The sequence below is a fragment of the Frankiales bacterium genome (assembly GCA_016125335.1).
Lineage (GTDB): Bacteria > Actinomycetota > Actinomycetes > S36-B12 > CAIYMF01 > Longivirga.
Map to the genome: position 1 here is coordinate 111,839 of WGLY01000025.1, position 57,671 is coordinate 169,509.

Sequence of the window (57,671 nt, forward strand, 5' to 3'; positions counted from 1 at the left end):
CGAGCGACCGCCCCGGCCCGGCGACGCGCTCAGCGGCGATCCCGGCACGGTCGTCCCGGCCGGCAAGCCCCTCTCCCCCGAGGGTGCGGCGGTGGCGCCCGGGGACACTCCCACCGCGAGCGAGGCGGCGCGCGAGGAGGAGGCGCAGGAGCCGCAGGGCTCCGGCGACCGGGCGCAGCCCGTGGAGGTCGCACCGGCGGACCGGGCCGAGGGGACCGCCCCGCCCTCCGGGGACTGAGCCGTGACCGACGTCGAGGCCCTCCTGCGCCGGGTCGACGGCTACCTCGACGCCGCACCCCGCGCTGCGGCGCGACCGGTCGACGCGGGGCCGCTGCGCGCGTTCGTGTCCACCGCGCCGTGGCCCTACTACGTGCGGCCCCGGCCGGACCTCGACCTGCGCGCGCCGGGCTCCGTGACGGCCGCCGACGTCCGCGCCGCCGCGCAGGTGCTGCGCGAGGCGGGCCAGGCGGTGGCGTTCGAGTGGGTCGAGGAGCTCGCCCCCGGGCTCGGGGCGGTGCTGCTCGCCGAGGGCCACGAGGTGCGCCGGTTCCCGCTCCTGGTGCAGCCGCTGCCGGCCGCCGGCCGCGCGGCCGCAGGGACGGCGGCGCGCCTGCTCGACCCGGACGACGAGCAGCTCCCGGCCGCGCTGGCGGTCCAGTCCCTCGGCTTCGGGGCGCCCGGAACGGCGACCGGCCCGGCGGGGTCGGCGGAGCGCGACGCGCACGTGCCGGAGCCCGGGCTGCTCGAGCACGTGCGGTCGACCCTGGCGGCCGGCAGGTCCGTCGCCGCGGTGGCCGAGCTCCCCGGCGACGGCGTCGTCGCCACCGGCTGGCACACGCCGGTGGGCCCCACCACCGAGGTGGTCGGCGTCGCGACCCTGCCCGCGTTCCGGCGGCGCGGCGCGGCCGCCGCCGTGCTCGAGGTCCTGGTGGCCGACGCCGAGCGCCGTGGCTGCACCCTCGCCCTGCTCTCCGCCGGCGACGACGACGTCGCCCGCCTCTACGAGTCCGCCGGGTTCCGCCGGATCGGCCACGTCGGGGCGGCCGAGCCCCGGGGGCCCGAGCCGGACCGGGCCTAGAAGCCGAGCCGGCGCAGCTGACGGGGGTCCTGCTGCCAGTCCTTGGCCACCTTGACCCGCAGGTCGAGGTGCACCCGTGTGCCGAGCAGCGCCTCGATGTGCCGGCGTGAGGTCGTGCCCACCTCGCGGAGCCGGGATCCCTTGTGCCCGATGACGATCGCCTTCTGGCTGTCGCGCTCGACGTAGAGCGAGGCGTGCACGTCGAGGAGCGGGTCGTCGGCGGGCCGCCCCTCGCGCGGGATCATCTCGTCGACGACGACGGCGATCGAGTGCGGCAGCTCGTCGCGCACCCCCTCGAGGGCGGCCTCGCGGATCAGCTCGGCGCACATCACGAGCTCCGGCTCGTCGGTGAGCTCGCCGTCGGGGTACAGCGCCGGCCCCTCGGGCAGCAGCCCGACCAGCAGGTCCGCGAGCAGGCCCACCTGGTCGCCCGACACGGCCGACACCGGCACGACCTCCGCCCAGTCGATCCCGGTGGACTCGCCGAGCCGGGCCACCTCGAGCAGGCGGTCGGCGACCGTGACGCGGTCCACGGCGTCGGTCTTGGTCACCACGGCCACCTTGGGGGTGCGCCGCGCCGCGGCGAGCTCCTGCGCGATGAAGCGGTCGCCCGGCCCCACGGGCGCGTCGGCGGGGATGCAGAACCCGATGACGTCGACCTCCGCCCACGTCTCGCGCACGAGCGCGTTGAGCCGCTCCCCCAGCAGCGTGCGGGGCTTGTGCAGCCCCGGGGTGTCCACGAGCACGAGCTGCGCGTCGTCGCGGTGCACGATGCCGCGCACCGTGTGCCGGGTGGTCTGCGGTCGGCTCGACGTGATCGCGACCTTCTCCCCCACCAAGGCGTTGGTGAGCGTGGACTTGCCCGCGTTGGGCCGTCCCACGAGGCAGGCGAATCCGGAGCGGTGGGTCACAGCGGCAATCCTCCCGCGGTGAGGTCGTCCTCGACGAACCGCGCCCGCGGCCCGCGCGAGGCCACGACGCCCTGGAGCGCCAGACCGGCCAGCACGCACGCGGCGCCCACCCAGCCGGCCGGCGCCAGGGTCTCGTCGAGGACGAGCACGCCGAGCAGGGTGGCGACCACCGGCTCGGCCAGCACGAGGGTGGTGACCGGTCCCGCGGGCAGGTGGTGCAGGCCGCGGCCGAAGAGCACGTAGGCCAGCGTGGTGGTGCCCAGACCGAGCCAGAGCGCCATGGCCAGGCCCGACGGTGTGCTGACCCAGGCGATCGGCTGGGTGACCAGCACCACGAGCAGGAGCGCGCCGCCGAGGCCGAAGCTCGCCGCCATCACCTCGTCGCTGCGGTGGCCCTCGTTCATCAGCCGCTTGGCCGCCACGGTGTAGACGGCGTAGCCGAAGCCGGAGGCCAGCGCCAGCAGCAGGCCGACGGGGTCGACCGAGGGGCTCGACGCCCCGCTGGCCACCAGCAGCGCCAGCCCCACCACGCACACCGTGGTGGCCAGCGCCCACGACGCCTGGGGCCGCTCGCGCAGCATCAGCCACGAGAGCAGGCCGGTGAACACCGGGCCGCTGCCGATGGTGACGAGCGTGCCGAGCGCGACCCCCGCCCGCGAGACGCCGCCGAAGAAGCACACCTGATAGAGCGCCGTGGTCACGCCCGCGAGCACGCCCCATCGGGTGCGCCACAGTGCCAGCGCCGCGGACCTGCGGCCGCCGACCCACGGCAGCACGGCCAGCAGCCCCGCGCCGCCGATCACGATGCGCGCCGCACCCACGCCCAGCGGCGTGGTGCCGGAGGGGCCGAGCGCCTGGGTGGTGCCGGTGGTGCCGAACAGCACGGCCGCGCCGAGCACCATGAGCACGGCCTGGCCGCGCCCGCCCGCGCCGGATCGCGGGTCGCGCACCTCCGCCGTCCCGGCCGTGTCCGCCATTGGGCGGCTCAGGTGACCAGCGAGCCGGAGACGACCCCGTCGACGCCGACCACCACGACGGGCACGCCGGCGCCCCCGAGGTCGCGCACGGCGGCGAGGTCGTCGGCGTCCACGTCGGCGTCGCGACGGACCACGACGGCCGCCTCGAGCCCGCGCGCGCCCGACGCCGCCGCCTGCGCCACGGCCAGGCGCAGCGCCGACAGGCCCAGGCTCGGGAGGTCGACGGTGGCGCCGGAGTAGGTGCGGCCGGTCTCGTCGCGCACCGCCGCCCCCTCGGCGGCGCCGACCCGGCCGCGCGCCCCGCGGGCGAGCGTGGCGAGCTTGGCGTCCTCGGGCCCGAGGTCCGACGCCGGGGTGCCGACCGCCGCGGTCATCGCCGGCCGTCCGTCGTGCCCGGGTGGGGCTCACGCATCGGTGGTGTCCTTCGCCTCGTGGTCCTCGTCGCGCCGGACGACCGGCTCCGCCAGAACCGTACCGATGCGGTTGCGCCGCCCGGCCGCGGACTCGGCGGTGAGGTCCCAGCCGTCGACCGTCGCCCGCGCCCCGGGGATCGGCACCCGGCCCAGCCGCTTGGCGATCAGGCCGCCCACGGTGTCGACGCCCTCGGCCTCGGCGTCGAGGTCGATGCCGATGAGGTCGGCGAAGTCCTCGACGTGCATCCGCGCGTGCACCCGGTAGCAGCCGTGCCCGAGCTCCTCGACCTCGGGCGCCTCGGTGTCGTACTCGTCGGCGATCTCCCCGACGATCTCCTCGACGACGTCCTCGATGGTCACGATGCCCGCGGTGCCGCCGTACTCGTCGACGACGACGGCGAGGTGGGTGCGCGCCGACTGCATGTCGTGCAGCAGGTCGTCCGCGCGCTTGGTGTCCGGCACCATGAACACCGGTCGCATGATGCTGGCGACGCGCTCGCTGGTCTCGGCGTCGTGGTGCTCGAAGGTGCGGCGGGCGAGGTCCTTGAGATACACGACGCCGACGACGTCGTCGAGGTTCTCGCCGATGACGGGGATGCGCGAGAACCCGCTGCGCAGCGCGAGCGAGAGTCCCTGCCTCAGCGTCTTGGTCGCCTCGATGAACACCATGTCGGTGCGCGGCACCATCAGCTCGCGGGCCAGGGTGTCCCCCAGCTCGAACACCGAGTGGATCATCTGGCGCTCGTCGTCCTCGATGACGTCGCTGGCCTCGGCGAGGTCGACGAGCTCGCGCAGCTCGGCCTGGCTCGCGAACGGGCCTTCGCGGTAGCCGCGGCCGGGGGTGAGCGCGTTGCCCACGAGGATCAGCAGCTGCGTCAGCGGCCCGAGCAGCGCCGCGAGCAGGCGGGCCGGCGCCGCGGCCCGGATCGCGATGCGGTCGGCGTGCTGCACGCCCAGCGTGCGGGGGGCGACCCCGAGGACGACGTAGCCGACGACCACCATCACGAGGGCCGCCGCCACGAGCTGCCACCAGATCGGTCCGCCGACGAGCACCAGGAACGAGCGGGTGACCAGCACGATCGCCGACACGAACAGCAGCATGTGCAGGAACAGGAGCACGTTGACGTACCGCGCGCGGTCGTCGAGGAGCACGAGCAGGCGCGCGGCACCGCGCTGTCCCTCGCGTGCGAGCTCGTCCACGCGGGCCCGCGACACGCGCGCGAACGCCGTCTCCGCCGCCACGAGGAAGCCCGCGATCACCACGAGCACCGCCGCGACGACGAGCGAGACGACGTCCGGGCTCATCGGGACCGGCCCTCGAAGGCGACCCACTCGGCGAGCAGCCGTGCCTGGAGCCCGAACATCTCGGCGTGCTCCTCCGGCTCGGCGTGGTCGTAGCCGAGCAGGTGCAGGATGCCGTGGGTGAGCAGCAGGGACATCTCCTCGTCGCGGGAATGACCGGCCGCGGCGGCCTGCCGCTCGGCCACGCTGGGGCACAGCACCACGTCGCCGAGCATGCCCGGCTCGGGCTCGTCGTCGTCGTCCGGCTGGCGCAGCTCGTCCATCGGGAACGAGAGCACGTCGGTGGGGCCGGGCTCGTCCATCCAGCGCACGTGCAGCTCGGTCATCGCGACCTCGTCGACGCACACCACCGAGAGCTCGGCCTGGGGGTGGATGCGCAGCCGGTCGAGCACGAACCTCGCCTGCGCGGCGAGCGCGTCGAGGTCGACGTCGGCGTCGGTCTCGTTGAGCACCTCGATCGTCATGACGGCGCTACCGGCGGGTGCGGCGCGAGCCTCGGCCGGGCAGCTGGGCGGCCGCGGCCGTCTCGGCGTCGAACTTCGCGTAGGCGTCGACGATCCGCCCCACGAGCTTGTGCCGCACGACGTCCTGGCTGTGCAGCCGGCAGAACGCGACGTCGTCGATGCCGTCGAGGATGCTCTCCACCACCTTGAGCCCGCTGGCCGTGCCGCTGGGCAGGTCGATCTGGGTCGTGTCGCCGGTGACCACCATGGTGGACCCGAAGCCGAGCCGGGTGAGGAACATCTTCATCTGCTCGGGCGAGGTGTTCTGCGCCTCGTCGAGGATGATGAACGCGTCGTTGAGCGTGCGGCCGCGCATGTAGGCCAGCGGCGCCACCTCGATGACCCCGCTGGTCATCAGCCGCGGGATGGAGTCCGGGTCGACCATGTCGTGCAGCGCGTCGTAGAGCGGGCGCAGATAGGGGTCGATCTTCTCCGACAGCGTGCCGGGCAGGAACCCGAGCCGCTCGCCCGCCTCGACGGCCGGTCGGGTCAGGATGATGCGGGTGACCCGCTTGCTCTGCAGCGCCTGGACCGCCTTCGCCACGGCGAGGTAGGTCTTGCCGGTGCCCGCGGGACCGATGCCGAACACCACCGTGTGCTCGTCGATCGCGTCGACGTAGCGCTTCTGGTTGAGGGTCTTGGGCCGGATCGTGCGCCCTCGGTTGGACAGGATGTTGGCCGTGAGGACGTCGGCGGGACGCACCCCCGAGTCGTCGCGCAGCATGGCCACGGAGCGCTCGACGGCCTCCGGGGTGAGCCCCTGGCCGGTGCGGACGACGGCGAGCATCTCGCCCACGACGCGGTCGAACAGCGCCACCTCGTCCACCGGGCCCGACACCGTGATCCGGTTGCCGCGCACGTGGACGTCGACGGAGGGGAAGGCGCGCTCGATCACCCGGAGGTTCTCGTCGCCGGAGCCGAGGACGCTCACCATGTCCAGGGACGCGGGGACGACGATCGTGGCCTGCGTGTCAGTCTCGGTGGTCATGGGTCGGCCCCGTTCGGGCCGCTGCTGCCCTTCGTCGCTCGGTCGCCGTCCGGGCGGACGGCCCGTCCATCGTACGGCGCGCGGCCGCCCCGGCCACCTACGTTCGCCCAGCGGCGAACGTCCGGCGGACGTCGGGGACCGGCGAAGGCGTCAGCCGAGCTGCGCGACGACCGTCGTCGCCTGGGCCTCCAGGGCGCTGCTCGACGGTGCGGGGCTGCCCAGGGCCAGGCCCTCGAAGCCCACGAAGGTCGGGCCCTTGAGCAGGTAGATGCCGCTGGCGCTGATCGTGCGGCCGAGCACGGTCCCCGACCCGCTCAGCAGCGCCGCACGGTCGCCGTACCCGGACAGGTCCTTCACGGAGGTCCTGAGGTGCAGGGCCGCCGGTGCGTTCGCGGAATTGGCGATCAGCTGCGGGACGCGGGCCTCCTCCTGGGTCCACACGGACTGCGCCGCGGTTGCGCTCGCGGCCGTGGCCACCTGGACGGTGAGCACCTGGAGCCCGGACGAGTAGATGCACTCCTTCGTCCCGCCGGACAGGGACTCCTCCTTGCCCCGGAACGTGCCACCACCGAACAGCGTCGACGCCTGCGCGGCCGTGACGAGGCGGCACGGGTCGTAGGAGGTCGGCGCGGCGGCAGCGGACGCCGGCGGGCTCGACGCCGACGCGCTGCTGGTCGCCGGCGTCGGGCTCGAGGCCGGCGTGCTGGCGTCGCTCGTCACCGAGGTCACCGGGGCTGCGGTGCCGGTGCCGCCGCTCGACGGGTTCGTGGGTGCGGACGAGCAGGCCGCCATCGTCAGCGCGAGGGCGCCGAGAGCGACCATCGGCAGGGCACGCGAGCGCCGGACGGAGGTGGAGGAACGACCGGTCATGGCAACCCCCTGATCCCTGCACCCCGGCCGCGCGGACGCCGTGCGATCAGCGCCCGACGCCGAGAGCTCTCGAGGCCGAGGTCAGGATCCGCCCGCGCGGGCCTGCTGTCCATAGGGTGCGACGGTCGCCGGCCGGATTCTTAAGAAGGAGAGGCGTTCTCGCGGTCGCAGGACCATCGGTACCCCCGTCACGAGGTGCGGCGCGAGGCCGTGGGCGGGCCGCGCGGGCGTCAGCCCGGGGGCCAGGTCATCGAGCGGCCGCCGAGCACGTGCAGGTGCACGTGGAACACCGTCTGGCCGCCGTCGCGCCCGGTGTTGAACACGAAGCGGTAGCCGTCGTCGAGGCCCTCCGCGGCCGCGACCGCGGCCCCGGCCGCGAGCAGGCGCCCGGCGAGGCCGGCGTCCGCCGCGGCGAGCTCGGCCACGTTCTCGTGGTGCTCGCGCGTCACCACGACCACGTGCGTCGCGGCCTGGGGGTTGATGTCGCGGAAGGCGACGAACTCGTCGGTCTGGTGCACGACCGTGGCCGGGACGTCGCCGGCCACGATGCCGCAGAACAGGCAGTCGCTCATGCCCCGACGCTAGTCGACACGGGTACCGCCGCGGGCCGCACCCGCGACAGCCGCCGCACCCGATGCCCGCGCCGCGGGCGCCGGGTCAGCTCCGCGGGCGCCAGCGCTTCCACAGCGCGGCCGCCGTCGCCCGGGTCTTGCCGTCGAAGACGAGCTCGACGTCGACGGTCATCTGCCCCTCGTCGGCCGCGGTGACGACGGCCCGCAGCTCCACCGGCTCGTGCAGCGGCGAGGGCCGCAGGTAGCGCACGTCGAGCCCCGCGGTCACGTACGACAGGGCCGCACCGGGCAGCACCGGGATCCCGAGCCGCTGCGACTCGAGCATCACCGCCGCCGCGCTGTGGCAGTCGAGCACCGTCGAGATGATGCCGCCGTTGAGGTAGCCCAGGCCGTTGTCGTGCTCGGGCCAGGGCATGAACGCCGCCGTCACGACGTGGTCGTCGTCGTACGCCGGGCCAGGGTAGCTGCGCAGCCGCAGGCCCTTCGGGTTGCCGTGGCCGCAGCCGAAGCACGGCAGGTCCGGGTACAGCTGCTCCTGGATGCTCAGCCCGTCGGTCACCGGGGTCACCACCCGTTCCGGTGCACGAGCTCGTCGACCGGGCGCCGGCGGCGCGTGCGCGCGGAGGACGTCTGCGACAGCGGGTCGGCGTCGGCCGCGAGGCCCAGCGCGATGTAGCCGGCGGGCCGCAGCCCCTCCGGCACGCCGAACCTGCGCAGCACCTCCTCCTCGCCGTGGGCCACGCCGAAGAACCAGGCCCCGAGTCCCTCCTCGACCGCCGCGAGCAGCATGCACATCGAGGCCATGCCGGCGTCGACGTACCAGAAGGGCACCGGCCACCGCTGCTCGTCGCCGAGCCCGTGCGGCTCCTTGTCCGGCAGGGAGTAGCGCGCCAGGTAGGCGGCCTTGTGCGCCAGCGGGACGACGACCACCGGCGCGAGCCGGGACCGGTCCTCGTCGTCCATGGGGTCGTCCGGGTCGTCGGTGGCGGTCCAGAACCAGGCGACCGCCTCGGGATCGTCGAGCACGAGGTACTCGTTGCCCTGCGTGAAGCCCGCGGACGGCGCGTGCAGCACGCTGGCCAGCACGCGGTCGAGGGCGTCCCGCGGCACCGTGTCCGGCCGGAAGGCCCGCACCATCCGTCGTCGGCGCAGCGTCTCCCACAGCTCCATCGCGTCCCTCCTCGTCGGTCGACCCGGTCAGGCTAGGACGTCGGCGGCCGGCCGGCCCTCAGTCCCAGCGGCCCGACGCCGCGAGCAGCACCGCGGCGGCCACGGCGCCGGCCGTCGAGGTGCGCAGCACCGACGGCCCGAGCCGCACCGCGACGGCGCCCGCGGAGGCGAACCGCGCCACCTCGTCGTCGGTGAGGCCGCCCTCGGGCCCGACGACCAGGAGCACGTCGCCCTCGGCCGACGGCCGCAGCGTTGAGAGCCGCTCCGCCGCCTCCTCGTGGAGCACGAGCGCCGTGCCCCCGGCTTGCACCGTCGCGGCCACGAGCGCCGCCACGTCGCCGGTGCCCGCGACGTCGAGCACGTCGGGCACCCACGGCCGGCGCGACTGCTTGGCCGCCTCGCGCGCGGTCGCCCGCCAGCGCTCCAGCCCGCGCGCCACCTTCTCGCCGCGCCACTGGGCGACCGAGCGCGACGCGGCCCACGGCACCACGGCGTCGACACCCACCTCGGTCATCAGCTCGACCGACAGCTCGCCCCGCTCCCCCTTGGCGATCGCCTGGACGACGACGAGCCTCGGCGCCGGGACGGGGTGGTCCGTGCAGGAGGTGACCGTCACCTCGAGGCGGTCGCGCCCGGGCACAGCGGCGACGAGCCCGCCGACGACGCGGCCACGGCCGTCGCCGAGCAGCACCGCCTCCCCGACTCCGAGGCGCTTGACGGTCGCCGCGTGCCGGCCCTCCGGGCCCTCGAGGGTCACCAGAGCGCCGACGTCCCCGACGAGGGACGCCGGCGGCACGAGGAAGAACGGCGCGGTCACCCGCCCATCATGGCGGGTGACCGCGCCGTGTCCTGGCCCTGCCGGACCCGGTGTCAGGTCAGGGGAAGCTGACGACCGTGACCGGGACGTCCGGGTTGGCGATCGACGACGAGCCGCCGACGTCGTTGATCACGTGGTCGATCGCCCCGTGCCCGTTCACGGCGTCGAGGAAGATCGTGAGCATGTCGTGCATCGCGATGCCTGGACCCGACGGCGCCTGGAAGGCCCTGGAGGCGTGGATGTCGGGGCCGACGTTGAAGAACGAGTAGCTCCCGAGCCCCCATGCCTCGTGGCTCTCGACCGAGCCGCCCACCTGGTAGGCCGCATACCCGTCCGACCCGCCGTGGCGCCACGAGCGCTGGTCCGGCACGTCGTAGGGCATCTCGTTCTGGAAGAAGATCGTCCGGCCGCGCTCACCGTTCCAGACGACCTCCGTCTTCTGGTAGTGCTCCACGAAGAGCCCGGTGGCCTGGACGTCGTCGCCGTTGACCACGAGCCCCGTGTCGGCCGTGTTGCTCGTCCAGCCGACCCCCGATCCGTGATCGGCCCGCCAGGCCCACACGTCGTCGAGCAGCGTGTGGTCGGCGTTCACCACGAGGCTCTTCGACGCCTTGCCCGCGTGCGGGCCGCCGATGCGGAAGAAGACGTCCTGGAGCGCGGTCGGGACCGCGGCCTGGGCGGGCGACTCCGAGTCGTCGTCCCCCACCACCATGAGGGCCGAGGCGTTGCGCGGACCGGCGTCGATCATGAGACCGGCGACCGTCACCGACGGCGCCTCGGTCCGCAGGACGGTGGCTCCGCGGGCCGAGGTCAGCGTGGCCATGCCCATGCCGAGCACCACGGTGCCGGCGCGCTCGACCTTGATGGTGCGGTCGACCGAGTAGACCCCGGGCTCGAACAGCAGGTTCCGGCCGCTGCGCAGGGCCCGGTTGATCGCGGCCACCGAGTCGCCCGGCGCGGCGACGTAGAAGCTCGACAGCGGCAGGGAGGTGCCGGCCTGCGACCCGGACGCCCAGGTCGTCCCGGAGGAGTCGTGGCGGACCGCCGGCACGAAGACGTTCCACGATCCGTCGTCCGCGACGTAGAGGAACGGCTTCTCGCGACTCACCGGGGTCGTGCTCAGCGTGGTGTACGGACCGCCGCACGAGGCGTCGGCGGGGAAGCAGGTGCCGGGAGCGCCGGTGACGCCCGAGAACACCTGGTTCCAGACGCCGTTGCTCCATCCGCCGATCTCGCTGTCGCGCACGTAGTACTGCTGCTGCGAGCCGTTGATGACGAATCCGGTGCGGGAGTCGGCCATGAACCCGCCGCTCGCGAACGACGGGCCGCTGCAGTAGTCCATGAACGTGAGGTTGCCGCCCTCGATGTTCACGCGACGGACCGGCGCAGCCTGCGACGCCGCCCAGAAGTCCCCGGACGCGTAGCAGCCGGACTGCCCCATCACGTTGATGGTGAGGTTCGACATCGAGCGCCAGAAGTTGTTGAGCGCCACGCAGTAGCCGTTGTCGCACTGGTTGTAGACGTCCACGTGGCCGTTGATGACGACGTCGGTCGGGCTCAGGCCGAGCCCGGCCACCTCGGTGTAGTAGCCGACCTGGATGACCAGCGGCTGGTCGACCGTGCCGTAGGTGCCCGGCTTGAACAGCAGCGAGTACCGCTGCTCGCCGAACTGGTTGGTGACCTGCTGCGCGGCGACGGCGTCCACCCGGGCCTGGATGTCGCTCACCGGCATCGACGGGTCGAACACCAGCACGTTCGGGCCGAGGTCGGGGTCGCCGGCCGGCACGGCGGCCGCTGGGCCGACCGCGGCCACACCGCCGAGCGCCACGGTGGCTGCGGCCAGGGCCGCGAGGGCGGCCCGGCGCCACCGTCGGCGGCGCGTGACGGGGACGGGCACGGGAGCCGAGAGAGCGCTCTCTCGACGGAGCTGCACAACCATCTGCACGGACCTGCCTCTCGGAAGAGCTCACGTGAGCGGGGAGCTCTCGGACGTGGGTGCAGCGGGCCTGCACCCCGGGCGCCGAGCCGCCCGCGGCGTCGTCGCGGCGGGGGCGGGGCCCCGCCTTTCTACTGGCCCTGCGCGGAGCGGTCAACAGATGTCGCCGATCCCGCCCCGATGGGACGCCCGGCGCCACCGTCAGGCGGACTCCCGCACGACGAGGCCTACCGGCAGCACGACCGCCCCACCGAGCAGGTCGACGTCCTCGAGCCCGGGAACAGGGTCCAGCAGCAGCTCGGGCCGCTCGTGGGCGACCAGCATCCGCACCATGGCGCGGCCCTGGAGCACGGTCTCCTGGCGCACGGTCGTGAGCGCCGGAGTGGACACGGCGGCCGCGTCGATGTCGTCGAAGCCGACGACGGCGACGTCGTCGGGCACCCGGCGTCCGGCGGCGGCCAGGGCTCGCAGCGCACCGAGCGCCATCAGGTCCGAGGCGGCGAACACCGCGTCGAGGTCCGGGACCCGGTCGAGCAGCCGCCGCGTCGCGGCCTCGCCCCCGGCCGTGGTGAAGTCGCCGTGCTCGACCCGGGAGGCACGGAACCGGCGCCCCAGGCCGGCTCGGTATCCCGCGAGGCGGTCGATGCCCGCGCTCATGTCCTGCGGCCCGGTGACCGTGCCGACCACGCTGCGACCGGACGCCAGCAGGTGGCGGACCGCGAGGGTGGCCCCCGCGACGTTGTCGTTGTCGACGTACCGGATCTCCTCGTCGGGCACGACGGGCCGGCCGCCGACGACGAACGGCACGCCGCGTCGACGGAACGACCGCGGCCACGGATCGTCCTGGGCGTGCTCGGAGATGAGCAGGACCCCGTCGATCGGTGCCGTGGCGAGGTAGCGGTCGACGCGTCCGCGGTCGGACGTGGACTGCGCCATCAGCAGCAGCATGTGCAGGCCTGCGGCCTGGCACTCCTGGTTGATGCCGCGGACGATGCCGCTGAAGAACGGGTCGCCGAACACGCGGTGGTCCGGCTCGGCCACCACGAGGGCGACCGTGTCGGTGCGGCGGGTCACGAGCGAGCGGGCGGCATGGTTGGGCGTGTAGCCCAGCTGCGTCACGGCGGCCTCGACCCGGGCGCGCAGCTCCGCGTCGACGCTCGGCAGCCCGTTGACCACGCGCGACACGGTCGCCCGGGACACGCCTGCGAGCGCCGCCACCTGCTCGAGGTTGGGTCGCCCGCTCGCCGCGTCTCGCCGCTGCACGCCAGGAGTCTGCTGCATCGGCACCCGGTCAGGAGTTGAAGGCGTCCTTGAGGCGCGAGAACAGGCCGCCGTGGCTCGCGTTGGACTGGACCGCCCCGGCGGGGCGCTCCTCGTCGCGCAGGGCCGCCAGCTCGCGCAGCAGCTCGGTCTGGCGCTCGTCGAGCTTGGTCGGCGTCACGACGTCGACGTGCACGTGGAGGTCGCCGCGGCCGGCGCCGCGCAGGTGCGCGACCCCCTTCTGGCGCAGGGTGATGACGTGGCCGGACTGCGTGCCCGGGCGCACGTCGAGCGACTCGGCGCCGTCGAGCGACTCGAGCTCGATCGTGGTGCCCAGCGCCGCCGCCGTCATGGGCAGCGAGACCGTGCAGTGCAGGTCGTCGCCCTGCCGCGTGAAGACCTCGTGCGGGGCCTCCACCACCTCGAGGTAGAGGTCGCCGGCGGGGCCGCCGCCGGGCCCGACCTCCCCCTCGCCGGACAGCTGGATGCGGGTGCCGGTGTCGACGCCGGGCGGCACCTTCACCGTGAGCGTGCGGCGGGTGCGCACCCGGCCCTCGCCCGAGCACTCCGGGCAGGGGTGCGGGATCAGGTTGCCGTAGCCCTGGCACTGCGGGCACGGGCGCGAGGTCATCACCTGGCCGAGGAACGAGCGCTGCACGGACTGTACCTCGCCGCGACCGTGGCACATCGAGCACGGGACCGGCTCGGTGCCCTCCGCGGTGCCTGCACCGGAGCACACCCCGCACACCACCGCGGTGTCGACGGTGAGCTCGCGGGTCGCCCCGAACGTCGCCTCGGCCAGGGTCACCTGGAGGCGGATCAGCGCGTCCTTGCCCCGCGCCGCGCGCGGGCGCGGGCCGCGGGACTGGGTGCCGAAGAACGCGTCCATGATGTCGCCGAAGCCGAAGCCCTGGCCGAACCCGCTCGGGCCGCCGCCACCGCGCGGGTCGCCGCCGAGGTCGTACATCTGGCGCTTGTCCGGGTCGGAGAGCACCTCGTATGCGGCGGTGACCTCCTTGAAGCGGTCCTGCGTCTCCGGGTCCGGGTTGACGTCCGGGTGCAGCTCGCGCGCGAGCCGCCGGTAGGCGCGCTTGATCTCCTCGGACGTCGCGTCGCGCGACACGCCGAGGACCCCGTAGTAGTCGGTGGCCACCGTGCTCCCTACTGCTGGTCGGTGAGGATGCGCCCGAGGTAGCGGGCGACGGCGCGCACCGAACCCATCGTCCCGGGGTAGTCCATGCGGGTCGGGCCGACGACGCCGAGCTGCGCGACGACCTCGTCGCCGCGCGCGTAGCCGACCGTGACGACGGAGGTGGAGGTGAGCCCCTCGACCTCGTTCTCCCGGCCGATGCGCACCGTGAGCGCGTCGCTGGAGCGGCTCTCGCCCAGCAGGCGCAGCAGCACCATCTGCTCCTCGAGCGCCTCGAGGACGGGTCGCACGGCGCCGTTGAAGTCCTCGTCGAACGTCGCGAGGTTGGCGGTGCCCGCGAGCATCACGCGCTCCTCGTGCCGCTCGACGACGGTCTCGATGAGCGTCGCGACGACCGCGCTCACCGCGCGGCGCTCCTCGGCCTCGAAGCCGTCGGCGAGGTCGCCCACGCGCTCGGCGACGTCGACGAGCCGCACCCCCACGACGGCGTCGAGCAGCCGCGTGCGCAGCCGGCCGAGCAGGTCGTCGTCGATCGGCGCGCCGGTCTCGACCACGCGCTGCTCCACCCGGCCGGTGTCGGCGATGAGCACGAGCAGCACCCGCGTGGGGACGATGCCGACGAGCTCGATGTGTCGCACCGTGGAACGGGTGAGCGACGGGTACTGGATCAGCGCGACCTGCCGGGTGAGCTGCGCGAGCAGCCGGACCGACCGGGTCATGACGTCGTCGAGGTCGACGGCGCCGTCGAGGAACGAGCCGATCGCCCGTCGCTCGGCCGCGGAGAGCGGCTTGACCTGCGAGAGCCGGTCGACGAACACGCGGTAGCCCTGGTCGGTGGGGACCCGGCCGGCGCTGGTGTGCGGCTGCGCGATGAGCCCCTCGTCCTCGAGGGCGGCCATGTCGTTGCGGATCGTGGCCGGGCTCACGCCGAGGGCGTGGCGCTCCACCAGGCTGCGCGACCCGACCGGCTCGTGCGTGGCGACGTAGTCCTCGACGATCGCGCGCAGCACGGCGAGGCGACGGTCCTCCACCACGGGCGGCACCTCCTGTCGACGCACGGACGGGACGGGACGGGCGCGCGGCGCCGGGGCACCGCCTGGCACTCGCGCCGACCGAGTGCCAAGTCTACGACGCGGCGAGCGCTCCCGCCGCCGCGGCGCGGCGCGGCCGGGGGTCGACGCCGGGTCCGCCTACAGTCGAGCGGTCCGCGTCCCGCCCACCCGGAGGAAGCCCGTGCCCGTCCGTCGCCGCCGGCCCGGGGCCCGCCGTCACCCCGGCGCCGGAGCCTCACCCACGGCAGGCCGCCGATGAGCGACCGCTACGGGCGCGACGTGCTCGCGGCCGACCCGCACGCCCCGCGCCGCCGCGTCGTGGCCGAGGTCGAGGCCGTGCCGGACCTCGTGGCCGAGTGCGCCGAGTCCGGCTTCTGCGGCGCGGTGGTGGGCCTGGAGAAGGGCACCGACGGCTGGGCCGTGGTGCTGGAGGACCGGCACGGGACGCGCCGCCCCTTCGCGCTGCGACCCGCCGCGTTCCTCGTCGACGGCGAGCCGGTGACGCTCGTGCGGCCGCAGCCGACGGCGGCACGCACCGGCCCGGCACGCACGGCGTCGGGCTCCTTGGCCGTCGCGGACCTGCGCGCGCGCACCGCCCGCGGCTCGCGGATCTGGGTCGAGGGCCTGCACGACGCCGAGCTGGTGGAGCGCGTGTGGGGCCACGACCTGCGGGTCGAGGGCGTGGTGGTGGAGCCGCTGCACGGCGCCGACGACCTCGTCGCGCTCGTGGACGGCTTCGCCCCCGGCCCGGGCCGGCGGCTCGGCGTGCTGCTCGACCACCTCGTGCCCGGGTCGAAGGAGACGCGGATCGCCGAGGAGGTCCGGCGCCGCCACCCCGTGCACATCACGGTGCTCGGCCACCCCTACGTCGACGTGTGGCAGGCGATCCGCCCCCAGGTGCTGGGCATCGAGGCGTGGCCGGTCGTGCCGCCGGGGCGGCCGTGGAAGAACGGCGTCCTCGCCGCCCTCGGCCGGCCCTCGAGCACTCCCGAGGACGTCGCGTCCGGATGGCGGTGGCTGCTGGGTCATGTGCGGACGTACGCCGACCTCGAGCCGAGCCTGCTGGGCCGGGTGGAGGAGCTCATCGACGCGGTCACGGCCTGACCTCACCCCGGATCGCGGCCCCGCGCGCCTGCTCCGCCCCGCCTCCTCCGTACGGGCGGGTCCTCTCGTCCGACCGGCGAGATCCCCCCACTGCGGCGTCAAGATCGCTACGGTGACGACACAGGTCGCGCCGCGTCGGGCAGGCCGCGCCCGAGTCCGAGGAGGAACGCCCCCATGACCGACCAGTTCCCGCCCGAGGGCGAGCCCACGCCGCCCGGTGGCGAGTCGACCCCGCCGCCTCCGCCCCCGCCTCCCCCGCCGCCGCCCGCAGCCGGCGGAACCCCGCCGCCCCCGCCTCCCCCGCCGCCGCCGGCAGGAGGCGGGATGCCTCCCGCACCGGCGTACGCCACCGACCCCGCCACCGCGCCGTGGTCGGTCGGCAACGCCTTCACTTACGCCTGGGCCAAGTTCCAGCAGTACCTGTCCGCGATCCTCATCGCGATGCTGATCCTGTTCGTGATCGGCGCGATCATCTCGTTCATCTGGTTCGTCGTGATCGGCATGCTCACCCGCGCGTTCTCCTCCACGGAGACGATCAGCGGCATCACCGTCACGACCGCGTCGCCCGGGTTCTTCATCACCCTGGTGCTCGGGGCCCTCGGCGCGCTCGTCTACTACACGGTCTACGGCTTCATCCAGGCAGCCATCGCCCGGGCGGCCCTGGCGATCACCGAGGGCCGTCCCGTCGACACCGCGCTGATCCTGTCCACCGACAAGCTCGGTCCGATCATCGTGACCGCTTTCCTGGTGTCGGTGTTCACGGCCATCGGCTACCTGTTCTGCGGGATCGGCTCCCTCGTGGTGTCGTTCTTCCTGACGTTCACGTTCTACTTCCTGCTCGACCAGAACCTCGCGCCGTTCGACGCCATCAAGGCGAGCTTCAACCTGGTCAAGGACAACCTCGCTGACGTGTTCATCCTGTTCATCGTCTCCGCGGTGGTCACCTTCATCGGGTTCCTCCTCTGCTTCGTCGGCATCATCGTCGCGGCGCCGCTCGTCGTGATCGCCACGGCGTTCACGTACAAGAAGCTGACCAACCAGGCGGTCGCCGCCTGAGCGGTCGGTCGCCAGCAGTCCGCAGGTGAGGGGCGGGACCCGTGAGGGTCCCGCCCCTCACCCATGTCACTGGTGACACGGCCGCTTCTCGGTGCCCGTAGCGGCCGTGTCACCAGCGATGTGCACATGCGGGATCGGCGCCCCGCCCCCACCATGGGAGGACGTCGGCCGCCGGCCGGCACCGGGGAAGGAGGGCGATGACGCGTCGCGAGGGCGACCTGCCCCCGGGCGACCCGCCGCCCCGCCCCCACCACGAGACGACGCCGGGGGCGCCGCCGTTCGGCCGACCCCCGATGGGCGAGGACGAGGGCCCGCTGACCCCGCACGAGGAGCGGCTCTACTCGATGCTCGCGCACCTGTCCCAGGTGGCGGGGCTGGTGGTGGCGCCCATGCTGCTCATGGCCATGCTCGGACGGCGCTCCCTGTTCGTCGACCGCAACGCCCGCGAGGCGTTCAACCACCAGGTCACGTACGTCGTGCTGGTCGTGGCCGGCGGCGTCGCCGCGCTGCGCGGCGACGGCGTGGTGCCGGTCGCCGTGGCGGTCGGCTACGGCCTGGTCTTCGCCGCCCTCGCCGCCCTGCGCTCGTGGCGCGGTGCGCTGTTCCACTACCCGCTGGCCATCCCCTTCCTGCGCTGACGGCGCGGGCCCGGGCCCGCGGGCGCGGGCCCGCGGTCAGTCGACGAGGTCGCGCACGAGCGCGTCGGCCAGCAGGCGCCCGCGCAGCGTGAGCACGAGCCGGCCCTCGTCGAGGGCGGCCGGCTCCGCGAGACCGTCCCGCACGGCGCGGCTCGCCGCCGCGCGACCGTCGTCGTGCAGCAGCGCGAGCGGCAGGCCCTCCCGCAGCCGCACCCGCAGGAGCACGTCCTCGACCCGCCGGTCCTCGGCGTCGAGCAGCTCGCGGGCCTGGGCCGGGCTGGCCCCCGACTGCAGCCGCTCGGCGTACGCCTTGGGGTGCCGCACGTTCCACCACCGCACCCCGCCCACGTGCGAGTGCGCACCGGGCCCGATCCCCCACCAGTGCTCGCCCCGCCAGTAGCCGAGGTTGTGCCGGCACTCGCCGCCGGGCCGCGCCCAGTTGCTCACCTCGTACCAGGCCAGGCCCGCGGCCGAGAGCGTCTCGTCGACCTGCACGTAGCGGTCGGCCGCGACGTCGTCGTCGACGTCGGGCAGCTCGCCCCGGCGGATCCGGGCGGCCAGGCGCGTGCCGTCCTCCACGATGAGCGAGTACGCCGACACGTGGTCCACCCCGCTGGCGACGGCGTCGCCCAACGTGACGGCCAGGTCGTCCGCGGTCTCCCCCGGCGTCGCGTAGATGAGGTCGACGCTCACGTGCTCGAACCCGGCCGCCCGCGCCTCGGCCACGGTCGCCACCGCCCGGCCCGGCGTGTGCGTGCGGTCGAGCACCGCCAGCACGTGCGGCGCGCTGCTCTGCAGCCCGAACGACACGCGCGTGAAGCCGCTCTCGCGCAGGGCCGCGAGGCCTTCGGCGTCGATCGAGTCGGGGTTGGCCTCGGTGGTCACCTCGGCGCCGGGCGCGAGGCCGAACTCGTCGCGCACCGTCGCGAGCACCCGAGCGAGGTCGGCCGGGGGCAGCAGGGTGGGCGTGCCGCCGCCGACGAAGACGGACCCGACCGGCAGGTCGCGGTCGCCGAGCACCCGGCGCGCGAGCCGCACCTCGGCCACGGCCTGCTCGGCGTACGTCGACCGCGAGACGCCGGGCCCGAGCTCGTCGGCGGTGTAGGTGTTGAAGTCGCAGTAGCCGCACCGCGTGGAGCAGAACGGCACGTGGAGGTACAGCCGGAACGGGCGCGAGCCCAGCTCGGCCAGCGCCGCCGCCGGCAGCGACCCGTCCGTGGGCGCGGGATCTCCCGGAGGCGGCTGGGACGGCACGCCGCGACCCTACGCCGCGCTCAGACGTTGTCCTGCACGCGCGTGCCCAGGATCCCCTCGGGCCGGAACACCATCACCAGGATGAGCACGGAGAACACCACGGTCTGGCTCCACCCCTGGCCCAGGCCGTAGGGCAGGCCGTCGTTGAACGCCTGGATCTCGCCGATGAGGTAGCCGCCGAGCACCGCACCGGGCAGGTTGCCGACGCCGCCCAGCACGGCTGCGGTGAACGCGATGAGGCCGAACTGGTAGCCGTCGGAGTAGTTCGTGTTGCCGAAGGTGGCGAAGTACAGCAGGCCCGCGGCGCCGGCCATCGCGCCGCCCACCGCGAAGGTGAACGCGATCGTGCGGTCGACGTCGATGCCCATGAGCCGCGCGGCGTCGTGGTCCTGCGACGTGGCCCGCATGGCCAGGCCCCGCCGCGTGCGCCGCACCACGAACGACAACGCCAGCAGCAGCGGGATCGTGGCGCCGGTGATGACGATGCTCGACCAGGCGATCGAGACCGGGCCGATCCGCAGGCCGTCGTTGGGCACCACGGTCGACCACGTGCGCTGCCCGGACCCGTTGAGCAGCAGGCCGAGCCACTGGAACACGAAGCTGAGCCCCACGGCCGCGATGAGGGCGGTGACCCGCGGCGCCCTCCGAAGCCGGCGGAACACCAGCCGCTCGGCGGTGACGTTCACCCCCGCGCCCAGCGCCATCACGACCGCCATGACCACCAGCGCGAGCAGCCAGTTGCGCAGCCCGGGAGCGTCGGCGCCGAAGTGCTGCACGAGGAGGATGGAGGAGGCCACCGAGGCGAGCATGAACAGGTCGCCGTGGGCGAAGTTGATCAGCCCGATGATCCCGTACACCAGCGTGTAGCCCAGTGCGATGAGCGCGTAGAGCGAGCCGGAGCGCAGGCCGGCCACGGCGACGGCCACCCACTGCTCGGGCGCCGCGACCAGGTTCCACACCAGCCACGCCGCGAGGGCGACGAGCAGCAGCACGCCGAGGTAGCGGCCGACCCGGGTGCGCAGTGCGAGGACGGGACGCGAGTCGGCGATCTCCGGGGTGGTGATGGTCACGCGTGCGGGATCCGTCCTGCACGACGGCGCCCGCGCCGGTGCGGGGCCGGGACGCGGGCGCCGGCCACGGGCTAGGAGTACATCGAGTTCAGGACGTCGGCGTAGTTGGTCTCGACGACCTTGCGCTTGATCTTCAGGCTCGGGGTCAGCTCGCCGGCCTCGATCGAGAGGTCACGGGGCAGGATCCGCACGTCCTTGATCGTCTCCCAGCGGTTGAGCCCCTTGTTGAGCTCGACCAGGGCGTCGCGGACGGTCTTCTCCACCTTGGGGTCGCGGGCCCAATCCTCCATGCCGCCGGCGATCCCCTCGGCCTCGGCGAAGCCCTCGGTGACGTCGGGGTCGAGCGTCACCAGCGCCGTGGCGTAGTTGCGCCCGTTGGCGTGCACGACGACGTTGCCCAGGATCGGGCACAGCGCCTTGAACCGGGACTCGATGAGGCTCGGGGCGATGTACTTGCCGCCCGAGGTCTTGATGAGGTCCTTCTTGCGGTCGGTGATCCGCACGTGGCCCTCGTCGTCGATCTCGCCGATGTCGCCGGTGGCGAGCCAGCCGTCGCCGACGAGCATCTCGGCAGTGGCGTCGGCGAGGTTGTGGTAGCCGCGCATCACGCCGCCGCCGCGCACGAGGATCTCGCCGTCGTCGGCGATGCGGACCTCGGTGCCGGGCAGCGGCCGGCCGACGGTGCCGACGACGTTCTTGCCCGGCCGGTTGACGATGGTGCCGGCGGAGGTCTCGGTGAGGCCGTAGCCCTCGAGGATCGGCAGGCCCACCGCGGCGAACCAGCCGCCCACGTCCTTCGACAGCGCCGCGCTGCCGGAGACGAAGTACTCGACCCGCCCGCCCATGCGCTCCTTGACCTTGGAGAACACGAGCCGGTCGGCCACGGCGTGCTGCGCCTTGAGCGTGACGGGCACGTCGCGGCCGGCTGCCTCGCGGGCGGCGACGTCGGACCCGACGCCGATCGCCCAGTCGAAGATCTTCGCCTTGATCCCGCCCTCCGACGCCGTGGACTGGGTGACGCGCGCGTAGACCTTCTCGAAGATGCGCGGGGCCCCGGCCATGAAGTGCGGCCGGATGACGGCGAGGTTGTCGACGATCTTGTCGACCCGGCCGTCGACCGCGCTGGTGAAGCCGATCTGGAGCTGGGCCGAGAGCAGCACCTTGCCGAAGGAGTGCGACAGCGGGAGCCAGAGGAACTGCACCTGGTCGGGCCGCAGCAGGCCGAGCGCCTCGATCGAGGCGCCCTCGTAGCACCAGTTGTAGTGCGTGAGCTCCACGCCCTTGGGGCGCCCGGTGGTGCCGGAGGTGTAGATCAGCGTCGAGAGGTGCTCGGGGCGCACGGCCTCCGTGGCCCGGGCCACGGCGTGCTCGTCGCCGCCCAGCAGGGTGCGCCCGCGGGCGGCGAGGTCCTCGAAGGTGATGACCCAGTCGTCCTCGCGCAGCGCCGGGTCGACCCCCGAGGTGTCGAGCACGATGACCTTCTCGACCGAGGGCAGGCTCGCGCGCTGCGCGACCAGCTTCGCCAGCTGGCCGGCGTCCTCGGCGACGACGAAGCGCGAGCCGGAGTCGTCGAGGATGAACGCGACGTCCTCCGCCTGCGTGGAGGGGTAGACCGTGGTGGTCGCCCCGCCGGCGCACATCACCGCGAGGTCAGCGAAGATCCACTCGACCCGGGTGCCCATGGCGATCGCCACGCGCTGCTCGGGCTGGAGCCCGAGCGCCAGCAGGCCGGCGGCGAGGTCGGTGACCCGCTGGCCGCTGCGTCCCCAGCTCCACGACTCCCAGCCGCCCGCCGGGTTCGGCGACCGGAACGCCTCGCGGGCCGGGTCGGCCGCCACGCGGGAGTAGAAGAGCGCGCCCAGCGAGGGCGCGATCGGCTTCATCGGCTCGGGCCCCACCGTGGTGCGGCCCGCGCTCGGGACGGGGGCCTCGGCTGCGTCGGACACTGGACCGCTCCTTCACCCTGCCGGCGCACACGGTCGTCCACCGGTCCCGGCAGCGTAGTCGCTCCACCGCGCCGGAGTCGGGTCGTGCGCCAGGCTCCGGCGTCAGCGCCCGAAGGGGCCTGCCGGCCTCACTTGGCCTTGGCGGCCGAGTCGTCGGTGGACAGCGCGGCGATGAAGGCCTCCTGCGGGACCTCGACCCGCCCGACCATCTTCATCCGCTTCTTGCCCTCCTTCTGCTTCTCCAGCAGCTTGCGCTTGCGGGTGATGTCACCGCCGTAGCACTTGGCGAGCACGTCCTTGCGCATGGCCCGGATGGTCTCGCGGGCGATCACCCGCGCGCCGATGGCCGCCTGGATCGGCACCTCGAACTGCTGGCGCGGGATGAGGTCCTTGAGCTTGCTCGCCATGGAGACGCCGTAGGCGTACGCCTTGTCCTTGTGCACGATGGCCGAGAAGGCGTCCACCGGGTCGCCGTGGAGCAGGATGTCGACCTTGACCAGGTCCGAGGACTGCTCGCCGGTGGGCTCGTAGTCGAGCGAGGCGTAGCCGCGGGTCTTGGACTTCAGCGCGTCGAAGAAGTCGAACACGATCTCGGCCAGCGGCAGGGTGTAGCGCAGCTCGACGCGGTCCTCGGACAGGTAGTCCATCCCGAGCAGGGTGCCGCGCCGCGACTGGCACAGCTCCATGATCGCTCCGATGTACTCGCTGGGCGCGAGCACCGTGGCCCGCACGACCGGCTCGTACACCTCGGCGATCTTGCCGGACGGGAACTCGCTGGGGTTGGTGACGGTGAGCTCGCGGCCGTCGTCCATCACCACCCGGTAGACGACGTTGGGCGCGGTGGAGATCAGGTCGAGGCCGAACTCGCGCTCGAGCCGCTCGCGCACGATCTCGAGGTGGAGCAGGCCCAGGAAGCCGCAGCGGAAGCCGAAGCCGAGCGCCACCGAGGTCTCCGGCTCGTAGACCAGGGCGGCGTCGTTGAGCTGGAGCTTGTCGAGGGCGTCGCGCAGCTCCGGGTAGTCCGACCCGTCGAGCGGGTACAGGCCCGAGAACACCATGGGCTTGGGGTCGCGGTAGCCGCCGAGCGGCTCGGTCGCCCCGTGCCGCGCCGCGGTGACGGTGTCGCCCACCCGTGACTGCCGGACGTCCTTCACCCCGGTGATGAGGTAGCCGACCTCGCCGACGCCGATGCCCTCCGACGCCGTCGGCTCCGGTGAGATCACGCCCACCTCGAGCATGTCGTGGACCGCGCCGGTGCTCATCATCGCGATGCGCTCGCGGGTCGAGAGGTGGCCGTCGACCACCCGGACGTAGGTCACCACGCCCCGGTAGGTGTCGTAGACGGAGTCGAAGATCATCGCCCGCGCGGGGGCCGAGGCGTCGCCCACCGGCGGGGGCACGAGCCGCACCACGCTCTCGAGCAGCTCGGCCACGCCCTGGCCGGTCTTGGCGCTCACCGCGAGCACGTCCGTGGGGTCGCAGCCGATGATGCCGGCGAGCTCGGCGGCGTGCTTCTCGGGCTGCGCGGCCGGCAGGTCGATCTTGTTGAGCACCGGGATGATCTGCAGGTCGTTCTCGAGCGCGAGGTAGAGGTTGGCGAGCGTCTGCGCCTCGATCCCCTGCGCGGCGTCCACCAGCAGGATCGCCCCCTCGCAGGCCGCGAGGCTGCGCGAGACCTCGTAGGTGAAGTCCACGTGCCCGGGGGTGTCGATGAGGTTGAGGACGTAGGTGGTGCCGTCCTGCGAGGTGAACGGCAGCCGCACCGCCTGGCTCTTGATCGTGATGCCGCGCTCGCGCTCGATGTCCATCCGGTCGAGGTACTGCGCGCGCATCTGCCGGTCGTCGACCACCCCGGTGATCTGCAGCATGCGGTCGGCCAGCGTCGACTTGCCGTGGTCGATGTGGGCGATGATGCAGAAGTTCCGGATCACCGACGGGTCGGTCGATCCGGGCACGGGGGCGTTCGGGTTGGCCACGGGGTCTGGTCGTCCTCGGCAGTGGGGGCGGCGTGCGGCTCATCGTCGCACGGAGGTGCGGGTCCGGCGTACGTCGACGGGCGCCGCACCCGCAGGTGCGACGCCCGTCAGGGAACGTGCAGGGTCAGGCGCCGGCCTGCAGCGCGGCGGCCTTGGCCGCGATCGCCGACTTGCGGTTGGCGGCCTGGTTCTTGTGGATGACGCCCTTGGACGCGGCCTTGTCGAGGGCGCGCGAGGCGGTCTTGGCCAGCTCGGTGGCGGCAGCGACGTCGCCGGCGTCCGCGGCCTCGCGGAACTTGCGCACGTGCGTCTTGAGGGCCGACTTGGTCGACTTGTTGCGCAGGCGCGCGGCCTCGTTCGTGCGGTTGCGCTTGATCTGCGACTTGATGTTCGCCACGGTCTGCCAATCGCCTTCGGGTCAGGGTCGTACGGGGGTCGTACCAGGTCAGGGGGACGCGCGGACGCATGGGACGCGCTGCGCGACACGCCAGGTTACCCGGGGGGCAGGTCCCGGGCCAAATCGCGGGTGCCGCCCGTGGCGGGCCGGCGCGGCCGAGGGCCGACGGCGCCGTCAGCGCCCCCGGCGCCGGGCGACCACGCGCAGCAGGGTGCGCTCCAGGACGTGGACCCCCTGGTCGCGGTCGAGGCCCTCCTGGCTCATCGTGCGCCCGGAGACCTCGCGGCCCTTGACGGCCGCGTCGGCGACGGCGAGCGCCACGAGCGCGTCGGCCAGCACCGCGGGGTGCCAGGCCCCCGCCTGCTCGCGCAGCGTGCGCACCTTGAACGGGGGGACGCCGGCCTCGCGCGCCACGTCGGCCTCGCTGGCCCCCCGCGGCATGGAGGCGACCCGGGCCAGCCCGCGCAGGCCGCCCGCGACCGCCGCGGTGAGCGCGGGACCGATGCCGGGGTCGTTGGCCAGGGCGAACCGGCTGCGCCGCATGACCTCGGCCGAGCGGCCCCCGATCACGGCGTCGGACACGAGGTAGCCGGGCACGTCGGCGACGCCGTCGTAGTACAGGGACACGGCCTCGGCGGTGACCGGGTCGTGCTCGACGTCGCTGACCAGCTGGGCGCAGGCCGCGGCCAGCGAGCGCAGGTCGTCGCCGATCGCGAGCCGCAGCGCGGCGACGGCGTCCGGAGTGGCCCGGCGTCCCGTGGCGGCCAGCTCGCGCCCGACGAACTCGTCGACGGCGCGGCCCTTCGCCTTCTCGCACGGAGCGACGTGGAACCCGGCCTTGGTCAGCGCCTCCGCCACCTTGCGGCCCTTGACCCCGCCGGGGTGCACGACCACGAGCCGCACCGAGCCCTCCGCCGCCGCGTCCACCAGGGCGGCGACCACGGCGTCGTCGGCCTGCTCGGCCCCTCGCGCGATGACGACGCCAGCGTCGCCGAACAGGTTGGGCGAGCAGGCCTCCACCAGCGTGCCCAGAGCGGTGTCCGAGGCGAGGTCGACGTCGCGACGCTCCACCGCCGGATCCGCCCGGCGCGCGTCGGCCAGCACCGCGGAGACCACCCGCTCGGCGAGGAAGTCCTCCGCGCCGAGGGCCAGCACGGCCTGCTGCGAGGCGGCCTGCACCTCGGGATCGGTGGCGGCGCTCGCCGGCCGGGAGGGTGCGCGGCGGCTGGGAGGGGGCGTCATGACGTGCCGAGCATGCCACGCGCCGCCGACCGCGGGCGGCGACCCGGCCGGTCAGGGCCCGCGGTGCAGCAGCACCACACCGTGGGCGGCATCGGCGACGACGGCGAGGTCGCCGTCGAGGTCGGTGCGGCCCACGACCGCGCCCACCGCGCGGTAGGCCGCCACGGTGCCCGGGCTGGGGTGGCCGTAGTCGTTGTCGAGGCCCACACCCACCAGGGCCACGGCCGGGTGGGTCGTGGCCGCCCACGCGGGCGACTGCTTGGCCGACCCGTGGTGCGGCACCTTCACGACGTCGACCCGCCCGAGCACCCCGGAGGCGAGCACGGCCTCCTGCGCGGCCGTCTCGAGGTCGCCGTCGAGGAGCACGGTCACACCGCCGACGTCCCCGAGCAGCACCACGCTCGCGTTGTTGGGGTCGCTGCCCTCGCCGCGCAGCAGGCGGGTGGGCCAGACCACGCGCAGGTGGACCGCGCCGACCGACCACCGGTCGCCCGGGGCGGCCACCCGCGGCGACAGGCCGCGGGCGGCCAGCCAGCGGGTCACCCGCGCGACCTCGCCGACCGGCTCCCCCAGCGGCGAGACGACGACGGCGGACACGGGCCGGCCGCGCAGCGCCCCCTGGGTCCCCTCGACGTGGTCGGCGTGGAAGTGCGACAGCACCAGCAGCGGCACCCGGCTCACGCCCAGCCGGCGCAGGCAGGCGTCCAGCCTGGCCGGGTCGGGTCCGGTGTCGACGAGCACCGCCGCGCCGTCGCCGGCGTTGAGCACGGTGGCGTCGCCCTGGCCGACGTCGCACATCGCCACCCGCCAGCCCGGCGGCGGCCACGCCGCGCCGAACGGGACCTGCGCGGGTGGCGCGACCGCCACGAGTCCGCCGACGGCGGCCACGGCGAGGCAGGCGCGCGCGACGGCGCCGCCCTGCCGCCGGGCGAGCCAGGTCGCCGCACCGGCCAGCAGCAGCAGCGCCGCGAGGCCGAGCGCGCCGGCCCACCCCCGCGGCCAGGGCAGCGGGGGCAGCAGCTCCGCACAGGTGCGCGCCACCCGCGCGATCCAGGCCACGGCCCACGCCGCGGGCAGCGCCACCACCGCGGCGCCGGCCGGCCACACCAGCCCGAGCAGTCCCGCCACGAGCCCGAACGAGGTGGCCGGCGCGACGGCGGGCTCGGCGAGCAGGTTGGCCGCCACTCCCCCGACCGGGAGGCCCCCGCCTATCCCGGCCACCAGCGGGGCCACGGCAACCTGGGCCGCGGCGCTCACCGCGAGCACCGCGGCCAGCACCCCGACGACGCGACGCACCCGTCCGGGCGGTCTCGGGCGCTCGCGCCAGCGCACGGCCAGCACCAGGAGCGCAGCGGTTGCCAGCGCCGACATCGCGAAGCCCACCGAGAGCGCGAGGAACGGGTCGAGCAGCACGAGCGCCCCCAGGGAGAGCCCGAGCGCGTCGAGGGGCCGCACCTCGAGGTCGGCGAGGACGGCGAGCAGCACGACCGCCGTCATCGCCGCCGCGCGCACCACCGACGGCTGCGGCCGGGCGACGACGACGTAGGCGAGCACCGCCAGCCCGACGAGCAGCACCTGAGCCCGGCCCCGGCGCACGCCCAGCGCGCGGGCGGCACCGAGGGCGAGCAGCACCACGACGGCGACGTTGCCGCCGGACACGGCCGTGAGGTGCGCGAGGCCGGAGTCGCGCATGGCCGTGTCGAGCTCGTCGGGCACGCCGGACACGTCGCCGACGACGAGGCCCGGGAGCAGGCCGGCCGACTCGGCCGGCCGGTCGCGCACGGTGCGGCGCAACGACTCGCGCAGGGCTCCCGCCGCCCCCTGCACGACCGGTGGCGCTCCCACCTCGGCGACCGACTCGGCCACCAGCGTGGCCGCTCGCCCCCGCACGACGTCGCCGGGCAGCAGCCGGCCGGTCGCCACCAGGCGCGTGCCGGGGAGCAGCCGGCCGACGTCCGCCGTGGTGAGCAGCCGCACCGGGAGGTCGACGGCGACCGGCGCCCCGCCGCCGCGGGCCACCGCGAGGGCCGCGGCGTCGAGCTGCCACTCGTCATCGGTGCGCCGCGACCCGCGCGTGGACCCGGCCCGCGGCGCGGCGTCGGTGGTGGTGACGACCTCGGCGCGCACCAGCGGCCGGTCGGCGGCCCACTCGGCCACCGGGCCGGACACCAGCGGCAGCACCCGCCAGGCGACGACCGCGGCGGCGCCGGCCGAGAGCGCCGCTGCGAGCAGGGCGGCGCGGAGCGCGCGGCGCCCGGCGCGGCCGCGCAGGAGGAGGACGCCGACGAGCACGAGCGCGATCACGCAGCCGGCGCCTGCGACGGCGGCGCGGACGCCGGCCGTCGCCGCCACCGCGAGCAGCACCGCCGTGGCGACCCAGAGCCAGAGGCCCGCCGCGAGGGCCCTCACACCCGCACCAGCGGGGCCAGCCGCGCGAAGGTGACGGCGCCGATGCCGGACACCTCGCGCAGCTGGTCGACCGAGCTGAACCGGCCGTGCGCGGCACGCCAGTCGAGGATCCGCCCCGCGGTCACCGGGCCGACGCCGGGCAGGGCGTCGAGCTCGGTCAGGGTCGCGCTGTTGAGGTCGACCGGGGCGGTGGGCCCCGTGGCGCCCTCGCCCGGCGTGCCGGGCGCGACGGCGCCGGCGGTCGGCACGTCCGCCGACACCACGACCTGCTCGCCGTCGACGACCGGGCGGGCCAGGTTGAGCCCGCCGCTGCCGCCGCCGCGCACGAGGCCGCCGGCGGCGGCCACGGCGTCGGCCACGCGGGAACCGGCCGGCAACGTGACCAGGCCCGGGTGCCGCACCTGGCCGAGCACCTGCACGACGACGGTGTCCGGCACCGCGGGGCTCGCGGAGCCGGACGCGACCGTGGCGCCGGCCGGGGACGTCGTGGACCCGGCGGACGGGCCGGCCGACCCAGCGACGCCCGCACCGGGGGTCGCGAGCGGCAGAGGCGTGCCCGGCACGAGCTCGACCGGGCTCGCCGTGCCGCCGACCGTGACCCGCAGGAGCACCCACACCACCGCCGCGGTGGCCCCGACGGAGAGCAGCACGACCCGGAGCGGGGCGCGCCCGACCACGGCGGCCGCCGGGGGCGCGTCCCCGTCCGTCGGCGGGAAGTCCGCCGGCCCGGGCTCGGCGGCGTCCGGCCCGGACCGCCCCGCAGCCAGCGCGGCGAGGCGCTCGCGGACGACGTCGGGGTCGATCCGGCGTCGGGGCAGCGGCAGCACGCGGGGACGCTAGGCGCGCCGGGCGAGGGATCCGCCGGCCCCGGAGCCCGGCGCTGTTGACGACACACCGGGGGTCGGGCGGTCAGCGGCGGGTGACCGTCAGCGCGGGTGGACGGCGTCGGCCGCCTCGACCAGGTTGCGCCGGTGCCGCACGATCACCAGGGCGGCCAGCGCCGCCGCGAACGCGATGTCGGCGGGGCGGTCGTGGCGCACCAGCGACGCCGGCACGAGCATGAGCGCCCCCGCGACCGAGGACAGCCCCACCCGGCGGGTGACGAGGAACGTGACGCCGAAGGCGGCCAGCACCGGCAGCACCCACCACGGCTGGACGGCCAGCACCGCGCCCAGCGAGGTCGCCACTCCCTTGCCCCCGCGCCCGCGCAGCCAGGGCGAGGAGATGTGGCCCACCACCGCGGCCAGGCCGGCCACGAGCGCCGGCACGGGGTAGCCGAGGTGGTCGAGCAGCACCACCGGCAGGTAGCCCTTCGCGACGTCGAGGACGCCGACGAGCACGCCGACCGGCCAGCCGAAGGCCCGCCCGGCGTTGGTCGCGCCGGGGTTGCCCGAGCCCACGGTGCGCAGGTCCGTGCCGCGGGCGCGCGCGATGATCGCCGCGGGGTTCACCGAGCCGACGAGGTAGCCCACGAGCGCGCCGGCGACGCCGAGGCACACGCTCACCACGAGGTCGTGCAGCGGGATGTCCACGCCGAGCAGGCCCGCGCTCACGCGGGGTCCGGCGTCCCGGCGCGGGGATCCCCGGCGTCCTGCCCGCCGAGGTCGGCCCCCTCGTCACCCGGGTCCCCCGCCGCGCCGCCCGGCCGCGGGGACACCCCCACCGCGACCATGCCCGGGCCCACGTGCGCGCCCACCACGGCCCCCACCTCGGCCACGATCACCCGCGAGTCCGCCATGCGCGCCACCAGGTGCCCGGCGAGGGTCTCGGCCCGGGCGGCGGCGTCGAGGTGGTGCACGGCGACGTCGCAGGGCCGCCCGGCCGCCCGCTCGAGCACGAGCTCCTCGATGCGGGCCAGGGCGCGCGAGGTGGTGCGCACCTTCTCCAGCGGGGCGACCCGGCCGTCGACGAGCTCGAGGATCGGCTTCACCGCGAGCGCCTGGCCGAGCAGCGCCTGCGCGGCGCCGATTCGGCCGCCGCGGCGCAGGTAGTCGAGGGTGTCGACGTAGAACAGGGCGCTGCTCGCCGCCGCCCGGTCGCGGATCGCCGTGGCCACGGCGTCCGGGTCGGCCCCCGCCTCCGCGGCGCGCGCGCCGTCGAGCACGGCGAACCCCATGGCCATCGCCACCTGCCGGGTGTCCACGACCTCCACCGGCACCGGGGCGTCGCGCGCGGCCAGCACCGCGGAGTCGTAGGTGCCGGACATGTCCCCGGACAGGTGCGCCGACACCACCGCGGTGGCGCCGGCGGCGGCTGCCTCGGCGTAGGCCTCGGCGAACCGGTCGGGCGAGGGGCGCGACGTGGTGACGATCGTCCACTCGCGCAGCGCCGCGGCCACCTCTGCGGGCGTGATCTCCACGCCCTCGTCGTAGGGGTGACCGCCGACGACGACCTGCACCGGCACCACCCGGATGCCGTGCGAGGCCACGAGATCGGCCGGCAGGTACGCCGTCGAGTCCGTGACGATCGCGACGCGGTGCATGGCCGCGACCCTACTCAGCCGACCCGGCGACGCACCTCGCGCAGCGACGCCGGCTCACGCCGGGACGACGTTGACCAGCTTCGGCGCGCGCACCACCACGGTGCGGATCGCCGCGCCGTCGAGCGCCTTCACCACGCCGGGCGAGGCCAGCGCCAGCTCGCGCAGCTCGTCCTCGGCGATGTCGGGCGACACCTCGAGCCGGTCGCGGACCTTGCCCGCCACCTGCACGACGCACGTGACGGTGTCCTGCACCAGGAGCGCGGGGTCGACCGACGGGAACCCGGCCAGCGCCACGGTGGGCTCGTGTCCGAGCCGCTCCCACATCTCCTCGGCCGTGTAGGGCGCCACCAGCGACAGCAGGATCGCGACCGCCTCGGCCGCCTCGCGGACCGCGGGGTCGCCGCCGCCCGGGCCGGAGTCGATCGCCTTGCGCGCCGCGTTGACCAGCTCCATGGTCTTCGCCACGGCCACGTTGAAGCGGAACGACTCCACCGCCTTGCGCACCTCGTCGACCGCGTGCGCGGTCGCCCGGCGCAGCGCGAGGTCGCCGGTGGCCGGGTCGGTGCCCACGGGGCTGGTCACGTCGCCGGCCAGCCGCCAGGCGCGCGAGAGGAACTTCTTCGACCCCGACGGCGACACGTCCGCCCAGTCGATGTCGTCCTCGGGCGGACCGGCGAACACCATCGTGAGGCGCACGGCGTCGACGCCGTGCACGGCCAGCTCGTCGGACAGCCGCACCAGGTTGCCGCGCGACTTGCTCATGGCCGAGCCGTTCATGCCGACCATGCCCTGGTTCAGCAGCCGGGTGAACGGCTCCACGAAGTCGACCAGGCCCATGTCGTGCAGCACCTTGGTGATGAAGCGGGCGTACAGCAGGTGCAGGATCGCGTGCGTGACACCGCCGGTGTACTGGTCGACCGGCGCCCACACGCGGGCCTGCTCCACGTCGAAGGCGACGTCGCTGCGAGCCGGGTCCAGGTAGCGCAGGAAGTACCAGGACGAGTCGACGAAGGTGTCCATGGTGTCGGTGTCGCGCGTGGCCGCGCCGCCGCACCGCGGGCAGTCGACGTTGACCCACTCGGTGGCGCCGCCCAGCGGCGAGGTGCCCTTGGGCGTGAGGTCCAGGCCCTCGGTCGGCGGCAGCGTGACGGGCAGCTGGTCGTCCGGCACGGGGACCTCGCCGCACGACGGGCAGTGGATGATCGGGATGGGCGTGCCCCAGTAGCGCTGGCGGGAGATCAGCCAGTCGCGCAGCCGGTAGTTGACGGCACCCGTGCCCAGGCCCTGCTCCTCCAGCCAGGCCACCATCCGCTCGATGGCCTCGGCCTTCATCAGCCCGTCCAGGAAGCCGGAGTTCACCGCCGGGCCGTCACCGACGTAGGCCTCGCCCTCCCAGCCCTCGGGCGGCTGCACGGTGCGCACGATGGGCAGGCCGAAGGCGGTGGCGAACTCCCAGTCGCGCTGGTCCTGGGCCGGCACCGCCATGATCGCGCCGGTGCCGTAGTCGGCCAGCACGTAGTCCGACGCGTAGACCGGGATGCGCTCGCCGTTGACGGGGTTGACGGCGTAGCGCTGGAGGAACACGCCCGTCTTGGGCCGCTCCGTCGACAGCCGGTCGACCTCGCTGATGGTCTTGACCTGCTCGAGGTACGCCGCGAACTCGGCCTCGGCCGGCGTCCCTGCCGCCAGCTCGGCGGCCAGGTCGGAGTCGGCGGCCACCACGAAGAACGTGGCGCCGAACAGCGTGTCCGGCCGGGTGGTGTAGACCGTCACGGGCTCGTCGCGACCCTCGATGCGGAACCGCACCTCGGCGCCGGTCGATCGCCCGATCCAGTTGCGCTGCATCAGCAGCACCTTCTCGGGCCACATGCCCTCCAGCTGCGCCATGTCGTCCAGCAGCCGGTCGGCGTACTCCGTGATCCGGAAGTACCACTGCGTCAGCTTCTTCTTCGTCACCACGGTGTCGCAGCGCTCGCAGCGGCCTCCGACGACCTGCTCGTTGGCCAGCACCGTCTGGTCGAACGGGCACCAGTTGACGGCGGACGCCTTGCGGTAGGCCAGGCCGCGCTCGAACAGCTGAAGGAACAGCCACTGGTTCCACCGGTAGAACGACGGGTCGCTCGTGTGCAGCACGCGGTCCCAGTCGAACGAGCAGGCGTAGCGGCGCATCGACACGCGCTGCTGCTCGATGTTGTCGGCCGTCCAGAGCACGGGGTCGGCACCGCGCTTGATCGCGGCGTTCTCGGCGGGCAGCCCGAAGGAGTCCCAGCCGATGGGGTGCATGACGTTGTAGCCCTGCTGCACCCAGTAGCGGGCGATCACGTCACCGAGGGCGTAGGCCTCCGCGTGGCCCATGTGCAGGTCGCCCGACGGGTACGGGAACATGTCGAGGATGTACTTCTTGGGCCGCTCGTCGTCGGGCCGCCCGCTGCGGAAGGGCGCGAGCTCGTCCCACACCGGCAGCCACTTCTCCTGCACGGCGTGGACGTCGTAGCCCGCCTCGCGGCCGTCGGACTCCGGGGCGGTCGTGTCGTTCTGCGTCATGGCGAAATCCCTCGTGGCTGCTGCCTCGTCGGCGGCTCGGCGCCGCGGCGGTCGGTCCCGGACAGACGAAGACCCCTCGCACAGGAGGGGTCAGCCGCACCGGTTCGCCGACGTCACGCCGGGCGCTTGCTCCGGTGCGGCCCGAGAAGCAGGAGTCGCCGGGCTCGCACGCGGCACAGGATAGCCCACGGCCCGGTGCGGCCCGACGCCGGTTGCGGCCGCGCCGCAGCTGCGGCCGCGGCTCAGGCCCAGCCGCAGCGGCGCAGCTCGGCGGCCAGTGCCCGGCCCACCGCCTCGTGCGTCGACCAGGCCCAGTGCAGCCCGTCCGGGTTGGCCGAGCCGTCGCGCAGCGCGGGCAGCACGAGCGGGTCCGGGTCGACGAGGCCGGTGCCGTGCGCGGCCGCCCACCGGCGGGCGGCCGCGGCCGCCGGTGCGTGCCCGCGGTCGGACGGGTAGGTGGCGGCGGCATAGGGCGAGGGCCCGAGCAGCACCGACGGCAGCCCGGGACGGTAGTGCGCGATGCCCTCGACCACCCGGCGCAGGTAGTGGTCGGTGGCCGCCTGCGGCAGCTGGCGCACGCGGCCGTCGAGCAGCCGGATCACGCGCGGGGAGGTCGCGGCGTAGGCCCGGCGCACGCCGCGGCGCAGCGACCCGGGACGCACGTACGGGATGCCCTCGCGCAGGAACGTGGGCACCGACGCGGGCAGCGCGTCCATGCCGCCGACGCCGAGCACCACTGCGTCGGCGCGCGGCACCAGCTCGCCCCACACCCGCGGGTCCTTCGTCAGCGCCCACCACGCGTCGCGCGCGGTCCAGCCGATGCGGGCCACGACGTCCGCGCGCACCTCGTCGCCCGGGCCGGCCAGGGACGCGGCCAGGACGTTCGGGTACAGCCGCGGGTCGCCGGGCGGCTGCGGGCCGTCCGGCCCGTGGAAGGCGAGGGAGTCGGCGAGGACCAGGACGTGCCGCACGCGTCGGCTCATGCCCCGAGCTCGGTCAGGGTCGCGTCGAGCTCCGCGACGAACCGCTCGGCGTCCGCGCGCGAGAACACCAGCGGGGGGCGGACCTTGAGGATGTTGTTGTCGACGCCGGCCGTGCCGAGCAGCACGCGGCGCCGGCGCAGGCCGTTCACCACCCCGAGCGTGAGGGCCTCGTCGGGCTCGCGCTCCGTGCCGGGCACGGTCAGCTCGACGCCGACGAACAGCCCCGCCCCGCGGACGTCGCCGATCGCGGGGTGGCGCCCGGCCAGCTCGCGCAGCAGCTCGACCGTGTGCCGGCCGACCACGAGGGCGTTGTCCTGCAGCCCCTCCTCGCGCAGCGCGTCGAGCACGGCCTGCGCGGCCGCGATCGCCATGGCGTTGCCGCCGAAGGTGTTGAAGTAGCGCATCTCGCGCCCGAACCGCTCGATCACCTCGGGGCGCACCACCGTCGCGGCGATCGGCATGCCGTTGCCCATCGGCTTGCCGAGAGTCACGATGTCCGGCGCCAGCGGCCCCTCCGCGAGGCCGTGCCGCGCGAAGCCCCACAGCGCCTCCCCCGTGCGGCCGAAGCCCGGCTGCACCTCGTCGGCGACGTAGACGCCGCCGGCCCGCGCGACCACCTCGCGCACCGGGGCGAGGAAGCCGGCCGGGTCGGTGAGGACGCCGTCGCTGGCGAAGACCGAGTCGGCCACGAACGCGGCGAAGCGGATGCCGTGGGCGGCCAGGTCGTCGATCGCCGCCTGCACCTGCGCGGCGAACCACTCCCCCAGCCCGGCGAAGCCCTGGGCCGCGTGGTCGACGCGGAAGGCGTCCGGCGCCGGCACCCAGCGGACCCAGTCCGGCAGCGAGCCCAGGCCGCCCAGCGACGGCGAGATCGCGGCGATCTCGGTGGTGACGCCGTGGTAGGCGTTGCGCGTCACGACGACGCCGGTGCCGCCGGTGTGCGCCTTGGCGATGCGCAGGGCGAGGTCGCCCGCCTCGGACCCCGTGCAGGTGAACATGACGTGGCCGAGCTCGGCCGGGAACGTCGAGAGCAGGTCCTCCGCGTAGGCCACGACAGCGGGGTGCAGGTAGCGGGTGTGCGTGCTGAGCACCGAGGCCTGCGCGCAGATCGCCGCGGCCACCCGCGGGTGCGCGTGGCCCAGCGACGGCACGTTGTTGTAGACGTCGAGGTACTCCTGGCCGGCGGCGTCGTAGAGGTGCACCCCCTCGCCGCGCACGATCTCCAGCGGCTGCTCGTAGAAGAGCCGGTAGGCAGGCCCCAGAGCGGCGATCCGGCGGCGGACGAGGTCGGCCGTGCGCGCGTCGAGCTCGCCGACGCGTGCCGGGTCGAAGTAGCTCGACGGACCCACGGTGCCGGAGCCCGCCATGTCAGCCCACCCCCGATGCAGGGGCGGGGGCCGAGGCGAGCCGGCGCAGTGCGCGGGCCGCGTGCTCCACAGACCGGGCCGTGTAGCCGGCGTTCGCCGGGTCGGACGCCGCGAGCCAGGAGTTGACCAGCAGCCGCTGCGCGAGCCGGGTCACCACGAGGTCGGGCAGCAGCGCGGCCTCGTCGTCGTCGAGCTCCCGCACGGAGACGAAGCCCTCCGCCACGTCGTAGGGCGCGGCCCACGGGTCGACGTGGTGGCGCTCGAAGGCGTGGTCGGCGCCCACCGCGTAGGCCATTGCGACCGCCAGGTCCGCGACGACCGCCGTGCGCACGACGTCGCCGAAGTCGAGGATGCCGGTGACGAACTCCGGCCCGGCGGGGTCGACCAGCACGTTGTCCGGGTTGAGGTCGTTGTGCACCACCTGCTGGCGCGCGGCGCGCAGGCGGGGGCCGACCTCGGCGTCGTAGCGGTCGAGCACCGCGGCGACGTCCGTCGCCACCGCGGGGTCGCCGATGGCGGCGAGCAGCGGGCGCAGCGAGGCGACCTGCTGGAGGTCCCACGGCAGGACGCGGCCGGCAGCGGGGTGGTCGAAGTCGGCGAGCGCGGCCGACAGGCGCCCGGCCGCACGGCCGACGGCCCGCCGCTGCGCCGCGTCCGTGAGGGCGTACTCGAGGGTCGAGCCCGGCAGGTAGTCGAGCACGCGCGCCAGCCTCGGCTCCCCCTGGGCGCCCGCGACACGTCGCACCGGCGCACCGGCGGTGTCGGGTCGCAGGCGCGGCAGCGGCAGCGCCGGGTCGCGGTCGGCAGCGTGCTGGAGGGCCCGCACCTGGAGGTCGACGAGGGCCGCGTCGTCGGCCGGGTGCGCGACCTTGACCACCACCGTGTCGCTGCCGAGGGTCGCGAGGAACGTGTCGTCGCGCTCGGTGTCCAGGCGCACCAGGTCGCGGGCGACCAGCCCCCAGCCCTGCGCGAGCAGGCCGGCCACGGCGTCGGCGTCGAACCGGCGGAAGGGCGCGGCGAGGTCGTGGTCGACCCACCGGTCCGGCGCCTGCTCGCTCACGCGCGCAACCTACCCGGGCGCGGTCGGGGTGGCGGCGCGGAGCACCCGGTCGGGCGAGGGCGCCCGCCGCGGCGTGCGCGGGTCAGGCGTCCTGGTCGGGAGCCTCGACGGTGACGATGCTGGCGGGGTGCCCCGAGCGGGCGGCGCGGCGCAGGTACATGTCCCGGTCGGCGACCCACAGCAGCCGCTCGACGTCGCCGAGGTCCCACGGCTCGAGCAGCGCGCGCCCGACGCTCACGCGGACCGAGGTGACGATCCGGTCGCTCGGGAAGGTGTCGCCGAGCCAGACGTGCAGCCGGCGCTCCAGCTCGTCGGGCTCGGTGCCCACGCCTAGGCCCACGACCACGAACTCGTCACCGCCCCAGCGGGCGATCACGTCGGTGGCGCGCGAGGTGGCGCGCAGGGCCTGCGCGACGGCCATGATCACCCGGTCGCCGGCGTCGTGGCCGTGCCGGTCGTTGACCACCTTGAGTCCGTCGACGTCGACGAACGCGCACCACACGGCGTCGCCGGTCCGACGCGCGAGCGCCACCACCTCGTGGCTGAGCATGGCCAGGCCCCGGCGGTTGCACAGACCTGTCGCGGCGTCCTCCGTCGCGGCCTGCGACGCGCGGCGGATCGCGGCGGTCGCCGTGTCGATGCTGCGCCGGCGCACGAACAGCACCACGCTCGCCAGCGCGGTCGCCGTGAGCATGAAGAACACCCAGTGGTCCCACCGCGCGAACGAGCCGCCGAGCTGGCCCACGCAGGCCAGCCAGGCCGCCCAGACGAGGGCCAGCGCGCCGAGGAACCACCGCAGGCGCAGCAGCCCGACGCCGGCGCCCACGAGGACGAGCACGAAGGTCGAGGTCTCGTCGGACTGCGCCGAGGTGACGAGCAGCACCGAGCCGTACGCCGCGCTCACCGCGACGAGGCCGACCGCCACGGCATGGGCGAACCGCTCCGCTACGAGCTTCTTCCAGGCGAGCAGGGCGACGGTCAGGGCCACCAGCGCCGCTGACCCGGCGGCGACGTCGACCGGCTGCGTGGCCGCCGCCGTCCCGTCCGAGACGTGGTGCAGGCCGGCGAGGCCGACGTAGAAGACGGCGAGCGCGAGGCCACAGGGCAGCAGGGCCCACGCCGTGGCCGAGTCGTACTCGCGCGCGGTGCCGGCCTCCCGGTCATAGGCGCGGTGGCGCCATGACTCCGGTATCGCAGTCATGGTCCCTACCTCGGCGGACGCCGACCTCGGACTGAAGCGACGCCGCCCCCGACCTGTGCCGAGGTGCGGGTCGCGCGTCACCCCGCGAGCGTAGGGCGGGCGGCGCGCGTGCGGGATCCCGCAACCAGGGGATCGTCTGCTCCGACCGGGTGACACGAGGGCCCACGACCGGCCCCGTCCGCGCGTGAGCGGGTCACCGAGCGTCGCCGCCGCGCGGGCGCCGGTGGCCCTGCGTCACCGCCGGGCGGGGCCGGGGCGCAACCCGCGCGCACGGCGGCCGCCGACACGCCTACGGTCGGCGGATGGTGAGCAGCGAGCTGTGGGACGCCCGGACGGCGGCGACGTACGACGAGGACTCCGCGGAGATGTTCGCTCCCGAGGTGCTCGGGCCCACGCTCGACCTGCTCGAGCGCCTCGCCGGCGACGGCCCGGCGCTCGAGCTCGCCGTGGGCACCGGACGCGTGGCGGTGCCGCTGCGCGAGCGCGGGGTGGCGGTGACGGGCATCGAGCTGTCGCCGCACATGGTGGAGCAGCTGCGGCGGCGGGCGGCCGAGGACGAGCTGCCCGTCGTCGTGGGCGACATGGCCACGACCGTGGTGGCGGGCCGGTTCAGCCTCGTGTACCTCGTGTTCAACACGATCTCCAACCTGCGCACGCAGGCCGAGCAGGTCGCGTGCTTCCGCAACGCCGCCCGTCACCTGAGGCCGGGCGGCCGCTTCGTGGTCGAGCTGTGGGTCCCGCCGCTGCGGCGGCTGCCGCCGGGCCAGGACGCCGTGCCCTTCGACGTGAGCGACGGGCACCTCGGGTTCGACACCTACGACCTGGTGACCCAGGAGTGCGTCTCGCACCACTACCGGCGCGAGGCGGACGGCACCATCCGCTACGGGTCCGGCCGCTTCCGCTACGTCTGGCCGGCCGAGTGCGACCTCATGGCCGAGCTCGCCGGGCTCTCGCTCGAGTCCCGCTGGGCCGACTGGACCGGTGCGCCGTTCACCTCGGAGAGCACCAGCCACGTCTCGGTGTGGCGGGCGCCCGGCCCGGCCTGAGCGCCGCCGCCGGTCGCGGACCGGATTTCCCGCCCGGCGGGGGGCACCGTTATGCTGCTCCGGCACGACGCACGGGGCTGTGGCGCAGCTGGTAGCGCACCTGCATGGCATGCAGGGGGTCAGGGGTTCGAGTCCCCTCAGCTCCACGCACTGACGAGGCGCCGACCCACTGGGTCGGCGCCTCGTCAGTGCTGGGGCTGATGCGGACGTGGGCCCCCGCTGGCCGCCGACGGGACCGAGCGCCATAGGCCGTCGGACTGCGGCCAGTAGGGGACCTCAGCTCCACGCATGGGAGAGGCGCCGGCCCCACAGGGGTCGGCGCCTCTCCCATGCTGGATCTGATGCGGACGTGGGCCCCCGCTGGCCGCCGACGAGACCCAGTGCCACACGCCGACCGAACGGCGGCCATCAGGGGACCTCAGCTCCACGCAGGAGGGCCGGGGACCGGGGTCAGGCCTCGTCGCCGACGGGCTCCTCGGGCAGCGAGCGGGCGTTGTGCTCGGCAAGGCGCCAGCCCCCGAGCGGCAGCTCCTCGAGCACCGACCAGGCACAGTTCACCAGGCCGCCGAGCGCGGCCCAGTGCTCGACCGGCAGACCGAGCAGCTCGCCGATGCCGGACCGCGCGGCACCGCCGTGGGTGGCGATCACGAGCAGGCCGCCCTCCGGCAGCCGCGCCGCGTGCCGGCGCACGCCGTCGGACACCCGCGCGGCGACCTCGGTGCGCGACTCGCCGCCGCCCGGGCGCACGTCCGCACCGGCCGACCACGCGGCGTACACCTCGGGGTCGAGCGCGATGATCTCGTGGCGCAGCAGGCCCTGCCAGGTGCCGGCGTAGGTCTCGCGGAACGCGGGATCCGTGCTCACCTCGAGCCCGACGAGGTCCGCGAGCGCCTGCGCCGTGGCCCGGGCCCGCTCGAGGTCGCTGGCCACGATGCGGTCGGGTCGCAGCGTGGCGAGGTCGCGCGCCGCGCGCTCGGCCTGCGCCACGCCGACGTCGTCGAGCGGCACGTCCGTGCCGCCCTGGAACCGCATCTCGGAGTTCCACGCCGTGCGGCCGTGCCGCCAGAGGATGACCCGGCGGCTGCTCATCCCGCGTCGGCGCCCTCGCCCGCGCCGGAGCCGCTGCGCGTGGACGCCGGCCGGGTCACCGACTCCGGCAGGGCGATGCGGGCGCCGTCCTTCCACAGCCGCTCCAGGCCGTAGTAGGTGCGCTCCTCGGAGTGCTGGACGTGCACCACGAGGTCGACGTAGTCGAGCAGCACCCAGCGGCCGTCGCGCTCGCCCTCCCGGCGGACCGGGTCGACGTCGATGCGGTCGAGCGCCTCCTCGATCCCGTCGACGATGGCGCGGACCTGGCGGTCGTTGGCCGCCGAGCACAGCAGGAACACGTCGGTGATCACGAGGGTGTCGGAGACGTCGAGGGCCACGATGTCCTCGGCGAGCTTGTCCGACGCGGCCTCCGCGGCGATCCTGGTCAGCTCGAGCGCTCGGGCGGATGCGGCCACGCGGTTCGTCGTCCTTCCGGTCGTGCGGGCCCGGGGCCCGGCTCGCCGCCCCCTCGGACGGCCGTCCGCCATCGTCTCACGGGGGCGGCCGGGCGCCGTCCGCTCAGCTGGGCGTGAAGTCGGCCCCGAGCACCACGATGACGTCGGCCACGGTCTGGCTGGTCGTCGCCACCTGCACGGCGGTGGCGGGCACCTTGAGCGCCGCGGCGATCTCGTTGCCCCACCGCAGCGACTCCGCCGACGCGTCGGGGACGACGATCGCGGTGGTCGGCTGGCCGAACGAGGACGCGTTGCCGCCGTTGACGTAGGTGTAGCCGGCGTCCACGATCCGCTGGCGGGCGGCGGCGTTGAGGCCGGGCCGGCCGTCGCCGTTCTGCACCAGCACGCGGACCTTGGAGTTGGGTCCGGGCGTGCGCATCGCGTCCGGCAGCAGCTGGTTGACCATCGCCGCCGCGGCCTCCTGGTCGACCCGCGAGGCGGCCACCCCGCCGGTGTCCAGGGGCGTCACGGGCAGGTTCTGGTAGGCGACGTTGTCCGAGAGCACGTCGGCGTGCATGCGCACCAGGAAGGCGGCGAGGTCGGCCACGGGCGCGGTGGACTTCGACGACGCGCCCAGGCCGGTGAGGATCGGCTCGACCTTGGAGGGGTCGCTGGGCAGCTTGCTGATCACCAGGCGCAGCACCTGGGTGAAGCGCGCCATGCGCGCCTCCTCGGGCTCGCCGGGGCCGAGGTAGGACGCGTACCTCGCGGCCTGCGGCCCCTCGAGGGTCTGCGCCTTGCCCGCCGGGATCACGACCACCTTCGTGCCGTCGGGCTCGGTCTGCACGACGTCGGTGTCGACGTCGACGATCACCCCGCCGACCGCGTCGACGAGCCCCGAGAACGCGAGCGGGTCCATCGTGAACGTGGCGTTGACGTCGACGCCGATCGCGTCGCTCAGGGCGCTGGCCGAGGCGTCCGGCTGCGTGAGCCGGACGATCTCGCCGAAGGGCAGCGCCCCGCCGGTGGCGACGTCGAGCACCACGTTGGGCGGGATGGAGATGTCGTTCGCCCGGCCGGTGCGGCCGCCGACCGACAGGAGCGCGTTGCTCACCGCGATGCCGTCCTCGCCCTTGAGCTGCACGAGCAGCGTGGGCTGGCTCGGCCCGGTGGGCGTCGCGGGAGGCGACTCCGACGCGTCGGGCTCGGCCGACCCCCGGCCGAACACGAGGAACCACGTCGCGATGATCACCACGAGGATGCCGAGCACGAGGCCGCTCACCATCAGCGCGCGTCGCTGCGAGGTGATCGACGACTGCCGGGCCGCCTCCTCCGCCGCCCTGCGCCGCTCGGCGCGGCTGCCCTCCGCAGCGGCGAACACGGCCTCCGGCGAGTCGGCCGCGCCGGCCGGCACCACGGTGTCCGAGCCCGGCGGTGCCGCGGGCGGTGACGGGGGCGGGACGGCCGGGGCGCCGGCGGCCGCCGCGGCCAGCGGGCCGGGCGGGGTGGTGGGCGAGGGCGCCATGAGCGGGGGTCCGGTGGGCGCCGCGCTCGGCGCGCCGGCGGCCGGGTCGGGCGCCGGATCCGGTGCCGGGCCGTCCGGGCCGGCGGCGTGCGCCGCCGGGTCGTGCGCGTCGTCCCAGTCGCTCATGCCTGTCCCCCGTCCGGCCACGTGCGCCGGGTCATGACTGCGCCGCGTAGAGGCCGCGCTTGGCGACGTACTGCCACACGCCGTCGGGCACCAGGTAGCGGATCGGCTCGCCGCGCGACACGCGCGACCGGCAGTCGCTCGAGGAGATCGCGAGCGCCGGGATCTCCACCAGCGTGACGCGTCCCTGGGGCAGGCCGGGGTCGAGCAGCGCGTGCCCCGGACGGGTGACGCCGACGAAGTGCGCCAGCGAGACGAGCTCGTCGACGTCGTGCCAGCCGGCGATCGAGGAGAGGGCGTCCGCCCCGGTGATGAAGTAGAGCTCGGTGTCCTGGTCGGCCTCGGCGTACTCCGCGGCGAGGTCGCGCAGGGTGTCCACCGTGTACGTCGGACCGTCGCGGTCGACGTCGACCCGGCTGACCCGGAAGCGGGGGTCGGCCGCGGTCGCGATCACGGTCATGAGGTAGCGGTCCTCCGCGGGAGTGACGGCGCGGTCGGCCTTCTGCCAGGGCCGTCCGGTGGGGACGAACACGACCTCGTCGAGGTCGAAGCGGTGGGCGACCTCGGACGCGGCGACGAGGTGGCCCTGGTGGACGGGGTCGAACGTGCCCCCCATCACCCCCACGCGCTGCATCGGACGCGGACCGCGACCGGGGTCAGCGGTCGATGTTGAAGCGCGTGACGACGATGAGCAGCACGAGCAGGGTGCCGAGCGCGAGCGCGCCGAAGAACCACTTGCTCGGCTCGAAGTACACGATGGTCTCGGCCAGGCTCGCAGCGGCGTTCATCGACCCGTCCCCTCACGATTGGGCGCCCTACGTCGTGGGCCCTCGGAGGATACCAACCCGACCGCCGGGGTCGGCGCACCGGCGGGACCGTTCCGGTCACGGTCCGGTCGCGGTGCGGACACGCGTCGTCCCAGGTCAGGCCGCTGCCGGCGGACTCGTCGGCGTCAGCCGCGCACGTGCCCGTCGCCGGTGACGACGTAGGTGGTGCTGGTGAGCTCGGCCAGGCCCATGGGGCCGCGGGCGTGCAGCTTCTGGGTGGAGATGCCGATCTCGGCCCCGAAGCCGAACTCGCCGCCGTCGGTGAAGCGCGTCGAGGCGTTGACCATGACCGCGGCCGAGTCGACCCCGGCCACGAACCGAGCGATCGCCGAGGCGGAGTCCGACACGATCGCCTCGGTGTGGCCCGTCGACCAGCGGCGGACGTGCTCGAGCGCGGCGTCGAGGTCGTCCACGACGCCCGCGGCGATGTCGAGGGAGTAGTACTCGGCCGCCCAGTCCTCGTCGGTGACCGGTGCGAAGGCGATGCCGGCGGCCTCGGCGTACGGCGCCATCCGCTCGTCGCCGTGCACGGTGACGCCCTTGGCGCGCAGCGCCTCGAGCGCGCGCGGCAGGAACGCGTCGGCCACGTCGCGGTGCACGAGGAACGTCTCGGCGGCGTTGCACACGCTCACCCGCTGCGTCTTGGAGTTCACCAGGATCGCGACGGCCTTGTCGAGGTCGGCGTCGGCGTCGACGTACACGTGGCAGTTGCCGACGCCGGTCTCGATGACCGGGACCGTCGACTCCTCCACCACCGACCGGATGAGGGCGGCGCCCCCGCGCGGGATGAGAACGTCGACCAGGCCACGCGCGGTCATCAGGTGCTTCACCGACTCGTGCGTGGTGCCCGGCACGAGGGCGATGGCGTCGACCGGCACGGCCGTGCCGGCCAGCGCCTCGCGCATCACCTCGACGAGCGCCATGTTGGAGTCGTACGCCGAGGACGAGCCGCGCAGCAGCGCCGCGTTGCCGCTCTTGAGCGCCAGCACCGCGGCGTCGACGGTGACGTTGGGGCGTGCCTCGTAGACCATCCCGACGACGCCGAGTGGCACGCGCACCTGGCTGACGGCCAGGCCGTTGGGCAGCGTGTAGCCGCGCACGACCTCGCCGACCGGGTCGGGCAGGGCGGCCACGTCGCGCACGGCGTCGGCGATCGCGGCCAGCCGGGCGGGGGTCAGGGTGAGCCGGTCGACGATGGCCGGGTCGGTGCCCTGGGCCTCGGCCCGCTCGACGTCGCCGCGGTTGGCGGCCACGACGCGCTCGGTGGCGGCGTCGAGCGCGTCGGCGACGGCGAGGAGGGCGGCGTCCTTCTGCGCGCGGGTGAGGGTGCGCAGGACGACGGCGGCGCCGCGCGCGCGGCGTGCCACGTCGAGGACGGCGTCGCGGTCGGCGGCAGGGGCGGAGGTGCTCGTGTCGGTCACCCTCCGAGGGTAGGAGACGCACCCGCCCCCGCGGCAGGGCCCGCACGTTACTGCCCGAAAGCGCGGATCCGGCGCCCCGGATCCGGTCGTTCGGGCAGTAACGACGGGTCCGGGTCAGGTCGTGGCGAAGCGCAGCCAGACCTGCTCGGAGCCCCGGGGCGTGGTCTCGACCTCCTCGCGGACGACGCCGTCCACGGCGGCCCCGGCGGCCACGGACCGCCAGAACACCGCGGCGCCGGCGTTGACCTCCTGGAAGGCCACCGCCCATTCCCCCGGGTGGGCCGCCAGCACCTGCGCGGCCGCGGCCCGCCCGACACCGCTGCGCCGGGCCGCCCGCACGACGAGGAACGAGAACACCGACCGCGCACCGTCGGCCCGGCGCCGCGTGCTCGCCAGCCCCGCCACGCGACCGTCGGCCAGGATGAACCACGCGTCGCGGTCGGGGTCGCTCACGAGCATCGCGGGGACCCCGGGCCGGAACAGGCCGTCGGGGTCGGGCCGGCTCCGCCAGAACTCGGCCATCTCGTGCCGGTCGAGCTGCCAGAGTCGCTCGACCACGGGCAGGTCGTCAGGCACGGCACGGCGCAGCACGACCTCAGGCACGCCCGCACTCTGCCACCGCGCGCCCTGCCCGCGCAGCACCCACCGCCCGACGTCGCGTCCGACCCGAGGCCGGCCCGGGTCCGGGTCGTCCCGGCCGTGACGTCGTCGCCGAGGAGCAGAGAGCGGCGCGCTCGGGGCCGCCCGTCATGCCAGGGCGGCGACGCCAGTTCCGGGCGGCGCTGCCGCCCGCTTGGCGCGGCGCTCGTCGACCATGAGCCGGATCCAGACCACGACGCCCGCCACCGCGACCGTGACCAGGGCGGCCTCGAACGCGAGCACCGCGAGGAGCACGCCGGCCGGGATGTCGAGGTGCTCGGCCGCGCGCTGGGAGAGCACCCCGGAGGCAGTGAGCGTCGCAAGAGCAGCACCCGCCGCGTCGTGCAGGGAGTGCAGCCCGATCGACGCGCCCAGCCACCCGGTGCGCAGCCGCACCACCCCGAACCACAGGCCCAGCGGCGTCACCACGATCGCCTGGAGGACGGCCGCCCCCCAATCACCGGTGACCAGCCCGTTCGCCACGTGCAGGGCCCCGAAGCCCAGGGACGTCACGAGCAGCACCCGGGAGACCGGCCACCGGGCGGGCAGGGAGGCCCAGAGCAAGCCGCGGAACACCGTCTCCTCGAGGACACCGATCGCGAGCACGTTCACCGCCAGCACCGCGTACCAGCGAGGCGCGACCCCCTGGGCGGCGCCGGCTGCGGCCACGAGACCGAGGCAGATCACCGCCTCGGCGACGGCGATGAGCCGCACGGCGAGGCCCGCGCCCGGCCGGGGGACGTAGCCCACCGACCGCCACCAGCGGCCGACGAGCACGACGCCCACCACCACGGCGGCCCCGACGAGCTCGCCGACCCACACGCGCTGGGTCAGCACGATCACGATGTCCGGGTGCTGGGCGCCCTGGAGCCACGTGAGCGCCGCGCGCCCCACGATGACGGCCACCAGCAGGAGCGGCACCCACAGCGGCGGACGCCGTCCCTCGACGAGCCGCAGCGCGGGACGTGGGCGACGCGGCGGCGCCGGGGGCCACGCTTTGACGGGCGGGGCGACGCCGACGTCCTGGCGAGCCGGTGGCGGCGCCCACTCCGGGGGCGGGTTCCAGCGGGGCTCAGCGGGTGGGGGCGCCAGCCCGTCCGGTCGGTCGCTCACCACGCCCCCCCTCGCCGCCGAGGGCGGCCGCTCAGAACGGGGCGACGCCGACCAGCGACACCGGCGACATGGTGGTACGCCCCCGTCGGTGGAACGTAGCGCGGTCCACGACCTCGACCCCCACGACGCGCCAGCCCGGCAGCGACGCCGAGGCCCGGTGGTCGTCCCACAGGCGCAGCGCCAGGGCGACGACGGCGTCGGCGTCGGGCGCCTCCTCCCAGTACCGCACCTCGGCCACGTCGGTGCCGTACCGGCCGGAGAGCAGGAACGGGTGCTCGGTCGCGAGCCGCTCGAGGCCGCAGCGGATCTCGGCCTCCGGCACCGCCTCGCCGGCGACCGTGAGCGTCACGTGCCAGAACGGCCAGCCGGGCACGTCACCTCCGGGTGGGGCGCTAGGGGCGCAGGACCACGAGGTCGTCGCGGTGGACGATCTCGCGCTCGTACGCCGGGCCCAGCTCGCGGGCCAGGTCGCGGGTGGAGCGGCCCAGCAGGCCCGGGAGCTCTGTCGCATCAAAGTTGACCAGCCCGCGCGCGACGGCGTGGCCGTTTTCGTCAACCAGGTCCACGGGATCACCGGCCACGAACGACCCGTCGACGGCGGTGACGCCCGCGGGCAGCAGCGAGAGGCGGCGCCGGACGACGGCGTCGACCGCGCCGGCGTCGAGGTGCAACCGGCCGCGCGCGTCGGTGGCGTGCGCGAGCCACAGCAGCCGGGTGCCCGTGCGATGACCCGTGGGGTGGAACAGCGTCCCCACGGCCTCGCCGGCCAGCGCCCGGCCCGCCTGCGCGGTGGAGGTGAGGACGACGGGGACGCCGGCCGAGGTCGCGATGCGCGCCGCGTCGACCTTCGTGACCATCCCGCCGAGGCCCACCCCGGAGCCGGTGCCGCGCAGCACCACGCCCGCGAGGTCGTCCTCCCCGTGCACCTCCGGGACGAGCCGCGAGCCGGCCCGGCTCGGCGGGCCGTCGTAGAGACCGTCGACGTCGGAGAGCAGCACGAGCAGGTCGGCGTGCACGAGGTGCGCCACGAGGGCCGCGAGCCGGTCGTTGTCGCCGAACCGGATCTCCTCGGTGGCCACGGTGTCGTTCTCGTTGACGATCGGGACGACGTCGAGCTCGAGCAGCTTGTAGAGCGTGCGCTGCGCGTTGCGGTAGTGCGAGCGACGGGTGACGTCGTCGGCGGTGAGCAGCACCTGGCCCACGGTGCGCCCGTGACGGCCGAACGCTCCGGTGTAGTGGGCGAGCAGGATCCCCTGGCCCACGCTGGCTGCTGCCTGCTGCGTCGCGAGGTCGCGCGGGCGCCGGCCGATGCCGAGCGGACCGATGCCTGTGGCGATCGCGCCCGACGACACGAGCACCACCTGCGAGCCGGCGGCCAGCCGAGCGCCGAGGGCGTCGACGAGGGCGTCGACGCGGTCCGGGTCGAGGCCTCCGCCTGGCGCCGTGAGCGACGACGAGCCGACCTTCACCACGACACGGCGCGCCCCAGTCACGACCTGGCGCTCGCTGCTCACGCGGCGCATCCTCTCAGGCCGCCCGCCGGTGGCCGCGCGGCCCCGTCGCGGGGCGACTCCGTCGGGTTCCGGCGCCCCTGTCACCGGAGGCGGCCACACTGCGGGTCGTGGGCACGTGGGACTTCCGCGGACGGCTGCGCCGGTGGCCCGGTGCGGCCGCCTGGTACTTCGTCGCGCTGCCGGATGAGGTCGCCGACGACGTGCGGTCGCGCCGCGAGCGCGTCGGCTTCGGCTCGGTGCGGGTGCGGGTCACCCTCGGGGCCACCACCTGGGGCACGTCGGTGTTCCCGGACTCGGCGAGCGGGTCCTACCTGCTGCCGGTCAAGGCGGCGGTGCGGCGGGCCGAGGACCTCGACGACGGCAGCGAGGTGCGCGTGCGGCTCGAGCTCGCCTGAGCGCGCCGCCCGGCTACTGGTAGAGGCGGTCGTCGCTGCCGCGCGGGCCGGTCAGCGGCGTGCCGGCGGCGATGCTGGGCTGCCAGTCGAAGACGACGGCGTCGTCCTCCGGGCCGATGAGCACGGTGGCCCCGGCCGTCGCCCCCAGCTCGAGCAGCCGCTCCTCCACGCCGAGCCGGGCGAGCCGGTCGGCGAGGTAGCCGACCGCCTCGTCGTTGCTGAAGTCGGTCTGGCGCACCCAGCGGCGCGGCCGCTCGCCGCGCACGCGGTAGCGCACGCCGCCGTCCTCGTCCGGCTCCGTGACCACCTCGAAGCCGCCGTCGTCGACCGCCTGCGGGTTGAGCACGATGCGCGGCGCGACCTCCTCGGGCGCAGCCGCGCGCGCGGCCGCGACGAGCTCGGCCATGGCGAAGCCGAGCGCCCGGAGCCCGTCGTGCGCCGCCGCGGACACCTCGACGACGGTGAGCCCCCGCTCGCGCAGCATCGGGGCGACGAGGTCGGCGAGGTCGCGGGCCTCGGGCACGTCCACCTTGTTGAGCGCGACGAGCCGCGGCCGGTCGGCGAGGTCGCCCTCCGTGCCGCCGTACTGCGCGAGCTCGTGCTCGATCGCGTCGAGGTCGCTCACCGGGTCGCGGCCCGGCTCGAGCGTGGCGCAGTCGAGCACGTGCACCAGCACGTGGCAGCGCTCGACGTGGCGCAGGAACTCCAGGCCGAGGCCCTTGCCCTGGCTGGCGCCGGGGATGAGGCCAGGGACGTCGGCCACCGTGAACACGGTGTCGCCCGCGGTGACCACGCCGAGGTTGGGCACGAGGGTGGTGAACGGGTAGTCGGCGATCTTGGGCCGCGCCGCGGACATCGCCGCGATGAGCGAGGACTTGCCCGCGCTGGGGAAGCCGACGAGCGCGACGTCGGCGACCGACTTGAGCTCGAGGACGACGTCGCGCGCGTCGCCGGGCTCGCCGAGCAGCGCGAACCCGGGCGCCTTGCGGCGCGGCGAGGCGAGGGCGGCGTTGCCCAGGCCGCCGTGGCCGCCCTGGGCCACGACGTACTCCATGCCCGGCGCGACGAGGTCGGCGAGCACCGCACCGCGGGAGTCCTGCACGCTCGTGCCGGGCGGCACGCGCAGCACGAGGGACTCGCCGTTCGCCCCGTTGCGGTGCCCGCCCTCCCCCGGGCGGCCGTTGCCGGCCCGGCGGTGGGGGCCGTGGTGGTACTCGAGCAGCGAGGTGACGTTGGTGTCGACGACGAGCCGCACGTCGCCGCCGTGCCCGCCGTTGCCGCCGTCCGGGCCGCCGAGGGGCTTGAACTTCTCGCGGTAGACCGACACGCAGCCGTGCCCGCCGTCGCCGGCGGCCACGTGCAGGACGACGCGGTCCACGAACGAGGTCACGGGACTGCCTGCTCTCCGAGGGACGGGGTGGGACGGGGCCGTGCTCGTGGCACGGGCCGGGACATGCGTGAGGGGGCGAGCCGAGCGGCTCGCCCCCTCACGGAGTCATGCGTGGCGCCGGTGGGTCACTCGCCGACGACGTTGACGACGCGGCGGCCGCGCGCGGTGCCGAACTCCACGTTGCCGGCGGCCAGGGCGAACAGCGTGTCGTCGCCGCCGCGGCCGACGTTGGCGCCGGGGTGGAAGTGGGTGCCGCGCTGGCGGACGATGATCTCGCCGGCCTTCACGTACTGACCGCCGAAGCGCTTGACGCCGAGACGCTGCGCGTTGGAGTCGCGACCGTTCCTGGTGCTCGAGGCACCCTTCTTGTGAGCCATGGTCCGTCCCTACTTCGACGTCTCGATGCCGGTGACCTTCACGCGCGTGAGCTGGGCGCGGTGGCCCTGCCGACGGCGGTAGCCGGTCTTGTTCTTGTAGTGCATGATCCGGATCTTCGGGCCCTTGGTGTGCTCGACGACCTCGGCGGTGACCGTGACGCCGGCGAGCGCCGCGGCGTCGCTGGTGACGGTCTCGCCGTCGACGAGCAGCAGCGCCGGGAGGGTCAGCGTGGCGCCGGCCTCGGTGCTCACCCGGTCGAGCTCGAACACGTCGCCGACGGCGACCTTCTCCTGGCGGCCGCCGGCCTTGACGATCGCGTACACCGCGGATCTCCTTCTACGGACGTTCTCGGAAACGCTCACGGCGAGGCTCCCCCGGCAAGGGGGTGCAGGCGCGTGGTGACGTCGAGGTGCGTGGGCACCGAGGGTCAAGGGTACGAAGCGGGCGCCCGACGGGTCAAACCGCGGGCTCCCGGGCCCCTCAGCCCGCCGGGGAGCCGGACACCTCCGGGGTCGCTGCCTCGGCCGACCCGGCCGCCGGACCCGCCTTGCGGGTGGCCTTGCGGGGCCCCCGGGTCCGGCGGGCGGGCGCGGCCGCAGCGGGCTTCTCGGCGTCGGCAGTCTCGGCCGCCGGGGCCGCGGGCTGCTCGGTGCCGGGGGTCTCCTGCGCCTCCGCGGCGGGGGCCGAGGCGTCCACCGGCTCCCCCGCAGCGGCCGCAGCAGCCGCCGCGGCAGCATCGGCGGCGCGCTTGGCGGCCGCGGCGTGCACCTTCTCCATGGCGGCCGACACGGTCGGGTCGATGGCCCGGGGCTCGACCTCGGGCGCCGCGGGTGCCGCGGCCGCACGCTTGCGCCGCCCGCCGCGGGCCGGCTCGGCCTCGGCCTCCTCGCCGCCGCGGCGCTTGCGGGTGCGACCCGCGGGGCCCTCGGACTCCACGGCCGCGGCCTTGGCCACCACCGGCTCGGAGTGCACGTGGTAGCCCCGGCCCTGGCAGTGCTCGCAGGGCTCGCTGAACACCTCGAGCAGCCCCTGCCCGATGCGCTTGCGGGTCATCTGCACGAGCCCCAGCGAGGTGACCTCGGCCACCTGATGCTTGGTGCGGTCGCGCCCGAGGCACTCGAGCAGGCGGCGCAGCACGAGGTCGCGGTTGCTCTCGAGCACCATGTCGATGAAGTCGACGACGACGATGCCGCCGATGTCGCGCAGCCGCAGCTGGCGCACGATCTCCTCGGCCGCCTCGAGGTTGTTCTTGGTGACCGTCTCCTCGAGGTTGCCGCCCTGGCCGGTGAACTTGCCGGTGTTGACGTCGACCACGGTCATCGCCTCGGTGCGGTCGATCACCAGCGAGCCGCCGGAGGGCAGCCACACCTTGCGGTCGAGCGCCTTGGCCAGCTGCTCGTCGATGCGGTAGTCGGTGAACAGGTCGCCGGGGCCCACCCACTTGTGCAGCCGGTCGGCGAGGTCGGGGGCGACGCCGGTGACGTACTCCTCGATGTCGGCCCAGGCCTGGTCGCCCTCGACCACCAGCGAGCCGAAGTCCTCGTTGAAGATGTCGCGGACGACCTTGATGGCGAGGTCGGGCTCGCCGTGGAGCAGGGTGGGCCCGTTGTTCGCGGCCGCCTTCGCCTTCTCCTGGATGGCCTCCCACTGGGCCGCGAGCCGCTCGACGTCGCGGCGCAGCTCCTCCTCGCTGGCGCCCTCGGCGGCCGTGCGCACGATGACGCCGGCGTTCTCGGGCACCACCTGGCGCAGGATCGCCTTGAGCCGGGCGCGCTCGGTGTCGGGCAGCTTGCGGCTGATCCCGGTCATCTGCCCCTCGGGCACGTAGACCAGGAACCGGCCGGGCAGGGAGATCTGCGCGGTGAGCCGGGCGCCCTTGTGGCCGAGCGGGTCCTTGGTGACCTGCACCAGCACGCTGTCGCCGCTCTTGAGCGCCGCCTCGATCCGCTTGGGCTGGCCCTCGAGGCCCGCGGCGTCCCAGTTGACCTCGCCCGCGTACAGCACCGCGTTGCGGCCGCGGCCGACGTCGACGAACGCGGCCTCCATGCTGGGCAGCACGTTCTGGACGCGACCCAGGTACACGTTGCCGATCATGGAGCCGCCGGTGCTGCGGTTGACGTAGTGCTCCACGAGCACGCCGTCCTCGAGCACGGCGATCTGGGTCCGGTCGTCGCGCTGGCGCACGACCATGGTCCGGTCGACCGCCTCGCGCCGGGCCAGGAACTCGGCCTCGGTGAGGATCGAGGGACGCCGCCTGCCGGCCTCGCGACCCTCGCGGCGGCGCTGCTTCTTGGCCTCGAGGCGGGTGGAGCCCTTGACCGAGGTGACCTCCGAGGCGGCCGAGCGCGAGCGCGGCTCGCGGACCCGCACGACGGTGTTGGGCGGGTCGTTCTCCGCGCCGTCGGACTCCCCCGCGCGACGGCGGCGGCGCCGGCGCCGGCGGCTGGAGGCCGAGCCGGACTCGGTGTCCTCGTCGCCCGCCCGCTCGTCGGTCTCCGAGGGGGCCTCGGCCCCCTCGTCGGCGGCCGAGTCGTCCTCGCCGCCCTCGCTGTCGGCGTCGGTGCCGGTGCGCCGGCGCCGGCCACGGCCGCCGCGGCGGCGCCGGCGGCGGGCGCCGCCCGGCTCCTCCTGGTCGTCGTCGTGCTCGTCGGGCTCGGCCGCCTCCGGCGCACCCTGCTCGGCGGCGACCTCGACGGCCTCCTCGGCCTCCTCGGTCTCGGCCTCTGCGGCCTGCTCGGCCTCGGCCGGCGCGGCCGGTGCGGCGCCCCGGGCGGACGAGGAGCGGCGCGAGCGGGTGGGGGCGGCCTCCGCGGAGGGGGCCTGGAACATGAGCAGCCCGGCGGCCGGGGCGGCCGGCGGCTCGACCGGCTCGGGCTCCACCACGGCGCTGAACGCCGGCGCGGGCACCGCGGCCTTGCGGCGCCGGCCGGGGGCGGGCTCCGCGCTCGGGGCGTCGTGGGCGGCCGGTCCGGTCGCCACGGGGACGTCGTCGGCGCCCGCCTCCGCCTTCGCGGCGGCGCTCGTCGCCGTCTTCTTCGCTGTCGTCTTCGCCGTCTTGGCGGTCTTGGCCGCCTTCTTGGCCGGCGCGGCGGTCTTCGCGGTCTTGGTGGCCTTGGTGGTCTTGGCGGCCTTCTTCGCGGTCGCCTTGGCCGCCGGCTGCTCCGCGGCCGCGTCGGTCGCGGGGGCGTCGCCGTCCGGGCCCGTGGGGCCGGAGGGCTCGGACGCCGTCGCGACGGGCGCGGGCGGCCCGGCCGGGCGGCCGGCGGCGCGGCGCCGGCGGGGTGCCGGGGCGGTGCCGGCGTCCGGGGTGTCGGTGGTCTCGGGGGTGTCGGTGGGGCCGTCGGTCACGAGCTGCGCTCCAGTTCCGACCTCCGGGCGCCCCGGGGGCACCGCGCGGAGGTCATGGCGTCCGGGGCGGGCCCCGGACGAAAGCCGATGGGATGCGTCCTCGTGGATCCGGTGGGATCCGGCTCGGGCGCCGACTCGGTCAGCCGCGATCGGGCGCGAGCGGGTCGGTCACCGCGTCCGTCGCGGGGCCGGTGCTCGCGTCCGCGACCAGCGGCCCCTGCGCCAGCCGGGTCACCCGGGAGGGGACCGGCGGCACGAGGTCGGCCACGAGCCGGAGCGCGGCGAGGACGTCGTCGGGTCGGACGGACGGTGTGACGTGCCGCACGACCAGGTCGAGTATCGCACAGGGACCGCCGTCCGCCGCACCGGTCGCCGCGAGCGCGGCGCCGTCGCGGACCTCGAGCCGCACGACCGGCCCCCGGGCGTCGAACGTGCGAGGGCCGGACTTGGTCATCCGGGACACCTCGACGGCCGAGGCGGCGAGGAAAGCCGCTGCCGCGGCGCGGGCCGCCTCCGGCTCCACCTGCGGCAGCTCGAGCGTCCAGACGCTGGCCTGGAGGCGGTCGGCGAGGTCCGGGGTGCGCACCTCCACCACCTCGAGGACGTCGAGCCCGGGAGGCAGGGCGGCGTCGAGGGCGGCGCGCACGGCCTCGGGGTCGAGCACCTCGGTGACCGCGAGCTCGGCGTACTCGGCCTCGCTCGCCGCCCCCGTGGGCGCGGCGTTGGCGTAGCTGATCCGCGGGTGCGGGTTGAAGCCCTGGCTGTAGGCCATGGGGACGCCGGTGCGCCGCAGCGCGCGCTCGAGGGCGCGCTGGAAGTCGCGCGTGCTGGTGAACCGCAGCCGCCCGCGCTTGGCGTAGCGCAGGCGCAGCCGCTGGACGGTCGGCGCGACGTCGCGGACCGGGGCCTGGCGCGCCATCAGCCGTCGACCGGGCCCGCCGAGGCGGCCACGAGCCCCGCGCCGCGCAGCGGGAGGGCGGGCATGCCGAGCAGCGTGGCGCCGGTGGGGCCCACCTGGATCTCGGTGCCCATCTGGTCGCACACACCGCAGTCGAAGCACGGGGTCCAGCGGCAGTCCTCGACCCCGACCTCGTCGAGCGAGTCCTGCCAGTCCTCCCACAGCCAGTCCTTGTCGAGACCGGAGTCGAGGTGGTCCCAGGGCAGCACCTCGGTGTGCTCGCGCTCGCGCGTGGTGAACCAGTCGACGTCCACCGGGACGTCGGCGAGCGCGTGCTCGGCCGCGGCCATCCACGCGTCGAAGGAGAAGTGCTCGCTCCACCCGTCGAACCGGGCGCCCTCGCGCCAGACCCGCTCGATCACGCGGCCCACGCGACGGTCGCCGCGCGAGAGCAGGCCCTCGACGATGCCGGGCTTGCCGTCGTGGTAGCGGAACCCGATGGCCTTGCCGTACTGCCGGTCGGCGCGGATGGCGTCGCGCAACTTGCGCAGCCGCGCGTCGGTGGTCTCGTGGTCGAGCTGCGCCGCCCACTGGAACGGTGTGTGCGGCTTGGGCACGAAGCCGCCGATCGACACCGTGCAGCGGATGTCCTTGCTGCCGCTGACCGAGCGGCCCGTCTCGATGACCCGGCGCGCGACCTCGGCGATCTGCAGGACGTCCTCGTCGGTCTCGGTCGGCAGCCCGCACATGAAGTAGAGCTTCACCTGGCGCCAGCCGTTGCCGTAGGCCGTCGCGACGGTGCGGATGAGGTCCTCCTCGGTGACCATCTTGTTGATCACGCGCCGCATCCGCTCGCTGCCGCCCTCGGGCGCGAAGGTCAGCCCGCTGCGCCGGCCGTTGCGGGTGAGCTCGTTGGCCAGCTCGATGTTGAACGCGTCGACCCGGGTGCTCGGCAGGGAGAGCCCGGTCTCGGTGCCCTCGTAGCGGTCGGCCAGGCCCTTCGCCACGACGCCGATCTCGCTGTGGTCGGCGCTGGAGAGGCTGAGCAGCCCGACCTCCTCGTAGCCGGTGCGGGCCAGGCCGTTGTCGACCATCTCGGCGATGGTCACCGCGCTGCGCTCGCGCACGGGCCGGGTGATCATGCCCGCCTGGCAGAACCGGCAGCCGCGCGTGCAGCCGCGGAAGATCTCCACGCTCATCCGCTCGTGGATGCTCTCGGCGAGCGGCACCAGCGGCGCCTTGGGGTAGGGCCACTCGTCGAGGTCCATGACGGTGTGCTTCGAGACCCGCCACGGGACGCCGGGCCGGTTGGGCGCGACCCGCGCGATCCGGCCGTCCGGCAGGTAGTCGACGTCGTAGAACCGCGGGACGTAGACGCCGCCCGTGCGCGCCAGGCGCAGCAGCAGCTCCTCGCGGCCACCGGGCCGGCCCTCGTCCTTCCAGGCCGCCACGACGTCCGAGATGGTCAGCACCGCCTGCTCGCCATCGCCGAGCACGGCGGCGTCGACGAAGTCCGCGATCGGCTCGGGGTTGAAGGCGGCGTGGCCGCCGGCCACGACGACGGGGTGCGTCTCGTCGCGGTCGGCCGCGTGCAACGGCACGCCGGCCAGGTCGAGAGCGGTCAGCATGTTGGTGTAGCCGAGCTCGGTCGAGAAGCTCACGCCGAGCAGGTCGAACGCGCCGACCGGCCGGTGGGAGTCGACGGTGAACTGCGGCACCCCGTGCTCGCGCATGAGGCGCTCGAGGTCCGGCCACACCGCGTACGTGCGCTCGGCGAGCGCGTCGGGCCGCTCGTTGAGCACCTCGTAGAGGATCTGCACGCCCTGGTTGGGGATGCCGACCTCGTAGGCGTCCGGGTACATGAGCGCCCAGCGGACGGACGCCGAGTCCCACGGCTTCGTGACCGCGTTGAGCTCGCCGCCGACGTACTGGACCGGCTTGGTCACGAGCGGGAGCAGGGCCTCGAGCTGGGGGAACACAGACTCGACGGACACGACGACCTCTCTGGCCTCTCTGGCACGAGCAGGACCGCGGCTGCGCGGCCTCGGGAGCACGACGATCCTAACGGCGCCCCGCCGCACCGGCCGCCGGGCGCGGAGCCGGGCCGCTACTCCTGCGCCCTGAGGTGCACGTTGAGCAGGAGGCCTATCGCGAGCCACGACGCGAACATCGACGTGCCCCCGTAGGAGACGAACGGCAGGGGGACGCCGGTGACCGGCATGATCCCGAGGTTCATCCCGATGTTCTCGAACGCCTGGAAGGCGATCCACACGGCGACCCCGGAGGCCACCAGGCGGCCGAAGAGGTCCGAGGCGCGCAGCGCGATGCGCACCGCACGCCACAGGATGAGCCCCAGGAGCAGCACGATCGCCACCGCGCCGGCGAACCCGAGCTCCTCCCCCGCCACCGAGTACACGAAGTCGGTCTGGTTCTCCGGCACGAAGTGGCCCTGTGTCTGCGGGCCGTGGAAGAGGCCCGCACCGAACAGGCCGCCCGACCCGATCGCGATGCGCGCCTGCTGGGTGTTGAACCCGATCGTGCGTGCGTTCGCGTCGGGGTTGGCGAAGGCCGTCAGGCGGTCGAGCTGGTACTGCTTGAGCAGCCCGACCTGGACGGCGACCACGGCCACCAGCGCGCCGCCGACCAGGATCCCCACGAGCCACCGCGCCTTGGCGCCGGCCACCGCGATGATGCCGAAGACCATGCACGCGATGACCATCACGGTGCCGAGGTCCGGCTGGAGCATGATCAGCGCGATCGGGACGCCGGCCACGCCGAGGGAGTAGGCGACGTCGATGTCGCGCGGCTCGTTCTCGGCGTCGCGCTTCTCCGACAGCAGCATCGCCATGCCGAGGATGATCGCGATCTTGGCGAACTCGGCCGGCTGGATGGTGAAGCCGCCGGGCAGCGCGATCCACGCCTTGGCCCCGTTGATCCGAGCGCCGGCCACGAGCACGAACAGCAGCCCGAGGATCGACGCACCCCACAGGAACGGCGTGTACGCGCGCAGCAGCCGGTAGTCGAACCTCGAGACGAGCACGGCGAACGCGATGCCGACCACCACGTTGACGAGCTGCTTCTTGAGGAAGCTGTCCGGGTCGAGGCCGTGGTCGATCTGCGAGCCGCGCGTGGCCGACCACACCAGCAGCGACCCGATGGCGGACAGCGCCAGCGCCGCGACCACGAGCGACCAGTCCATGCGGCGCCACACCGAGGTGGACCGCCGACGCTGCACCCCGGCCGAGGGGTAGGCGAGCGTCATCCCGACCACAGCCTCGGCGTCGGCGGCGGTCGGCGGCGCCGTCGTCGCGCCCGGCGGCCGAGCAGGCCGCCGCCCAGCAGCACCGGCAGCACCGCCACCGCGCCGTTTGCCGTCGTCGACGGGTCCGGCGAGGCGCCGTCGTTGGGCGCGGCGGTGGCGCCCGTCGTGGCGGTGCCGGCCGCGGTGGTGGCGCCGGCGCCCGCGGTCGTGCTCGCAGGAGTGATGACGGACTTCGGCATGCCCGGGTAGACGGGAGTGCCGTCGGAGCGGACCTGCGGCAGCTTCGTCGTCGGGGCGCCACCGACCAGGACCGACTTCTTCGGGTTCACCGTCGAGCCGTTGACGCCGAAGAGCGCCTCGTAGATCTTGCGCACGCTCGGCGCGCTGGTGCCCGAGCCCGTGCCGCCCTGGCTCACCATCATGACGACGGCGTACTTGGGCTTGTTCGCCGGCGCGAAGGTCGCGAACCACGACGTCGACTGCTGCCCGTTGGACGCCTGGCCGGTACCGGTCTTGGCCGCGACCGGGATCTTGTCCAGCGGGAAGCCCACGAACGGGTTGTAGCCGGTGCCGTAGGGCT

At 74.9% G+C, this 57,671-nt stretch carries 52 protein-coding genes, 1 tRNA gene and 2 pseudogenes (2 of these 55 running past the window's edge); 8 read left to right on the forward strand and 47 right to left on the reverse strand.

All coding sequences use genetic code 11. The features are described 5' to 3' along the window. Together GC157_14060 and GC157_14065 are read left to right on the forward strand one after the other, a co-directional pair. Window positions 1–238 carry the final stretch of an AI-2E family transporter gene (locus GC157_14060; protein MBI1378587.1) on the forward strand. 1,160 nt of this gene lie to the left of the window's left edge, so 238 of the gene's 1,398 nt are visible here — the last part of the coding sequence; its start codon lies off the left edge, out of view; its stop codon occupies window positions 236–238. Window positions 239–241: 3 nt separating this feature from the next. After that, window positions 242–1,078: a GNAT family N-acetyltransferase gene (locus GC157_14065; GenBank protein ID MBI1378588.1), complete on the forward strand. Its 837-nt coding sequence runs from the start codon at window positions 242–244 to the stop codon at window positions 1,076–1,078. On the opposite strand, the gene GC157_14070 is transcribed toward GC157_14065, so the two are convergent. The 15 genes and pseudogenes from GC157_14070 to hrcA form a co-directional block, all read right to left on the reverse strand. Continuing rightward, window positions 1,075–1,998 carry a GTPase Era gene (locus GC157_14070; GenBank protein MBI1378589.1) on the reverse strand — a complete coding sequence of 308 codons (924 nt, stop codon included), beginning with the start codon at window positions 1,996–1,998 and terminating at the stop codon, window positions 1,075–1,077. The genes GC157_14065 and GC157_14070 overlap by 4 nt on opposite strands. Further along, window positions 1,986–2,966, reverse strand: a complete 981-nt coding sequence (locus GC157_14075; GenBank protein ID MBI1378590.1) for an EamA family transporter — start codon at window positions 2,964–2,966, stop codon at window positions 1,986–1,988. The genes GC157_14070 and GC157_14075 overlap by 13 nt, the downstream gene beginning before the upstream one ends. Window positions 2,967–2,974: 8 nt before the next feature. Then, window positions 2,975–3,340, reverse strand: coding sequence for a cytidine deaminase (locus GC157_14080; GenBank protein MBI1378591.1), 366 nt, complete (start codon window positions 3,338–3,340; stop codon window positions 2,975–2,977). Between the two features lie 30 nt (window positions 3,341–3,370). Beyond that, on the reverse strand, window positions 3,371–4,684 hold the full coding sequence (locus tag GC157_14085) for a DUF21 domain-containing protein (GenBank protein ID MBI1378592.1): 1,314 nt from the start codon (window positions 4,682–4,684) through the stop codon (window positions 3,371–3,373). Then, window positions 4,681–5,145, reverse strand: coding sequence for an rRNA maturation RNase YbeY (ybeY, locus tag GC157_14090; GenBank protein MBI1378593.1), 465 nt, complete (start codon window positions 5,143–5,145; stop codon window positions 4,681–4,683). The genes GC157_14085 and ybeY overlap by 4 nt, the downstream gene beginning before the upstream one ends. Before the next feature lie 7 nt (window positions 5,146–5,152). Then, the gene (locus GC157_14095) at window positions 5,153–6,172 is read right to left on the reverse strand and encodes an AAA family ATPase (GenBank protein ID MBI1378594.1); all 1,020 of its coding nucleotides are present in this window, start codon (window positions 6,170–6,172) and stop codon (window positions 5,153–5,155) included. Window positions 6,173–6,684: 512 nt separating this feature from the next. After that, window positions 6,685–6,855 (reverse strand): annotated as a pseudogene (locus tag GC157_14100) (electron transporter RnfB). A gap of 417 nt (window positions 6,856–7,272) precedes the next feature. Beyond that, the gene (locus GC157_14105) at window positions 7,273–7,614 is read right to left on the reverse strand and encodes an HIT domain-containing protein (GenBank protein MBI1378595.1); all 342 of its coding nucleotides are present in this window, start codon (window positions 7,612–7,614) and stop codon (window positions 7,273–7,275) included. A gap of 85 nt (window positions 7,615–7,699) precedes the next feature. Further along, window positions 7,700–8,173 carry a PaaI family thioesterase gene (locus tag GC157_14110; protein ID MBI1378596.1) on the reverse strand — a complete coding sequence of 158 codons (474 nt, stop codon included), beginning with the start codon at window positions 8,171–8,173 and terminating at the stop codon, window positions 7,700–7,702. Between the two features lie 5 nt (window positions 8,174–8,178). Beyond that, window positions 8,179–8,784: a nitroreductase family protein gene (locus GC157_14115; GenBank protein ID MBI1378597.1), complete on the reverse strand. Its 606-nt coding sequence runs from the start codon at window positions 8,782–8,784 to the stop codon at window positions 8,179–8,181. Window positions 8,785–8,842: 58 nt separating this feature from the next. Continuing rightward, a complete protein-coding gene (locus tag GC157_14120; GenBank protein ID MBI1378598.1) occupies window positions 8,843–9,601 on the reverse strand; it encodes a 16S rRNA (uracil(1498)-N(3))-methyltransferase in 759 nt (252 codons plus the stop codon). 58 nt (window positions 9,602–9,659) lie between these two features. Continuing rightward, on the reverse strand, window positions 9,660–11,498 hold the full coding sequence (locus GC157_14125) for an adenylyl cyclase (GenBank protein ID MBI1378599.1): 1,839 nt from the start codon (window positions 11,496–11,498) through the stop codon (window positions 9,660–9,662). Window positions 11,499–11,738: 240 nt separating this feature from the next. Continuing rightward, complete coding sequence (locus GC157_14130) at window positions 11,739–12,818, reverse strand: LacI family DNA-binding transcriptional regulator (protein ID MBI1378600.1); 1,080 nt, start codon at window positions 12,816–12,818, stop codon at window positions 11,739–11,741. A 10-nt stretch (window positions 12,819–12,828) separates the two neighbouring features. Then, window positions 12,829–13,950 (reverse strand): molecular chaperone DnaJ, encoded by a 1,122-nt coding sequence (dnaJ, locus tag GC157_14135; GenBank protein ID MBI1378601.1) that lies wholly within the window; start codon window positions 13,948–13,950, stop codon window positions 12,829–12,831. A gap of 8 nt (window positions 13,951–13,958) precedes the next feature. Then, the gene (hrcA, locus tag GC157_14140; protein ID MBI1378602.1) at window positions 13,959–14,981 is read right to left on the reverse strand and encodes a heat-inducible transcriptional repressor HrcA; all 1,023 of its coding nucleotides are present in this window, start codon (window positions 14,979–14,981) and stop codon (window positions 13,959–13,961) included. 297 nt (window positions 14,982–15,278) lie between these two features. Here hrcA and GC157_14145 point away from each other — a divergent pair, with 297 nt between their 5' ends. The 3 genes and pseudogenes from GC157_14145 to GC157_14155 all read left to right on the forward strand — a co-directional run bounded on the left by GC157_14145 (window position 15,279) and on the right by GC157_14155 (window position 17,797). Further along, window positions 15,279–16,103: a DUF3097 family protein gene (locus GC157_14145; protein MBI1378603.1), complete on the forward strand. Its 825-nt coding sequence runs from the start codon at window positions 15,279–15,281 to the stop codon at window positions 16,101–16,103. A gap of 237 nt (window positions 16,104–16,340) precedes the next feature. After that, window positions 16,341–16,427 (forward strand): annotated as a pseudogene (locus GC157_14150) (RDD family protein). Between the two features lie 929 nt (window positions 16,428–17,356). Beyond that, the gene (locus GC157_14155) at window positions 17,357–17,797 is read left to right on the forward strand and encodes a DUF4870 domain-containing protein (GenBank protein MBI1378604.1); all 441 of its coding nucleotides are present in this window, start codon (window positions 17,357–17,359) and stop codon (window positions 17,795–17,797) included. Window positions 17,798–17,833: 36 nt separating this feature from the next. On the opposite strand, the gene GC157_14160 is transcribed toward GC157_14155, so the two are convergent. The 15 genes from GC157_14160 to GC157_14230 all read right to left on the reverse strand — a co-directional run bounded on the left by GC157_14160 (window position 17,834) and on the right by GC157_14230 (window position 37,728). Continuing rightward, window positions 17,834–19,051 carry a coproporphyrinogen III oxidase gene (locus GC157_14160; protein MBI1378605.1) on the reverse strand — a complete coding sequence of 406 codons (1,218 nt, stop codon included), beginning with the start codon at window positions 19,049–19,051 and terminating at the stop codon, window positions 17,834–17,836. A 20-nt stretch (window positions 19,052–19,071) separates the two neighbouring features. Then, window positions 19,072–20,121 (reverse strand): branched-chain amino acid ABC transporter permease, encoded by a 1,050-nt coding sequence (locus GC157_14165; GenBank protein MBI1378606.1) that lies wholly within the window; start codon window positions 20,119–20,121, stop codon window positions 19,072–19,074. 71 nt (window positions 20,122–20,192) lie between these two features. Further along, window positions 20,193–22,004: an AMP-binding protein gene (locus GC157_14170; GenBank protein MBI1378607.1), complete on the reverse strand. Its 1,812-nt coding sequence runs from the start codon at window positions 22,002–22,004 to the stop codon at window positions 20,193–20,195. A gap of 191 nt (window positions 22,005–22,195) precedes the next feature. Then, window positions 22,196–24,022 carry an elongation factor 4 gene (gene lepA, locus GC157_14175; protein MBI1378608.1) on the reverse strand — a complete coding sequence of 609 codons (1,827 nt, stop codon included), beginning with the start codon at window positions 24,020–24,022 and terminating at the stop codon, window positions 22,196–22,198. Between the two features lie 145 nt (window positions 24,023–24,167). After that, window positions 24,168–24,440, reverse strand: coding sequence for a 30S ribosomal protein S20 (locus GC157_14180; GenBank protein ID MBI1378609.1), 273 nt, complete (start codon window positions 24,438–24,440; stop codon window positions 24,168–24,170). Window positions 24,441–24,614: 174 nt separating this feature from the next. Continuing rightward, window positions 24,615–25,682: a DNA polymerase III subunit delta gene (locus GC157_14185; GenBank protein ID MBI1378610.1), complete on the reverse strand. Its 1,068-nt coding sequence runs from the start codon at window positions 25,680–25,682 to the stop codon at window positions 24,615–24,617. Window positions 25,683–25,733: 51 nt separating this feature from the next. Continuing rightward, the gene (locus GC157_14190; protein MBI1378611.1) at window positions 25,734–28,091 is read right to left on the reverse strand and encodes an MBL fold metallo-hydrolase; all 2,358 of its coding nucleotides are present in this window, start codon (window positions 28,089–28,091) and stop codon (window positions 25,734–25,736) included. Then, the gene (locus GC157_14195; protein MBI1378612.1) at window positions 28,088–28,918 is read right to left on the reverse strand and encodes a hypothetical protein; all 831 of its coding nucleotides are present in this window, start codon (window positions 28,916–28,918) and stop codon (window positions 28,088–28,090) included. Before GC157_14195 ends, GC157_14190 begins: the two co-directional genes overlap by 4 nt. 99 nt (window positions 28,919–29,017) lie before the next feature. Further along, window positions 29,018–29,599, reverse strand: coding sequence for a glycerol-3-phosphate 1-O-acyltransferase PlsY (plsY, locus tag GC157_14200; GenBank protein ID MBI1378613.1), 582 nt, complete (start codon window positions 29,597–29,599; stop codon window positions 29,018–29,020). Window positions 29,600–29,640: 41 nt separating this feature from the next. Then, window positions 29,641–30,573, reverse strand: a complete 933-nt coding sequence (locus tag GC157_14205; GenBank protein MBI1378614.1) for a DegV family EDD domain-containing protein — start codon at window positions 30,571–30,573, stop codon at window positions 29,641–29,643. A gap of 54 nt (window positions 30,574–30,627) precedes the next feature. Then, a complete protein-coding gene (locus GC157_14210; GenBank protein ID MBI1378615.1) occupies window positions 30,628–33,117 on the reverse strand; it encodes a leucine--tRNA ligase in 2,490 nt (829 codons plus the stop codon). 242 nt (window positions 33,118–33,359) lie between these two features. Next, window positions 33,360–34,100 (reverse strand): SGNH/GDSL hydrolase family protein, encoded by a 741-nt coding sequence (locus GC157_14215; protein ID MBI1378616.1) that lies wholly within the window; start codon window positions 34,098–34,100, stop codon window positions 33,360–33,362. Next, window positions 34,097–35,467 (reverse strand): aminotransferase class III-fold pyridoxal phosphate-dependent enzyme, encoded by a 1,371-nt coding sequence (locus GC157_14220; GenBank protein MBI1378617.1) that lies wholly within the window; start codon window positions 35,465–35,467, stop codon window positions 34,097–34,099. Before GC157_14220 ends, GC157_14215 begins: the two co-directional genes overlap by 4 nt. Window position 35,468: 1 nt before the next feature. Next, entirely contained in the window at window positions 35,469–36,527 is a 1,059-nt protein-coding gene (locus GC157_14225; protein ID MBI1378618.1) for a phosphotransferase, read from the reverse strand. A gap of 82 nt (window positions 36,528–36,609) precedes the next feature. After that, complete coding sequence (locus GC157_14230) at window positions 36,610–37,728, reverse strand: diguanylate cyclase (protein ID MBI1378619.1); 1,119 nt, start codon at window positions 37,726–37,728, stop codon at window positions 36,610–36,612. Between the two features lie 302 nt (window positions 37,729–38,030). Between GC157_14230 and GC157_14235 the strand changes: the two genes are divergently transcribed. Both GC157_14235 and GC157_14240 read left to right on the forward strand, forming a co-directional pair. Beyond that, the gene (locus GC157_14235; GenBank protein ID MBI1378620.1) at window positions 38,031–38,774 is read left to right on the forward strand and encodes a methyltransferase domain-containing protein; all 744 of its coding nucleotides are present in this window, start codon (window positions 38,031–38,033) and stop codon (window positions 38,772–38,774) included. A 73-nt stretch (window positions 38,775–38,847) separates the two neighbouring features. Then, window positions 38,848–38,920: transfer RNA gene (locus tag GC157_14240), tRNA-Ala, on the forward strand. A gap of 304 nt (window positions 38,921–39,224) precedes the next feature. Here GC157_14240 and GC157_14245 read toward each other — a convergent pair. The 9 genes from GC157_14245 to GC157_14285 all read right to left on the reverse strand — a co-directional run bounded on the left by GC157_14245 (window position 39,225) and on the right by GC157_14285 (window position 47,429). Continuing rightward, entirely contained in the window at window positions 39,225–39,863 is a 639-nt protein-coding gene (locus GC157_14245) for a histidine phosphatase family protein (GenBank protein ID MBI1378621.1), read from the reverse strand. Then, complete coding sequence (rsfS, locus tag GC157_14250) at window positions 39,860–40,279, reverse strand: ribosome silencing factor (GenBank protein MBI1378622.1); 420 nt, start codon at window positions 40,277–40,279, stop codon at window positions 39,860–39,862. Before rsfS ends, GC157_14245 begins: the two co-directional genes overlap by 4 nt. Before the next feature lie 103 nt (window positions 40,280–40,382). After that, the gene (locus GC157_14255; GenBank protein MBI1378623.1) at window positions 40,383–41,909 is read right to left on the reverse strand and encodes a hypothetical protein; all 1,527 of its coding nucleotides are present in this window, start codon (window positions 41,907–41,909) and stop codon (window positions 40,383–40,385) included. A gap of 31 nt (window positions 41,910–41,940) precedes the next feature. After that, a complete protein-coding gene (locus GC157_14260; protein MBI1378624.1) occupies window positions 41,941–42,540 on the reverse strand; it encodes a nicotinate-nucleotide adenylyltransferase in 600 nt (199 codons plus the stop codon). A 318-nt stretch (window positions 42,541–42,858) separates the two neighbouring features. After that, a complete protein-coding gene (locus tag GC157_14265) occupies window positions 42,859–44,154 on the reverse strand; it encodes a glutamate-5-semialdehyde dehydrogenase (protein MBI1378625.1) in 1,296 nt (431 codons plus the stop codon). Window positions 44,155–44,268: 114 nt separating this feature from the next. Continuing rightward, entirely contained in the window at window positions 44,269–44,757 is a 489-nt protein-coding gene (locus GC157_14270; GenBank protein ID MBI1378626.1) for a GNAT family N-acetyltransferase, read from the reverse strand. Between the two features lie 144 nt (window positions 44,758–44,901). Beyond that, entirely contained in the window at window positions 44,902–45,906 is a 1,005-nt protein-coding gene (locus tag GC157_14275) for a CPBP family intramembrane metalloprotease (GenBank protein ID MBI1378627.1), read from the reverse strand. Between the two features lie 31 nt (window positions 45,907–45,937). Beyond that, on the reverse strand, window positions 45,938–46,279 hold the full coding sequence (locus tag GC157_14280; GenBank protein MBI1378628.1) for a hypothetical protein: 342 nt from the start codon (window positions 46,277–46,279) through the stop codon (window positions 45,938–45,940). Window positions 46,280–46,298: 19 nt separating this feature from the next. After that, the gene (locus tag GC157_14285) at window positions 46,299–47,429 is read right to left on the reverse strand and encodes a glutamate 5-kinase (GenBank protein MBI1378629.1); all 1,131 of its coding nucleotides are present in this window, start codon (window positions 47,427–47,429) and stop codon (window positions 46,299–46,301) included. Between the two features lie 98 nt (window positions 47,430–47,527). Here GC157_14285 and GC157_14290 point away from each other — a divergent pair, with 98 nt between their 5' ends. Next, window positions 47,528–47,815: a DUF1905 domain-containing protein gene (locus GC157_14290; protein MBI1378630.1), complete on the forward strand. Its 288-nt coding sequence runs from the start codon at window positions 47,528–47,530 to the stop codon at window positions 47,813–47,815. Between the two features lie 13 nt (window positions 47,816–47,828). On the opposite strand, the gene obgE is transcribed toward GC157_14290, so the two are convergent. The 8 genes from obgE to mrdA form a co-directional block, all read right to left on the reverse strand. Further along, window positions 47,829–49,205, reverse strand: coding sequence for a GTPase ObgE (gene obgE / locus GC157_14295; GenBank protein ID MBI1378631.1), 1,377 nt, complete (start codon window positions 49,203–49,205; stop codon window positions 47,829–47,831). 125 nt (window positions 49,206–49,330) lie between these two features. After that, window positions 49,331–49,582 carry a 50S ribosomal protein L27 gene (locus GC157_14300; GenBank protein ID MBI1378632.1) on the reverse strand — a complete coding sequence of 84 codons (252 nt, stop codon included), beginning with the start codon at window positions 49,580–49,582 and terminating at the stop codon, window positions 49,331–49,333. 9 nt (window positions 49,583–49,591) lie between these two features. Continuing rightward, a complete protein-coding gene (gene rplU, locus GC157_14305; protein MBI1378633.1) occupies window positions 49,592–49,906 on the reverse strand; it encodes a 50S ribosomal protein L21 in 315 nt (104 codons plus the stop codon). 157 nt (window positions 49,907–50,063) lie between these two features. Further along, window positions 50,064–53,081, reverse strand: a complete 3,018-nt coding sequence (locus GC157_14310) for an Rne/Rng family ribonuclease (GenBank protein MBI1378634.1) — start codon at window positions 53,079–53,081, stop codon at window positions 50,064–50,066. Further along, complete coding sequence (locus GC157_14315) at window positions 53,071–53,850, reverse strand: DUF2344 domain-containing protein (GenBank protein MBI1378635.1); 780 nt, start codon at window positions 53,848–53,850, stop codon at window positions 53,071–53,073. Before GC157_14315 ends, GC157_14310 begins: the two co-directional genes overlap by 11 nt. Continuing rightward, the gene (locus tag GC157_14320; protein MBI1378636.1) at window positions 53,850–55,823 is read right to left on the reverse strand and encodes a TIGR03960 family B12-binding radical SAM protein; all 1,974 of its coding nucleotides are present in this window, start codon (window positions 55,821–55,823) and stop codon (window positions 53,850–53,852) included. Before GC157_14320 ends, GC157_14315 begins: the two co-directional genes overlap by 1 nt. A gap of 113 nt (window positions 55,824–55,936) precedes the next feature. Next, the gene (gene rodA, locus GC157_14325; protein MBI1378637.1) at window positions 55,937–57,091 is read right to left on the reverse strand and encodes a rod shape-determining protein RodA; all 1,155 of its coding nucleotides are present in this window, start codon (window positions 57,089–57,091) and stop codon (window positions 55,937–55,939) included. Then, window positions 57,088–57,671, reverse strand: the 3' end of a protein-coding gene (gene mrdA / locus GC157_14330; protein ID MBI1378638.1) for a penicillin-binding protein 2. 1,978 nt of this gene lie beyond the right edge of the window; 584 of the gene's 2,562 nt are visible here — the last part of the coding sequence; its start codon lies beyond the right edge, outside the window; its stop codon occupies window positions 57,088–57,090. Before mrdA ends, rodA begins: the two co-directional genes overlap by 4 nt.

Coding starts and splice junctions, on each gene's coding strand:
- GC157_14075 (MBI1378590.1), bottom strand. CDS start 2,966: ATGGCGGACACGGCCGGGACGGCGGAGGTGCGCGACCCGCGATCCGGC.
- GC157_14080 (MBI1378591.1), bottom strand. CDS start 3,340: ATGACCGCGGCGGTCGGCACCCCGGCGTCGGACCTCGGGCCCGAGGAC.
- GC157_14085 (MBI1378592.1), bottom strand. CDS start 4,684: ATGAGCCCGGACGTCGTCTCGCTCGTCGTCGCGGCGGTGCTCGTGGTG.
- ybeY (MBI1378593.1), bottom strand. CDS start 5,145: ATGACGATCGAGGTGCTCAACGAGACCGACGCCGACGTCGACCTCGAC.
- GC157_14095 (MBI1378594.1), bottom strand. CDS start 6,172: ATGACCACCGAGACTGACACGCAGGCCACGATCGTCGTCCCCGCGTCC.
- GC157_14105 (MBI1378595.1), bottom strand. CDS start 7,614: ATGAGCGACTGCCTGTTCTGCGGCATCGTGGCCGGCGACGTCCCGGCC.
- GC157_14115 (MBI1378597.1), bottom strand. CDS start 8,784: ATGGAGCTGTGGGAGACGCTGCGCCGACGACGGATGGTGCGGGCCTTC.
- GC157_14130 (MBI1378600.1), bottom strand. CDS start 12,818: ATGCAGCAGACTCCTGGCGTGCAGCGGCGAGACGCGGCGAGCGGGCGA.
- GC157_14155 (MBI1378604.1), top strand. CDS start 17,357: ATGACGCGTCGCGAGGGCGACCTGCCCCCGGGCGACCCGCCGCCCCGC.
- GC157_14170 (MBI1378607.1), bottom strand. CDS start 22,004: ATGAAGCCGATCGCGCCCTCGCTGGGCGCGCTCTTCTACTCCCGCGTG.
- GC157_14185 (MBI1378610.1), bottom strand. CDS start 25,682: ATGACGCCCCCTCCCAGCCGCCGCGCACCCTCCCGGCCGGCGAGCGCC.
- GC157_14205 (MBI1378614.1), bottom strand. CDS start 30,573: ATGCACCGCGTCGCGATCGTCACGGACTCGACGGCGTACCTGCCGGCC.
- GC157_14210 (MBI1378615.1), bottom strand. CDS start 33,117: ATGACGCAGAACGACACGACCGCCCCGGAGTCCGACGGCCGCGAGGCG.
- GC157_14215 (MBI1378616.1), bottom strand. CDS start 34,100: ATGAGCCGACGCGTGCGGCACGTCCTGGTCCTCGCCGACTCCCTCGCC.
- GC157_14220 (MBI1378617.1), bottom strand. CDS start 35,467: ATGGCGGGCTCCGGCACCGTGGGTCCGTCGAGCTACTTCGACCCGGCA.
- GC157_14230 (MBI1378619.1), bottom strand. CDS start 37,728: ATGACTGCGATACCGGAGTCATGGCGCCACCGCGCCTATGACCGGGAG.
- GC157_14235 (MBI1378620.1), top strand. CDS start 38,031: ATGGTGAGCAGCGAGCTGTGGGACGCCCGGACGGCGGCGACGTACGAC.
- GC157_14245 (MBI1378621.1), bottom strand. CDS start 39,863: ATGAGCAGCCGCCGGGTCATCCTCTGGCGGCACGGCCGCACGGCGTGG.
- GC157_14255 (MBI1378623.1), bottom strand. CDS start 41,909: ATGAGCGACTGGGACGACGCGCACGACCCGGCGGCGCACGCCGCCGGC.
- GC157_14260 (MBI1378624.1), bottom strand. CDS start 42,540: ATGCAGCGCGTGGGGGTGATGGGGGGCACGTTCGACCCCGTCCACCAG.
- GC157_14285 (MBI1378629.1), bottom strand. CDS start 47,429: ATGCGCCGCGTGAGCAGCGAGCGCCAGGTCGTGACTGGGGCGCGCCGT.
- GC157_14300 (MBI1378632.1), bottom strand. CDS start 49,582: ATGGCTCACAAGAAGGGTGCCTCGAGCACCAGGAACGGTCGCGACTCC.
- GC157_14315 (MBI1378635.1), bottom strand. CDS start 53,850: ATGGCGCGCCAGGCCCCGGTCCGCGACGTCGCGCCGACCGTCCAGCGG.
- rodA (MBI1378637.1), bottom strand. CDS start 57,091: ATGACGCTCGCCTACCCCTCGGCCGGGGTGCAGCGTCGGCGGTCCACC.